The sequence below is a fragment of the Sphingomonas montanisoli genome (genome assembly GCF_008274695.1).
In the GTDB taxonomy this organism is placed as follows: Bacteria; Pseudomonadota; Alphaproteobacteria; order Sphingomonadales; family Sphingomonadaceae; genus Rhizorhabdus; species Rhizorhabdus montanisoli.
Window position 1 is genome coordinate 1 of the sequence record NZ_VTOU01000003.1, and the last position, 50,034, is coordinate 50,034.

Here is a 50,034-nt window from a genome sequence, read left to right on the forward strand (position 1 = left end):
CTGGCGGGGTGGGAAGAAATGCGATCGAGCCCCACGGCGCGCCGCTGCCCGTCTGCCACGTCCCGCCGTTCCCCCAAGCAGACCAGTCCACGAAACCATTTTCGAACGAGCCGTTCTTGAGCAGCTGGGCGCCAGCGACGACCTTGGTCGTCAACGTGGCGACATCGCCCGCGACATTGCTGATCGTGAGCGCATTTGTGGCGATCAGCGCGCCCTGCGCCGCCGTCGTCGTTTCCAGGGCATTTATCTCGCCACCCTGTGCAATGATGTCAGCGGCGATCCCGTCGATGCTGTCGACCAGCGCAGCCGCCTGATCTTCAAGATCGGCGATGACGGCTTCGGCCGCCGCGATCGCCGCCAGCGCTGCCGCCGTATCCGCATCCAGCGCCGCGAGCGCCGCCGCCTCGGCGTCGGTCATGCCCGCAGTCGCACCTGCTTCGGCGGGCTTCAAATCCTCTATCTTTGTCCCGTCCGAATATTCGACAGAGCCGTCGTAGAGCGCTCGGATATAGGGTGCATTGGTAGGGTCGTATCGGGTGGGCGGGGCAGCTTCGACGCCGGCACGGTCGTCCTGCTCCCAACGGTAGATTTCGCTCGATTCCTCGCGCAGCACCATCGGACAGGAGCCGGTGATCGAGATAAGCTGCGCCTCGACGCGGAACGGCTTGTTCACCCAGCCTGCGGCCGAGAGGGTGACGCGAACAATGTCACCGACCTTGGCATTCCAGGCGCGAGCGCCAAATTCAGCGGAGAACTTGCCCCGATATTGGCGGCGTTGCAGAACCTGTTTTGCGATGCGCTGGGCACGCGCCACGCCATCGATCAGCGGCAGATCGAGCGGGAGGACGCGATCAACGCCATCGTTTGCGGCGATCCGGACTTCTGGATAATCGACCAGCTGATAGAGGCTGTTCGCCGAAGGATCGACGTAGCGACCGCGCACGACGTTGTAGGTCTGCTCCAGATCCTCGACGGGTTCCCAGGTGCCGGGGCCGAGGATGTCGTCGTCGGTCAGATCGACGGCGACGTCCGCAAGGTCATTGTGGCGAACGATAAGCTCGAGCTTGCCGCCCGCGTCGCGGATCGCCCCGTTGCATGCGGTGCACTGCGCATCGAGGACGGCGGCGGGCTCCATGTCCTCGCCAAAGACACCGGCACCGGTGTATCGCTTTTCCGTCGAGCCGTCGGCGCGCAGGATGTCCTCGTCGCACAGGTTGGCGGCGGTGATGTAGCTGGCGAGGTTGATCCGTTGGGGCGGGGTGCCCGGCCCGACCGACAGCTTGCCGTTGATCCGCCAGCCCAGCTGATAGGTCAGCGTCTGCAGCGCGAGGTTCCGGCCTTGGCCAAGCCCGCTCGCCGTGAACGCCCAGGTCGACTGATCATTGGCACGCTGCGAGCCCGATCCACCGGGGACGGTGCTATCGAACCGCGGATCATAGACGGGAGCGCCATTGCCCACGATCGTGAGGCGAGAGGACAGACCCGAGACGAACGGGCTTTCCGCCTTCTTCGAGTTGCCCGTCCGCTTGATCCGAACGTGGATGTAGGCGCAGCCGGTGAGGCGCCGGGTCGATCCCCACTTTAGGCCGCCATTGATGGGAACGGTGTTGAGCGCGTTGCCTTCAAGGACGGGGGTTACGGTCAGATAGCCCGCATATTTGCCCTGCGGCCCGGTGCCCGGCGTCCACGCGAGAAGATCGTCGATCCATAGCTCGTCGATCGATTCCACGCGGTGGGCGGCACAGGCGATGATGTAGTCGACATATTCCTGATCGGTGCCGCTTGGCTCAACGTAGCGGATGTCCGAGCCGAAAGGGCCACGGCCGAAGACGAACTTGCGCGACGCACTCGGATTGATCGAGGCGCTTAGGCGATCGAGTTGGGATAACGTGGCTTTGGGGGACTTCGGACCGAGGCCAGCAACGCCAGCAACGGTCGAGAGCGCGGCAGAGACGCCGAGCGCGGTCACGGTGCCGATTACGGTCGTGGCTGTGGTCGACAGGAGGCCTATGCTGGCGAGTTGCCCGACACCCGGAACCACGTTCACCGCGATTGCCGCAGCGATCAGGAGCGGGTTGACGATCTTTTTCGACACTATCGGGTTCCGCAGCGCATGGCGGGCCGAAGGATGGGATTATGGGCGCTGGCCAGTTACCGCCGTCACACCCGCCATGCGCTCTCCCATTGCGCGCGAGGAACGCGGACCAACCCGTCGGGCTCGCCTGCGACGTTGCCGACGAAATAGGCGAAATCGGTCATCGCAACGCCAGTCGATCCTTCGAAAAGCACGATGTCACCACGGCGGGCGAGGGCGGGCGGGATCGGATCGCCCAGTTTGGCGGTTACGAGCGCGGGGATGCTGTCATATCCAATCTCGCGCAGGAGGCGGATGCCCGATGCCATCGAGCGGTATTTCCGCCGCAGCCCGCGCGCGTAGTCGGCGCCCGTCATGGCCTTCACCGCATTGGCGGCGTGGGTGAGGCAATCATGCGAGCCAAAGGCATATCGCTTGGCGCGGACGCTATCGAGATAGTCCGCCAGGCGATGCTCCCAATCTACCCGCCGCGTCATTGGAAGGCGTTCCATAGACCGCCGGTGGGCAGGTTGAGGCCCATGACCGAGGCGGCAAGGTTGTTCGTCTCGGTGCCGTTTGCGATGGCCACCGATGCCTCTGCCGACAAATCGCCGCTATCGAATTCGGCCTGCGAAAGATACGATCGCCCCGACGCCTGGGTGAGCGATGCGAGATAGGTTTCCGCGCTCAGGCTGATCGTCGAGCTCTCGCGCCCAAACGTGAAGCTGGGGACCGACATATAGCCGGTGAAATAGGGATCGGGCCGGCCGTACATCGCCAGCGTTGGGCTGAACATGGCTCGCCATAGGCGCACCACCCTGCCCCGCCATTTTGTCACGTCCCCGATGACGTTCATGATCTCGCTGTCGAGGCTGATCAGGCCTGAAAGCGTGAAGGTCACGGTTTCCGCCCCGCGCTCGTTCATCTGCACGTCGCTGACGTTGATCGGCTGATTATCGACCGGGCTGTAGGCGTGGCCGTCCAGATCCTCGTCCCCGGTCCCCGAGAAGGTCACGCCATAGGGGAAGTCGGTAAGGCGCATCGGGCCATCAGCGAAGTCGAGCAGCGCAAAGCGGAACGGGCGAATGACAGGCTGATCGAGCGCGGCGCTATGGGCGGGATCGAGGCTCACTAGAATGCCTCCTCGACCGCGAATCCGGGCACGGTCCAATCGCCGTCGGCATTCCAGGGCGTTGAGTTGTCGATGATGCTGCTATCGTCCTGCGCCAGCGACACGAGGGCGTAGGGCAGGCTCACCTCGACGACGGTGTTGTCCGCCACCGGGGCGCGCAGCCAGCGATCGAAGGTCAGAGTTGCGGCCCCGCCCGACGGATTCACATCGGCCATCAACCGCATAAGCTGATCATTTACGGTGATGAACTGACCAGCCTTTAGCCCGGCCGCGCCCCATCCATCGGTGACGAGTGAATAGCCAACTTGACCACCGCCGTTCGCACGGACGGTGATGCCAGTGATCTGCAGCTTGCGCACGGCGACCAACTGGAAGCTGTTCCCCCTCCCCTTCATCGCACCGAAGAAGCGGTTCCATGCCCAGAATTGCTCATCGGTAGTTAGGTCGAAGCTAGCCACCTCGGCCATCCATCGCGGCGCGGCCGGAAGCTCCGTCACCTTGCGATGGCTCGTCCATTCCGATCGGTTCACTTGCGTGGGCGCGTTGTAGCGCCAGCCCTTGCCGATGATCGTGGGACAGGTTGGAAGCGAGACGAGCGCCATCAGCCAAGGCTCCCCGGCAGACGCGGGCGCTGGATATTGCGCATGGTCTGCCCGTTCGCGGCGGAGACGAGAAGCGGTGCAGCCTCGGCGATGCCCTGCGCTGTCGCGGCCCGGGCGATACGCTCGATCTGCGCGGGATCTGTGGCGCCGCGCGCGTCGATCGTGATGTTCGGCGCGATTGTCATGCCACCGCTTGGGCGCGCCGCGTTCATCTGGCCGAGCGGGATGATATGACCGGCGCCGAGCGGGCGGAAGCCCTCGACACGCCCCGGGGCGGCGCTTTCGTTCACACGCACCGTCTGCCCGCCGGCTGTGTATCCACCCGACGCGCGGCCGAAGAAAGATCCCGCCACCGACGAGAAGGCCGACGACAGGTTGCCGCCGATGCTTCCGCCCTTGGTCGACTGCAGGATCGTGAACTTAGCGAGGAGCAGCGCAAGCACGCGCAATCCCTCGCGCTCGAAGGTCTGCCAGATCGAGCCGGTCCCGCCGAGGAAGGCGTCTTCGTAGATCGAGGCGAGAGAGCGAATCTGGTCTTCCTCGTTGCGGTATAGTTCGTCCGTAGCGCGGCGCTGCGCGTCGATGGCGGCTTTTCGGCCCTCCGCCAGCCTTGCATCGGAATCAGAGACTTGTTCTGCAATGCCGCCCGGCCGGTTGCGGATAGCATCGATAGCCGAGGTGCGGTCGCGGTCGGACGCATCGTCCTCTTTGCGAAGGCGCGCGAGCATGGCCGCTTCGGTTTCAATAGCCTTTGCGTTCTCAACGCGGGCTCGAGTTTCGGTGGCTTTGGTCGCGACGGCGCGCTTGGATCCGGCGTCTTCTGCCTCAATGCGAGCGTTCGCTTTCTGCATCAGCGTAAGCCGAAGCTGCCCCTGGGCCAGCAAATCCTTGTTGGCCTGCAGCTCACGTTGCATGGATTCGGCGCGACGATCATTTGCGTAGTTGCCGCCGAAGTTCGCCGCCCGCCCGCCCGTCGATAGCGATAGCTTGTCGATCTCACCCTGAATGCGATCGACGTTGGCTTGCGCGAGAAGGTTGTCGACGTTCTGCTGCGCCATCGCAGCAAATCGCCGGGAGCCGCTTGTCTCGTTCAGCGAGCGCAGCGCGTTGTCGGCGTCCTTGGCACGGGCCTCGAGGTCGACTAGCGAGTTGCTGAAAAGGTCTGTGCCGTCCTTCGCAGCCTTGCCCGCTTCGCCAGCATTCAGAAGATTGGTGACAAGCGGAAGCATCGCCGATGCGACGGCCAGAATGCCGGGGAGCGCAATCCCTTTCAGGGCGGTGCCGAAGCCGACGCCTGCCGCCTTCATCTCGTCGAGCGCGTCGATGACCTGTGGGCCTTGCTGTACGATGATCAGGAAGGGGGAAGCGCCGCCACCGAGTTGCACGCCCACATCGGACACTTGCCGACCGAAGTTCCTCGTCGCCGCCGCCCCGCGATCCGACATCTTAACGACCGCATTTTCTGCGCGCTGCGATGATGTCTCGATCGTCTTCGTCGTGCTGTCGAAGGTTTGGGCATAGCGCCGCATATTCGCGTCCGCCTTGTCGACGTTCGCGATGAGATCGACGACGACACTATCAGCGGTAACGGCCATGCGGGGACGCTATGGACGGCGCAGGCGGTCAGTTACCGCCGTCAGGTCAGAGGTCTAAAGTCTCGTCGCCTGCATCGTCGAGCACATCATGCACCTGCATGATACGATAGGCGATCGGCCTACCGCTCACGCCAGCCTCAATATTCACATCCACATCAAACAGGGCGCGGAAGATATTGCCGGCCAGTTGCAGCTTTTCGTGGTGCATGCGCTGCTCCGCCAGGTCGGATGCATAGAGCACCGGCAAAGCGCGCTTGTGGATACTCTCGATCACACCCCGCTCGCCACCCTTCTTGCCGGGCTTCGACGCTTCCACGCTCGGCCTTACAAAGCGAAGGAGGACTCGCGTCTGATTCTCGTCAAGCCTTGCCTCGATTTCCTTGCGGTGCTCGGCAATCTCGCGCTGGGCGACCTGCGCGTCGATGGACCGAAAGCGAAAGGCGGAACGGACCTCCCTTCCATCGGACTCAAAAACCGCAGCTTCAATAACCCCACTAGCGTTAGGATCGCGGGCAATGGCCGCCACTGCTTTATGATAGTCGGCAAGGTCGGACTTCGTCGCTCGCGGATCGCGGCCACCAGGCTTGAAATAGTTGCCAATCCTTTCCTGCAAATCACTGACGAACGAAGTCAGGATTTGCACGCGATCGATCATGTCAACTGCTGACATTCCAGGCAGGCCGCCAATTATAGGGGCGACCCACGCGACCAAATCTGCCTCAATGCAGCCCGCGCGAACTTCCTTTACGAAGAACTCACTATCGGCCTTAATCGTGGGGTGGTCGCGCGCTACAAACTTATCAAACTGCGATCCTATGCCGACAAAGCTGCCGACAAAATCGTTTAGCGCGACAGGCTCCTCGGTCGCCAACTTAATCCGAATATGCGCGCCGTCCCCCGCCATAATCTGCGTGTATGATCGTGGCGCGCCCGCGGCGTCAAGAATATCTCGGGTCGCTGTCAATGCATGTGCGCCTTCATCGCGGCCCGGAGCATGTCGATCTTCTCGGGATCTGGGGCGGGCTTCTCGCCACTGTGCCGCGCGTTCCATTCCGCCAGCATCCCGCCATATTGCCAGAAGTAGAGGTCGCGCCAGTCCACGCCCATCATGGCGCAGTTGACCATAACCTCGTCTACGCGGAGCGCGGTTTCCTTTGGCGCTTTGCCGCCGGCGCCTTGGCCGGCGCGGCTTTTTTTGGCGGATCGTAGCCCTCCACAGCGGCGCGGAGGATGGCGAGAGCAAGCGTCCACCGCTCGACGATCGGGGCGGTGTCGACGTAGGTTTCGACGAGGGACTTGGCGCGGATCGCAGAGACGTTGACCTCTGCGCCGTTCACCTCGCCCTTGCCGCCGCCGGTCAGGCCCAGGCGGATCACTTCACGGCAGTCGAAAGCCGATGCGCGGCCGAGATGCGGGTTGCAGACTACCTCGCCCTCGATGACGGCGACGCCCGCGATCAGGTCGGCATATAGCTCGATGGCGCCCTTACGGCGCTGGTTGCCGGCGGCGTCGATATAACCGCAGGACTTCTCAAGCTCGATCTGCTGGGGGAGGAGGAGCGCGAACTTGTAGGAACCGTCGGCGAACGGCAGGATGATGTCGGTGGGAAGGCTCAAGAGGCCGGCACCCACTCCCAAGTGCCATGCGAAGCGATCGCGACCTCACCAGAGCTATCACCTTGGTCGCTCAGGCTCATGTTCTGCGATGTCATCACACCGTTAAATGCGTAATGCCCCATCAGCACGCCTTCGTCGGACCCGTCACTCTTGTAGAGTTCGGCCTTGTAATCCTTGCGAATACCGAGCGCGTCCTCGAAATCCGGGATCTGCGGGACATTCACGATCCCGGAACCAGTGATATCAAGCTGACGACCGTTTGTGCGAACCGTGCGAACGGGCACAGCGCCCGGCTTCGCGCAGTCGCGGGTGAATTTGTCGGTGGTGTTGGCGGTCTTGTTGATGTTGACCGACGTGATGCCGCACAGGATGGGGAACGCCTGAGTGGGGGTCGCGCCGTCGCCCATCTTGAGCAGCACGAAATCGGGATCGTTCGGGATCGACATGCGCAGCGCTCCAAGGTTCGGAGCGAAGGCTATGGAGGGTTGGACCTGATCGTTACCGCCGTCAGGGGGCGAGGGGTTCTTGGATGTTGGCACGGTCGACGATTAGCCCGACGCGCATCGCCAACTCCGCGAAGTGCGCGCGATCGGCTACGCTGGACGCGGATTGCGATAGTTCGTCGAACTCGAATTCCATCGACCGCAGGATATAAGCGGGGATCACCTCGGCCTTGACCAGCTGGACGATGATGCGTCCGTACAGCTCAAGCTCGATGTTGGGACCGCTCACGCGCGGACCATGCCACGTCAGGAGAGGTGACGCACCCGGAAATTAACGACGGCGTGAAAGGCGCTCACCTCTTCCGGATCCTGCAGCAGTTGTGACCCTGTCCATCGGAACTTGCCCGCCGCGCCGCCGCCTAGGTCGAGCGATCGGCCATCCAGCGCGCTGGCGAGAGTCGCGCCGATGGCGTGCGCCTGATCCTCCGCGGTGATTGATGGCCCGCCATTTGCAAACGCGTGAACCGCGATCGTGACTTCGCCACCATCTACGCACGCCGCGCGCACCGGGATCGCAGACGGCGCCCCAAGCCGAATGAAGGGAAACGGCGCATTTGCCGGCTGCTGCTGCGGGAAGATGCGAGCGGACGGCACGATCGCTGTCACTGGCCCGGCCGCCTTCACCGCGATCAGGATGGCGCGGCGAATTCCGAGGGTGCGATCACTTGCCACCGTTACGCCTCACGACCGCGGATACGGCATCGCCGACCATCTGACGCACCTCGTCGCGGTTCTTTGCAACAGACGGACGCATGAAGGGCCGCTCAGCCACCTTGGACGTGCCGAACTCGAGCGCCGCCGCGTACGGCGCGTTGGCGCTGACCTGGACGTGGAGAGGCCCGACAAGGACCGTCTCAATGGAGCGGTCAAGCCGGTGCGTGTCGGCGTTTGGCGCCTCACCCGGGCGGGAAGCAACGTGGCCCTTCCCGCTGACCGCACCTGCCGTGATCGAGATAGCCGCATCGGTCGCGATCAGGTCTCCGGCAACGTAGAGAGCTTGGCCCATGAGGCGCACGGCCTCGGGGCCGGTGATCGAGTTGAGCCGCCGCTTTACGGCATCGACGCCAGTGACCTTTGCCATTCCCTACGATGCGCGCACGGTTACCACCCAGATACCGCCGTCAATCTGATCACAAAGGGGTTGTGTGCCGCGCGGCTCGCCTTAATGAGCCCGCTGCGAATCTGCCGTCCCGATTGAAGGCGGACGTTCGCCTCCCCCGACGGTCCCGGTTGCCCAATCAAAAGCCGGGGCCGTCATATTCGCCGTCAGATTTAAGCAAATCGAATGATTTACCTGCAGAGCGGACGAATCGTTGGGGTGCGGCATGATTGATCAGAACGACTGGAGCGCACGCGCGCGTGCTAAGGCAATGCGCGCGGAAGCCATTGCCGCCGTGGGTGTTGGTGGGGCAGTCGTGGTCACTGTGCTGCTTTTACTAGTGGCCTACATCTAGGCCCTTCGCCCGCGTCCCGCATAATAGACGCCCATGGGGTCACGCTCGATCTGGCTCACGTGCCACGTCCCGACATGGGGGCCGGCGAGAACCTCGACCTTGGCGTCGGTGTCGATCGTGCCGCTGAGTGTTGCAGCGAGGATCAGGAAGCGGACATCGCCCGAGGCATAGCCCTCCGCGCGCATAGCCTCGGTCGCGACGTCGATCTGCGCCTGGCAGTCGCGTCGAACCTCGACACCGGGCGAGACGATTGAACCGCCAGCGTCATACTCGGTTTCGGTGAAGGTGATGACTTGGGCCGCGTGATAAGGGCCTCCGAACATGGCTGAGATGCCCTGCGCGATCCCCGCGAACATGGCGGGCACGTCCATCACAGCGACCATGGCGGAAGCGGGCCAGCGAAGCCGTTGTACGCGCCGCAGTAAGGAGCGCCCCCTGCCCCACCCGAGATGCGCGGGCCGGCCTTGTTGCGCGCCAGCGCTTCGGAATACTCGAGCCCGTAGCGCGTCGATGCCCAGCCCCCGGCGATCTGCGCCTTCACCGCATCGCTGTTGAAGGAGACATCCATCGCGCCCGATTTGAACCGCTCGACGCCCGCCGGGATCTGCCCGCCGCCGCTCGCCGCGCCCAACCCCTCGCGCGCCATGTGGTGGGCTGCAGCCGCCATTATGCTCGGCGCGTAGTCCGCCTCGATCCAGCTTTCGTCGACGTAGCGCTTGGCGTCATCAATCCAGTAGTCGACGATCGTGTTGTCGACGCTGGAGAACGCGGGGTAGCGGGCCTTTAGATTGGCTGCGGTGGGGACGGTATAGGCCATACCGCAACGTCGATCAGAGCAGTTGAGGTTGCTACCGCCGTCAACGGGGTGGCGGCGTCTACCGATTTCTAGCCTAAACTAACCGGCAAAATAGGCCGTCGCCACGGCGCCGCCGGACGCAGCCGCCAACAATGCGAGCAGCAGGCCCGCCATAGGCCGCCGCCCCTCCTGCGAGCTTGGCTCGTCGATCGATCGGCGCGTCATCAATTCATAGGCCTCATACGCGCCATCCCAGTCGTCGCGTCTGGCTTCATCAATGATCTCGCGAATTCGCGCTTCTTGTTCGACGGTAAAGACAGCGTCGTTCACAAGAATTCTTTATCGTGCATGTAGAGCCTCCGGTTCATCCCCTGGCGCATTGAGCGCTCGTGAAACGTTCACTCGTCCAAGCGCCTTCATTTGGCAAGGGAAGATGACCACGCAAACGATTACAAATTAGTTATTCATTTATTGCCAATGTTTGTGTTACCAGCCCAATGTCGCCCGCTTCGCTGCAATCTGCTGTGCGATGAAGATACGACCAGCGTCGCTGTAGTGGGTCGTTTCGCGCTGCTCGTAGCGTTCATCCTTCGTGTGTGCCGCCGCAGTCGTCCCAAGATATCCGCGCTCACTTGTGTTGATGACGTTAGTCGTGCGCGTAAGGACGTTCACATACTCGCCGCTAGCGAACTTCATCGGCCCGCCGCCGATTTCGCTGCATGCAAAGGTCGTGGCACTGTTGTTGATGTCGCTAACCAGCGTGCCAGCGCGCGAAATCTGCCGAAAGCGCCACGGCACCACCTTATTGGCGAAGTCCTGAACCTCCATCGGTTCGGCCGGGTCATAGGCGTCGATCATCGCTTGCCACACATTGAGGAAGCGGGCGCCATAGGTCGCGGCCAGTGCCGCGTTCAGCGCCACGATCGCGTCATAATTCGCGGTGCCGACAAACTCGGTAGCCGTGTTGATGTTCGCGACCGACAGGACCAGATACCGATCATGGGGAATCGCCGCCACCATTGCGGCAATGTCAGCCTGTACCGTCGCGCCCTGACTGTAGTTGTTCCGCCCAGCCATGATGGCGATTTCTCGGTCGAATAGCGCGTCGTTGAGGAAGCGTGTCCGGATGGCCGTGCTCTGGTCGTTCTCCGCTCCGCAATTCAAGACACGCTTGCCCGTTAGCGCCGCGAGATGCTGCGGGATCGATCGGCCACCGGGGAACGATGCTCGCGACACGAGACTATCGCCATAGACGGCGATATCCGGAGCCGGGCGCTTCGTGGTGAAGGGGCGCATCTGCGTATCGGCGATCTGGGCGGGGATAACATCGATCCGCTCGATCCATCCCTGCCATGCATTGCTGAACCCAAGTCGCGCGGCCGTCGTGGTGATCTGCTGCAGCTTCGTCGATACCTTCACCGATCCGCCGTTCGCCACGACGCGCCGATCAGTGGCGCTCCACGAGACTGCCTCAAGCGTGCTGGACAGGCGGTTGCCCTCACCGAGCGAATATGTCGCCTCGTTCCCGCCCTGGTTGTTGTGCGAGAGCCCTTGCGTGAACGTCTGACCACGCTGCAGCGGGGCGCCGCTCTGGATCCGCACAAGAGCGCCGTTATTCGGCGTTCCGTAGCTATATCGCGACCGCACCACCATCGTCCCGGACGCGCCAGCGAGCGCCGCAAGAAACCCGGCGGCCGTGCTGAAATTGTCGGCGTTGCGCACGCCCGCTGAACCGGTCGAAGGGACGTAGCTTGTTGGTCCCGGAATCCCGAAGGCGGCCGCCTCAAACTGGACAGCGCGTGGGCTTCCGGCAACGGTGATGTTGACCGTGCCCGCGGTGTTGGTCCAGATCGCAACCCATTTGCCATGCAAGGCAGTCCTGCCTCCAACGGCACCCCAAGTGTTGTCGGCGGGTACGACTGCAAAGGTTGCGGTGCCTTCGCTGATGGTGGCGCTTCCGTCGAGTTCCGCGCGATCGGCGATCCATAGCGTGTACCAAGTCGCCGCAGCCACCGTTACCGCCTGCGTGACCGGCGCGCCGCTGTTTAGAAACAGGTTGGTGGCACTATGCTCCATCAGGGCGCCACGACCGGGCGAGATGGCGGGCACACCATCTTCGAATGTGCGAAATGCGTAGCCCGGCGCGTTATCGACCGTGAGGTCGGTCTTCGGGCCGGTACGCGAGAACGTGATCAGGCTCGCAAACGAGCCGCCGGCATAGCGATCGTTCGCGAAGTCCGTGACGACGCTGGCCCCGAGAAGGGGGAAGGGCGTGACGTCAGCCGAGCGGGTCGCGCCCAGATCATCCTCCACAAGAAGAGACCAGATGAGCGCACCGCCTGAGATATCGCCCGCAAGGCGCGCGCGGCGAACCGATCGGTCGCTACCAACCGCGTTCGCGGCGATGATGTCGAGTTCGGCCTGCGTTGTCGCCTGGATGTCGATCCGAGTGTCGCGATAACCGTCACCCACACCCGGCTCATATTCCCGCAGCACGACGGTGGAAACGGGATAGGGAAGCCCGCTCGACATCACGTTGCCGTTCACAGTCGAGAAGCCGGGGGCGCCGTCGTTCAGCACCTCCACCTTACCGGTGGTCAGGCCGTTGATCTTCGCCTGAAAGGGGCGGCCCTGAACGCCCGAGGTAACGGAGAGGGAGAGCGCGCCGAGTGCCATAGCGCGGAGGGTGCCGGGAACGGGCTGGGACAGTTACCGCCGTCAGCCGAGACGGCAACGAAAAGGGCCGCTACCCGAAGATAGCGGCCCGAGTGTCCCAGGGAGGGGGGATAGGTTAGAACTTGGCGGCTTCTTCGCGCGCCAGTTCGATTGCCGACTTGATGTCGTCGTTCGTGGCGCCGTCCTCGATCGTCACGCCTTCGGCTTTGGCGATGTCGAGCAGGTCAGCCTTATTCTTGCCGGTGAGCGAAACGGGCTCGGCCGCCTTCGATCCACCCGGCTTGCCATCGCCATCGCGATCGAGCGCGGCGAGCTTGGCCTTGAGGTCCGCGACTTCGGCCTCCAGTTCGGCGATGCGCGCCTTGTCGTCGCCATTGTCGGTAGCCTCGTCCTGCTTGCGGCCCAGATCGGGCAGCGGCTCGACGATCTTGTCCTTATCGAAGGTCTCCGACTGGCCGGGCTCGAGCCAGACAGTGGTGCCGTCCTTTAGGCTGACACCGCGAGCGGCGGGGGCGAAATTCGTGAGCTTCATCACCGTCTCCTTAGATGCCGTCGCGGTAGACGACCGCCTTCGGTAGGCGGATCTCGGTGCCGCCGACGTTCATCACACCGCCGACCGAGAACAGCATGTCGTGCGCGCGGCGCGGTTCGAGGAAGGTGTGGTCGCCAGGCAGATGGAAGCGAGCCACTTCCTTGCTGTTGTCCCACGCCATCATGCGGTCGGTGCTGCTGGCACCCGCGCCGGCCAGTTCGCGAATATTCGTGAACTCGATCGAGCGGCCACCTGCGGAGCGATCACCGCGGATGAAGTCGATGATGCGGCCCGAGCCGTCCGTCATGCGGGTCTGCTCGATATAGCGCAGCTTGGCCGTCGGCAGCGCGACGGTGGTCGCGGTGTGCGTCTCCGCCGTCTGGGTCTCGACCGCGTTCACAGCGCCCCAGATGTCGGCGCTGATTTGATCCGGCGTCTTGTTCGCCCAGGGCGTGGTCGAGCCGGTGCCAGTCGCAGCCACGTTGGCCGTGGGCACGTTCGGATCGTTGATCAGGCCGGTCCAGCCCTTCTCCGACACGGCTGCGCCGGGCGTGCGGCCGGTCATCGCGACCGAGCGCTTGAACACCTTGGCCACCATCGTGGCGTCGGACGCCTTCTCGCTGTCGAGCGAACGGCCCATCTTCGCGGCGCGCTGCATCTCCTGCACGCTATACTCGTAACCGATACCGGCGAGGTGGAAGCCGCGAACGTTCTGCTCGTTCAGGCTACCCACATACGGCATGTCCATGCCCTTGCCGGACAGGAACTCGGCGCGACCGACCATATCGCGGCTGTAGAACACCGTGCCGATGTCCCACATGTCGCCGTCTTCGTTGACCTCAATCAGGCCGGTCAGTTCGAAGTTCGGATACTTGCGCGAATAGACTTCGCTCTCGATGCGCCACAGCTGCGGCGTGAGGAAGGCGATACCGATCTGGTCGTTCGTGTAGAACTGGTCGACCTTGTCGCGGAAGCCATCGACGAACTGGTCATCGTGAGCCTTCCACGCTCGGAAGTCGATCTTGCCGGTTGCGGCGTCAAGAAACTGCATGGTCGAGGCCCCCTTAGCGCTTGGCCAGCTTGACGAGCGCGCCGCTCGCAGCCGTGGTGTCGAAGAACCAGCCCGGCAGGATGGTGTTGCCGGACGAGGAGTTGGTGAAAGCGCCAGCGCTGGTGACGTAGGCCTGGTCGCCCGGCGCCACCGTTGCCGCCGCCAGAACCCAGATCACGCCAAGCGTAACGATCGGGGCGGTGGCGTTCTGCGGGAACGTGTCCGCAGCGCCGCCAGCGATCGGGCTCAGCGCCTCGTGGTCGCGAACTATGCCGAGGAGCTTGCCTGCCGTCGGGGTGGCCGTGCAGCCGTGGTCATTGGCACCGCGGAAGGCCGCCTTGCCAAATGCCACGCCCGCCGAATCCTCGACGGTGCGCGAGATGATGTTCTTCGTCTCAGCGTTGACGACGAGACCGGGATAGCCGGGAGCCACCTGGTCGGTGTAGTTGCTCTGAAGGATAGCCACTTTCCAGTCTCCTTAGGCGGCGTTGCGCTGGGCGCGGAGGCGGTCGCGGAGCGCGGCGCCGTCGGCAATGTTGATGGGCTGCTGGCTGATTGCGTCGCGCAGCGTGTCGGTGGCCTCGACCTTCACGTCCTTCGTCAGGACAGCGAAGGAGGCGGCGACCTGGGCATCATTCCAGCCCTTGGCCGCGTCGCCCATCTTGGCGCTGACGGCGGCGGCCATGATCTGGCCCTCGTCCATCTCGTCAGTGACGTTGATGCCGAGCGCCTTCGCCTTGCTGGCGATCTGCGCATAGGCCTTGGCGGCGTCGCGAAGCTGGGCCGGGGTCGGGCGCGCATCCTTGAGCGCCTTGTTCTCGGTTTCGAGCGTCGCCTTATCGGTGGTCAGCGAGGCGATCTGCGTTTCGAGGCCTTCAACCTTGGCGGTTGCGGCGTCGCGGGCGGCAAGGATCGTGGTGATCGTCGCAATCGCGGTGTCGGCATTGCCGACGTCGACGGTCAGCCCGTCGATCATCATGGTCTTCACGGGCTTCTCCTGGGTGGTGAGACTGTCGAAAAGGGGCTGCGGGGCGCTGGCGCAGGGGGCCGCGTCTTTGATGGCGCACTCGGATCCGGCGCGGCCGCGATCGACGAGAGCGACGTGATTGCCGAAGATCGTCTTCTGGCGCGCCTGGCACTTGGTGCCGTCGGCGGCGGTGAAGTCGCCAAACTCGAGATCGGCCGAGTAGCCGTTGCTCAGCTCGCGCTTGCCACCGTTGACCTTGGCGATCGCCTCGGCGTCGGTGAGCAGCAGATCGAAGGCGAGATAGTCGCCGTCGCGCATCGCGCCCATGACCGTGCCGCGCGCGTGCTGGCGCCAGTTGTCGGCGGTGACAGCCTCGCGAGGGTGATCATCGGTGACGGGCTTGCCGATGAACGAGCGCGCCGAGGCCGCATCGAACACGGTCTGATCGTCGCGCAGCACATGGACGAGCGCGGTGTCGCGCAGGCCGTGCTTGTTGTCGGGATCTACCTCGCGGCCGGCATACTCATAGGTGCCGGTGCGCGCCGCCTTCGCCCGAACGGCGAGAAAACCGTCTTGCGTTCGGCGCGGCGCGTCCAGCACAAGGGTGTCGGCGAAATACATGCGCGGCATCGTGCCGACGCGGGAGAGGCGGAGTTACCGCCGTCAGGGGGGCATATGTCGGACGATCGAATGCAAGAACTTGTAGAGCGGAAGAGGGCCGCGATGCGCGCCCAGGCGGAGAGGGATCGGGAGCAAGCCGAAAGGGAATCGGCAGAAGCCGAGAATCAGAAGCGGGTAGCGGCCCTTTGGAGAGAACAAGAGCCGGCAATGATGGCGGCGCTCGATGCTGTGAATGCAGCGTTTCAGGGGTTATCCACGGCAATCCACCAATATAGCAGCAAGCCGGCGAGCTACCCTCACATTGCGTATAAGGAATTTGGCCTTACGAAGGCGCGTATTGCGGGAACTCTTCAAACGTTGAACATCAATGTGGGTCATCATGGGCTTGTCGATGTTGCAATGGGCACATCGCATCAACGCCCCATCAAGAGCCAAAAATTTCAGCTTGAGGACGCTGACTTCGAGAAGTGGAAGAACGTTTTCCTCGACTTTATAGAGGTCAACACACCCGCTAGCCCAAGCTGAGGACGGCTTGGCTGCGACATCCGCAGAACGGCAGTGTTCCCGGCAGATCATCCGGCGGCGGCAGCACCCCGTCGCCGGCCAGCGCCGCGGTGTCAGCATAGACCTTCCCGTCCCGCGCGATGTGTTCGGGGCGGCCGTGCTTCTTGTGGGACCAGCGCCACTTCCACGTTCGGATCCCTGCTTCGGCGCGGCGCTCGCGATCGAGGGATGACGTCAGCTTGACCAATTGATCAGAGGCGATCCGGAGCGACCGCTGGCGAGACAGTCCGACGGCCTCGCGCAGTTCGCGGGCGATGTCGCGGGCTGGGCGGTTATCGCGCATGCCGGCGAAGACGATGTTCGCGATGCGCTGGCGGGCCTGATCGCTGACATCGGAGATGAGCGACGTGTTCCAGGCGATGCTATCCCGCACCGACTGCGGCGTGCCCGACGCGAGCAATACTGCCTCGATGTCCACATTTGTCGCAGACAGGACGGCGCCGCGCCACTGGCCTCTATGCCAAGATTCGACGCGAGCAGCCCACTCTCGAAGCTCCGGGAGAAGCTGCAGCACGAGGTCGGACAGTTCGCGGCCGATGGCGTCGAGGAGGTCAGACAAGCTGCTGATGCTGTCCGTGATGAGGTCCGGCGCTCCGATGGTTAGGTGCGAAGGTTGACCGTCGCGCATAGCGATCGAGCGCTCATACTCTGCCATGATCCGGGGCAGGACGGCGGCCCATGCGTTCACGACGGGCCTGTAGCAGCGCGCGAACAACGCCTGCGCCAGCATCCCCGGCGGCGCGATCGGGCGGATGTCGATCGTCTTGCGGCGGGGGTTCTGCGATCGGCGGACTATGGTGGAGAGGTCGTAGCGCATCAGCGCGCCCGAACGATGAACCCATGCCGGGCGAGCAATCCGGTGCCTATGTCCGACACGCGATCGGCAACCTCAAATGAAATAAATGAGGCGACGACGCAGGCGAAGGTCAGCGCGAACAGCGCGGGTCGCAACCACCACCGTGGGCGGAGGGATAGCTGCACGGTGATGATCACAGACCGCCCTCCCGGATTTCTTCGAACACCTCAGGCCCGAGGACGATCTTGCCGCGGTATGGCTCGATCGTCGACACATCGACCGGCTCGCCGGTGAGCGAGATGTGCGGCTGATAGTCGGGGTGGTCCCATGACGCGCCGGCTTCGCGGATCGACATGTTGCGCCACGATAGATCGGTCGACGCGAACAGCAGGACGGCTGTGCGATCACCCAACGGTTCGACGACGCGCGGGCCGCCGGGGCTAATGACGATCTTGCCGTCTTCGCCCATCCATCCGCCGCCCATTTTGATCCAGTCCACAGGGGTGCGGCTGAACGCGATGGTGACGTGCAGATCGTCCTGCAGTTCGGGAAGCCCTTGATCCTTGGCCCATGCCTTGATTTCGGCGACGTTGACGACCTTGCGGCTCACATAAAGCGTGCGAGGCAAGGCATCGTTCGCGGCCAGGCGCTGGCCAGCCTGAAGCGCGCTCGGGTCTTCCTCGTTGGCATCGTCGTCGTTGCTGGCGTTGAGGCCGAAGCGTTCGTCTTCGGGGATCTCCGCCAGCGCGCCATCGAGGCCGGGGATCCAACCCTTCTCGGAAAGCAGGTTCTGATACCCCTTGGCGAATGCCTCGTCAGGGATCGCGCCCGATGTCCGCACCTTGTCCATCGCATCGGCGGTGGCCTTGAACGTCTCGGCCTCTTCCTTCTCGCTGGGCGTCGAGAGCGGGGCGAACTCCCACCAAACCTCGTCATCGGGCGCGCCAAGAGCCGTGGGCACGAGCACGACGTCAAGCTGATCGATGCAGGGCCGCAGGTCCAGATCCTGCCGCGCCTTGATCGTTTTGTGCCAGAGCTCGATGTCCGATGCGCCGGTCGAGTTCTGGCCGTCAGGCGACTTCCCGAGCATCACGGTCGCAGGCATGTCGAACGCGCCGCACACCATGGCGAGATAGTTGTTGTTGATGTCGGGGATGCCCGCCCAAGTCATCTGGCGATCCTCGATCGTCTCGCCACCCTTCGTGCCGTCGCCGCTGTCGTAGAATGTGACGCCGAACATGGATTCGCCCAGCGCCATCGCCTTCATGCGGCCAGCCATCATGGCTTCGCCATCTTTCGATGATGCAATTTGGGTGAAGTTGGGGATGCCCACGCGCCGGTTGCGGGCGTCCTTGATCAGTGCCGCGAAACCGTTCTGCGCCGTGTCGCTGTTCTGCACGGCGTCGAGCACGGTCTGAACCTTGCTGTCGCCCCAGAACTGCTCCTCCCATGATCCGCCGCGGATGTCCGGGATCGGGTCGCCACGGAAGGCGATGACGCGCGAGGGGTGGATGTTGACGGGCAGACGGCCGCCGGTGTTCAGCGTGTAGAAGGTCGGATAACCATACCATTCGTCCGCCGGGTCGGTGCGCATCGGCCCCAACGTCAGCCGCGACTTGTGCCACACATGAAGGCTGCGCAGCTTGCCGGGGATATCGGGGTTGATAGGAGCGTCGGGGCGATCGTTCCCGATCCACATCACCATCGCGGCGCCGCCGAGGCCGCGCAGGGTTTCCGCGCGCTTGAGCTTGTTCCACAGGTCCAGCTTGCGCTCTAGCGCCTCAAGCTTCTTGATCTGATCCGCGTCCGCCTGCCAGTTCCGGCGCTCGCGCACCATCTCGGTCGCGGGCTTGTCGATGCCTTTGCGGCACAGCCAGGACGCGCGATAGGTCGCTTCGATCTCCACGTCGGAGAGGCGGCGGAAGAGGTAGGCGTTGTAGGAACGCGGGTCGCGGCCGGTGCCAGCCCCGGTCAGCGCATTTACGATGCCGTCGGCGAACGGGGTGTTCATGCGCGAGAGGGTGGGCGAGGGGGATGGCGGGAGTTACCGCCGTCAGGGGGATGTGTCAGCTAGTCAGTACCGCGAAGTTCTGGCGCATAAACTCGGCGCACTTGACGTTGTAAGTTTTGGGCCGGTCCGGATCGCCGTATTTGAGAAAGCTCGACATTGATTGTCGGATTAGGTGAGTTTCAGGGGCAGGCACATCATAGATTGTGCCCAGGACTTCACGCGCGTTCGCAATTTCACCTTGCCGGAGCATCTCAATATTAGGACGGTGAAAGCCGAAGCCGAGAAATGCGATCCTATTCGCCCAAGCCACATACTCTTCGACAGACCTAGTAATTTTGGGATCCCTCGTCGACTCGCTAAAGGTTTGGATATTTTCCCAACTCGATGTCATGAAGTTAGGCGTAGGTATGCCGAAGTCGACGCCGTTGCTCGCAGGGGTTTGCCACGGCAGCATGCCGAGGGTTCCGTAGGGATGCACGATAACCTGCCGCGCCACGATCTTTCGGGCTTCATCGCCGGGGATTCCATATGCAAGGGACAGAGCGGTTGGAAGGAAGTGCTCTAAACAGCGGTCATAGTTGAACGATATAAAACGGACATTCTCGAAAATGTCCTCGACGCGGCTTCTCGAAACGTTCTCAGTCAACTGCTGAGCGAGGCCATGTAGCCACGTCCCTGCACAGGCGTCGGTAGTCGACATGAGGGGGGAATCTGCCTCAGCGGCTATGATGGCCTGAACAATCCCAATTTTGCCTACGATTTCGGCATCCGCCGATTCCTGCTGCTCTATAACGTTGTCTATCGAGCGGCCGATGCTCGCGGCTTGAGCTATTCTCCTCCCACCGCTGACAAGCGCTTCAAGCCGCTCTTTATCGCCATCCGCCAACGTCCTCAAAGTGCGCTCGACTACGATATTTCCTTGATCTAAACCCTGGCGCTTCCAATGCAGGTTCACGTTCTTGGCAATGCGCTGAAGAAGGGTGGGGCCGCTCGGAAAGTTGAACTCGCAGCTCGCCCCCGCGCCGATGACGAATAGAGTGCGCGTTCTGAACATTTGAGTACCCTCTCCCCAGCCACTCGCGTGCACTATTTTGCAATCTGCCGCCAGTGGCGCTTGGCTCTAAGATAGCCACGCCGACGCATTGTAGGCGGTCTGCTTGATCAGCGGCGACACCGCATACCGAACCGCATCGATATAGTGGTTGTTCGCATCGACAAGCACTGGCAGCACATCTCCGGTCAACCGATCTACCTTGTAGCTGTAGAGGCGCGCCTCGCTGATCGTTGCCTTGCATCGCGGGTGGATGACGATCTCGCGGAACGAGCGGAGAAAGCGGATGCCGTCGTCGACGCTCCCCTGCCACTTCGGCGCGGGCTCGGCGCGGCGTAGTCCTGATCTGGTGAGGATGCTGATCGAGCCAGGCGACGCGCTATCCCAGCGGCTCACATAGTCGGCATAGCCGGGGATGGCGTCTGACACCTTGGCGCCGATCGCGTCGAGCTCGATCCCGCGCCCACCGGCCTCGTGGCTGATGTAGAGCGTGTCGCCGTGGATATAACAACGCACGGCCGCGGTCGGATCCTGGGCATAGCCGAAGTCGCCGCCCTGATACGGGCCGTCCCAGCTATCCTTGGGCTCGAACTCCTGCACCCGCCATTTGCCGGCCAACACCTGCGCATCCGAGTTGACGAGATAGCCGCCTTCCCAAACGTGATGATAGGTCGCTGGGTCAAGGCGCTCCTGCTCGCGTCGCCGAAGCTTATCGAGGCCGGCGGGGAAGAACGGGTTATCGAAATGGTTCACCTCTGCCGTGATCGCGTTGTCGGGCGGATGCTTCCGGAACCGCATATCGACTGGGCTTCCCTCAAGCCGGGGGTTCCAGAGCGCCCATAGCTCGGATTTGGGCTGGCGGAAGACGGTGGCCTCGAGTGCCAGCCACGACGTTTCCGGCACGTCTTCGGCCTCCTCCACGATCGTCAGGTCGATCTTGGCGAGCGACTTCACCGACTGCACGTTGCGGCGCAGGCCGCGGAAGAGGAAGTGGGTGCCGTTCGCGCCGCGCAGATAGTCGACGCCGACATCATAGTGAGCTTCCAGCCAAGGCTCAGACGCGATGGCCGCCTTCAATTCGGCGTGGAACGATTCCGAGATGCTAACCTGAAACTCGCGAGTGCAGAGGATACGCAGCGGCTCGGCATATCCCCAGATCGCCGCCATCTTCGCCGCATTGAACGACTTGCCCGATCCACGCCCGCCGTGGAGGTTTCTATATTGGAACGTGCCGCGTTCGGGCGCGAAAACGGGAACTAGCTTAGGCGGTAGTTCGATCGTGGCTTCCGTCATCCGGCCGCCTTGATGATGATGGTCTTGGGCGCGAGCGAGCCGTCAGGGTTGGAGTGCTCCACCTTGTCGACGAACATGCCCAGATGGCGCGCGACGTTTTCCAACGCCTTGCCTTGGTCCTGCATCTTGATCTCGAAGCCGTCGCGGGTCTGCTTCACGCCAGCATAGAGGAGGCGAGCGCCGCCCTTGAGTTTGCGGGTGTCGAGGCCGTGGATATGCGCCTGCCCCTCGCCGAAGCACTTGGGGCAATCGGCGTGCGGATCGGCGCGGCGATCGTAGCCATAGCCGCCATCATCGGTCGGAAGTTCGGACGCCTCGCCAGCGGCAACCGCAGACAACGCCGTCGCGAACTCCTCGGGGTCGATCCATTGATAGGCGTGGTCGACACCATGGCAATGACGGCAGCAGGTGCGCCGAAACTGGATCAGGTCGTTCGGATCTGCGGTGGCGATGTCCCACCATCGGCGGAGAACCATCTCCTGCGTGATCTCGGCCTTCTCGGACAGGCGGGCGCGACCTTCAGTGATGGCGTCGGCGACACAAGTTTTCCCAAGTAGCTCGGGCCCAATGCGATCAGCCGTGCGCGCGCTATACCCTGCCCGGATCGCGGCCTGCGTCGCGTTCAGGTCGATCAGATATTCTTCGACAAAGCGCTGCTGCTTCGGGGTCATGTCCGCCCCCTGTGCTTGGGCTTCGAGAGGATGGTCGTCACCACCCCGTCGCGGATCATGGCGCGATGGCCAGAGCGAAGGCGGATGGAGGGCGCGTTCATGCGGACGGCCATCTCCGCGACCGGGGAGGATAGCTCAGAGCGGATGTGCTCCATGTCGATGCCGTAGACCCTTTCGAGGAATCGGAGGATGGCGTGATCGCTGACGGTGACGGCGGGTGCGGCTACCGGCTCAGGTTGCGACATGGCCCGCCCTTTCCGGTCTCGCGCATGTGGGCGGCGCGGCGGGCGTAGAGGTCTTTGCCCCCGCTGATCTCGATCCACTTGTTGAGGAGGTCGGAGCGGGCGCCGTAGAGACGCTCGACGCGGCGATGGCCACCCTTGACGAACTCGTCGGCGAACTCGGCCGGCGGGGGCGGCATGATCCGGGTGGACGGGGGACGATAGGCGATGCTCATGCGTCGATCACTCCAAGGTCGCTTTCGCGTGCGAGTTCGATGAACTCCTCGCGAACGGTGGGATTGGCGCGGTTCCAGGCGCGGGTGATCGCCATGAGCAGGTCATGCTCAGGGTCGTCGCGGTCGAAGAACTGGCGCTGGCCGAGGCGGGCCTGCACCTTGAGGGCTTCGCTCCGCGTCTCCTCGGGCGTCCAGTGCTCCGCCCCGGCGCGCTTGAGGATTGAAAGGCGCTCGTCGGCGGGCAGCGCGAGCGCGCTGGCATGGTGGTCGATCGAGAGCGTCTCGTCCCGCATGTGGGGAGGGAATGCCTCAACGACCGCGATCACAGCCTTGAGGCGCTTCGGCGCAATCCCAAGATTGTCGGACAGGAAGTCAAACCCCGCCTGGGTGAGATGCCCTTCCGCGTTCCCGCGCTCGAGCCATGCGGACAGGCGCCAGTCGACCGCGACACGCTCGGCGGCGAGCCCCCTGCCCTCGTCCAGCCATGCGTCGAAGCCGACGGCGGGCGCGGCGGGTTTGATCGTAGCGAGCGCGTTCATGCTTCTTCCCCCTCGATGATCGGCGCGGGATGAGCTGCGGCGAGTTGTGATTCGGTGATCCAGCCCTTTACGAGAGCGGCTTCGGCGGTGGCGCGCGGCCAGGCGCGGATTTCGTCGAGCGGGATTTCCTCTGTCTCAGCGAGGCGCGCTGCTTCGCGGGCGGCGTGGTCAGCGGCTTCCGCCATCTTGCGCAGCCGCCATTCCCGGCGTGAGCGGGTCGCGGCCAGCGGCAGGATGAAGGCGCGCAGTTCACCGGCCGATCGTGGAAAGAACCGCTTGCCCGGCACGTTGACGTAGGCGCGGCAGGCTTCCTGCAAGATGTCGGCGGGGACGTCGGCGAGGTGGTTTCGCAGGATCGCGAACGACGCTTCGGCCTCTGCCCCATGCTCTTGCTTCACGATCGTTGCCGAGCGTAGGCCGAGTAGGGTGGACTTCACGAAGTCGGCGCTGGCCGGCACGAGCAAGGCGCGGTGTTCGTCGGCGGCGGCGAGCAGCGCGGGCCCATCCTCGGGACGCACGAGCGTGGCGTCGAAGTGATCCGCGTCGAGGTCAGCGCGATACCGCTCAACCGTCTTCGAACATTCGCTGGAGAAGCGGATCGCGATAGGTTTCGCGGGCTTGGTGGTCGTTTGCAGGGCGGTGGTGGCCATTGCGGCGGTCCTTCGGTACGAAAATTGTTTCCCAGGTTCGTTCGATTGCGCGGTCGACCAGCTCACCCGGTGGCCATCCGGCCTCAGCGCCTTCAGCCAGGGTCTTGACGATCCGGTCGTAGGCAATCCGGGTCAGAGCCTTCTTCCGCTGCTGGCAGAAGGTGTTCCAAGAACCGATCCCGACCCCGTCTGGCGGACCAAACCCGGCGGCCTTACGCGTGAGCGCGACACCGCACGTGGGGGTGAGCGGGGGTTGGGGTTCTTTGGGGGTCTGGGGGTCTTTAGGGGAAGGGGGAGAGAGGGGGAGTGAATCGGGGACAGTCCCGCCCATGTCCCCAGCTTGTCCCGGGACGGTCCCGGGAATGTCCTCACCATGTCCCTGCTGGTCGTTTGCGGCCGCGCGCTGGCGGCGCTTCTTGTCGCGAGCTGCAGCGCGCTTCGCGTCGATCAAAGCCTGCACGGACTCGATCGCCTCCACCGCCAGCGCAATTGCTTCCGGAGTAGCGCCGGCGGCGGCCATGCTGCGGATCAGCGTAGAGATGTTGACGCCCTCAGTAGGCATCACGGAGCCTCTTCTGTTCTGCAGCGAGGAGATTGGCGGAAATGCGAGCGACCTCGCGGGCACCTTCGTTGGCGATCTTGTCCTCAATCATCGCGCGGGCTTCGGCGGCCGGCACGCGCTTGGTGTCGACGAGGAAGCTATATTCGGGGAGGTGCTCGGGCGGGCACCATGCACGCCGCGCGGCCCCGCCTTTCCCACTCGACCCAAGTTTGCAGCCAGCTTCGCGCTGGCGCTCGACGAGCGACGGATCGGCTGCACGGCGGCGGGCCATGCTGGCGCGACAGGCTTCGGACAGCGCCTCTCGCTTGGCAGGATCGGAATAGCGCGCGCGTGCGGCGGCTGATTTCAACTGGCAGGCGACCGGGTTGCTGGCCACCTTCGCCATCGCGGCAGTGTGTGATGCTCGACCTTCGGGCGTCGCGAGGTATGCGCGGCGGACAGCACGTTTGCGAGCGCGGACCTCGGGGGATCGTGCAGCGCATGGGCCGCAATGCTTCGCGCTCCGTGCCGCGCAGGCGTCTCGGTTCTGGCAATGAGGGCGCATCGACGATTCTATGCGCTCATCGGCATGACGTGTGCCAGCGCCTTCGCGTTGCATCTCAATCGATTGGTTGCAGGTCATGCCGGCTCCACCTCGACGAGCACCGCCCCACCGGGCACGACATCACCGACAGTGAAGGACGTGCGGAAGCGGCCGTCGTTGATGCCCAGCGCCAGAGCGAGCCCATCGCGCCCATGCTTGAACGAGGCGAGCATGTTGTCGTCATCCCGCGCGCGCCGGTCGGGCGGGCAGAAGGTGAGGATCAGCCGCAGCGGTCCATCCGGCACCGAACCCTTGCGGCTCAGCGACAGACCCCAGCAAAGCTCGCGGTAGGACTTCTTCGCCGACATCTTGGCGCGGAGGGGCGCCGTGCTGTTCGGGTTGAGCTCCTTGGGGGGCCAGGGGAGAGAGAGGGGCGTCATGCGGCCTCGACCTCGAAGTCGGCGGCGATCACATCGGGGAACTGCGCGCGTGTCAGCGCCTCCGACAGCGGCGGGCATACGCTGTTTCCGCATTTCGCGACCTGCGCCGTCTTGGTGATCGGGTGGCCTTGGGCGTCATGATCGATGACGTAATCCGTCGGGAAGCCCTGCGCGTTGAACAACTCACGCGGCGTCAGCATCCGCATGCCGATATCGACGATCACATAGTCTTCGCCCCCGATCGTCACGATGACGAGGCCGAAGCGATCCTGAACCGTCACCGTGCCCAACGGACTGTCGAGGCCGTGCCCGTCCTGCTCGTTGCCATAATATTTGATCAGGAAGGCCCGAACCTCGGCCATGTGCGTGCCGCCTGCGCTGACTGTGTGCAGCGGTTCGTCGGTGGGCTGTCCATGCGCGCAAGTGCCGCGCAATTTGATGAGGTTCGATGTTACGATCCGCTGCTGCGATCCTGTCGTTGCGATCGTCGAAAGCGGCTCATCGGCCGCCCGGCCAGCGAGATTGGCATTGTTCGGCCCGCCATTCGCCTGCTCGATATGGGCAGCGACTAACGCACGGATCTTTGCATGATCCTCTGCCGAGGCCCGCTCATGGACGTCATGGCCTAATTCACCTGAGGCATACTTCTGCATGAAGGCCATGACAGCATGATGCTTGATGCCGCCTGCGACGACGGTGCCGAGCGGCGCTTCCACGTCCATCGCGCGCGGCGCCTGCCCTTCGCGCTCGCCATTGCCGATATGCACCAGGTGCGCGCCGACGATCGTGTTGTGATCGCCGTCCGACGCAGTGACGGTGTGCAACGGATCGTCAATCGACCGATTGCCACCGCCCTGCTGGGCATAGCTCGCAAAGGGCGCGATGGCCGCTTCGACGACGCCGAGCGGAGCCGCACCGCCGGGCCGCTTAATGAAGCTGTTGGCGGTGACAGTGGCGAGCGGATCCTCGACACTGTCGCCGATCGCACCATTCCGGAACTTAGTGATGTGCGGGACCACGACGGCATGTTCGCCGCGATTGGCACCTGTCACGGTCGCCATTGGCTGGTCGATCGACGCGCCGCGAGCGCCCTCCTGATGGTGGGTCAGCGGCACGATGAATGGCTTCGGATTGTTGACGACGAACTTCATGATGCCGTGCGCGATCCGCCGAAGCGTCTTGTCCGCGAGGGGCTTCTTCCGCTCGAAGATTGATTGGCAGGGGATCGACCAGTCGATGATCTCCGCCGCGGTCCGCCACGGCAGGCGCTGGCCGCTCATAACTTCGGGCGAGCCCGGCCTTCCATGCGTAGGCGCTGGCCAAGCGATCGGCTTCCCGTCCCGGCGCGCGACCATGAAGAAGCGCTTGCGGATCGTCGGCGCGCCGTAATCGCAAGCCCGAAGCTCGCGGAATTCGATCTTATATCCCTGTTTCCGGAGCGCGGCGCACCACTTCGCGAACGTCTCGCCCGCGCGCTCCTTGATCGGCCGGCCCTCATCGTCGAGCGGCCCCCACGTTCGGAACTCCTCCACATTTTCGAGCAGGATCACGTCGGGGCGGACCTTCTCGGCCCACAGCACGACCACCCACGCCAGATCGCGGATCGACTTCTCGCGGGGCTTGCCGCCCTTCGCTTTCGAGAAATGCTTGCAATCCGGGCTGAACCACGCGAGCTGAACCGGCCGGCCCCGCACGACATCGCGCGGATCGATCTGCCAGATGTTGTTGCGAATGTGCATGGTGCCGGGGTGGTTCACCTCGTGCATGCGGATCGCTTCTTCATCGTGGTTGATGGCAATATCGACGGCACGGCCAAGCGCGGCCTCAATGCCGGTCGAAGCGCCGCCGCCGCCTGCGAAGTTATCGACGATAAGACCCATCACAGCGTGGCTTTCTTCTTGGTGCCGAGCACCCCAGGACGGGTCGCGTTGACGTGGGCGCGAATGTGGTCGACCTTCTCCATGACTGCGGAGCGGGTGATGACCTCGCGGTGGCGGGAGAGCGTAAGCGCGGCCTCGCGGACGAGATCAGCGGGCGCGGCTTGCGGCTCAGCGCGGCGGAACGGCCACAAGTTCATGCGGTCGCCCTCCCCTTCCGACCGGACGGGCGGGCCATCATCTCGCGGTAGGCGACCAGATCGGTGCGCTTGATATGCTCGCGGGCGAAGGGGTTGGCGAAGTAGCCGCCCCGGTGCAGATCGCGAGCGGCGGCGACCATCTCGTCCTTGAACGACTGTCCCTCGGCGTGGCCGCGACGCGACGTCGACAGAAGGCCCGCGCCGATCGTGAAAAGCTCAGACGGGAGCCAGCCCGTGAAGCCTTCGAACGGAAGCCCCTCGTCGATAGCGGCGAAGAACCGCTCTTCGTTGAATGGAGCGGCCATTAGATGCCGAGCCCCAGCTGCATGCCGAGCGCGTTGGCATACGTTTCGAGCACCATCTGCTCTTCGTCGTATTCGCCCTTCTTGAGCTTGCGGATGCGGATGAGCTTACGGACGACCTTCGTGTCGTAGCCCCTGCCCTTCATCTCCGACATCACGTCCTTGATGTCGTCGGCGATGCTCTTTTGCTCGGCTTGAAGTCGCTCAATTCTTTCGACGAAAAGAAGCAATTCCTGCGCGGCAATGCTCGTTGAATCTTCGACGCTCATGCGACGTGCCTCCAAATGCGGTTGTGGCGGATGAGGTGGATCGTCGAAATCGACACCCCGTAATCTTCGGCGATCGGCCGATTGCGCTCGCGCTGGGCAATCCGCGCTCGGATCTGGCGGACCTTCTCTTCGGTCAGGACGGCGCCATAGACGGCCTCACCACGGCAATCCGTCCCATGACGAACGCGATCAGCCTGATTGTCGATCGGGCTTGCCCAACGAAGGTTGGTCAGCGCACAGTTCTTAGGCTGGCCGTCGTTGTGACAGGCCTGCGCTCCATCGAAAGGCTCCGGGCCGCAGAACGCGATCAGGACAAGCCGATGGACTCGCCAGTTTGTTGTGACGCCATCCCGGCAGAGCGATACGATGTCATAGCCTTGCCCCGCGTCGACGCGCTGCAGAACATGACCGGGCACGGAAATACCCCGAGCCGGTGTGTTCAGATCGCGTCGAACGCGCCCAAGGTTGCTGACTTCGTAGAGGCCTTCGTATCCACGAACGGGGAGCCACACCTCGACGGTCGCGCAGGCACCATCGGCGGAGATGGGTGTCTGTGCGTTCATGCTGCTGCTCCGGTGGGATAATCGCCGTCGCGCTCGAGCCGCTTCCGGCATGGCGCGATCCAGCGCAGGCGGGTGTCATCTTCGCCATCGATCCAGACGAGCCACGCATAGGCCGTCGCGGTCGAACCCTCGGGCGCGAGCCGGCCTTTGTGCATCACGACGCGCTCGCAGAATTGGAGAACGTAGCTGGGCGGATTGTCGGAGAAGATCGCTTCGTAGCGGCCGACCGATTCCAGGAAGGCGGCGCGGACGAGGACAGCGAAACCGATGCGGCTCGTGGCGGCCATGCGCTCAATGAACTGAGCAGCTAGCCGGAATGGCGGGTTCGTGATTGTCCAGTCGACCATCGACGGGAGGAAGCCAAAGAGATAATCTTCGACCGGGAAACCTGCGCCGTAATCGTGGATGTCCGACGCTTCGACGCAACCGAAATACTCGGACAGCGGCATGACCATGTGGCCGCGATTCGCCGCCGGCTCGCGACACGCCTGGCGACCCAACTGGCGGTAGCCGTTCGACATTAGCCAGTCGCACAGCGCGCGGGTCGCCCAGGGCGGCGTCGGGAAGTCGTCGAGACTGTCGTGTGCTTCGACGCGACGCTGCATCACGGCGGTGGAGGTGTTCTGCGCCATCAGTCGTTCGCCCGCAGAGCCGAGAGACGCTGGCGCAGCGCTTCGATCCCACGCGCTGCGTCGTCGAGCGCCTTCGATCCGATCAAGCGCAGTTCGTCGTCGTCGACCTGCCCATCGTCGAGGAGGGCCAACGACAGGAGGTGCGCGAGGTGGAGCAGCTTGGCGAGGCGCTCGTTGTCGGTCATGTCCTCGCTGTCGAGCGGGACGGACTTCACGCCGATCATGGCGAGGACGTCGGCACCGAAGCGACCATTCCACTCGCGCAGGCCAAGCAGGAAGGAGGTGAAGCCCATCTCCGCCGTGCCCTTGGCGTATTGGGCGGCCTGATCTTCGGAGCGGCCGAGGACGCGGCCAACATCCTTCCACGTCAGGCCGTCAGCTTCGCGGATCGCCGCGAGTGATGCGCCCAGCGTGTCGACCGCGTCAGAAACGGCAAAAGTGCGCCGCTTGCCGTGGATTGCCGGTTGTGCGGTCATTTAGATGACGCTCCATGATGAGATACGGAAGCCGCCTGATCGTCGTGACCCAAAGGTGCGTCCTGCTGATCGAGGCGGGGTGCGAGGATCGAGCAGTCAGCCGTGAGGAGGTCGCGGTGACGATGGGAGGCGAGAGCCTGAGACTTGTGGATGCCGTCGTGGGACATGAGCTTGCCGAGCAAGAGCGCGACCAGCGGCGCGGTGAACGCGTAGGTGATGGCGAGCGCGATCATGCGGCGGCCCGAGCGGCTTGGCCGCGGCGACCGAGTTCAGCCCACAGCGCGGCGGTATCCACACTCGACAGGTCAGGCGCTTGAGCCACGATCTTGATCGCGCGGTGGCGGTTGCTCTCCCGCACGATCCATCCGCCGCGCTCAAGACCCTTGATGACGCGATCGACGCCAGAGAGCGAGGCGAGCCCCATGTGCTTGCGCATCTCGTCGAAGCTGGGAGACACCCCTCCCCGCTCCGTCTGATAGGTGCGGATGAAGTCGAGGCAGTCTTTCTGGCGCGGAGTCATGCTGCGACCTGGGCGGCGTATCCGGCCATGAACGCTTGCACGCGGCCTGCGAGCTTGAGCGTCGGCGATCGTCCCGCGCGCAGATTGATGACGAGCCCGCTATCTCCGACCGCCAGGCGCCCGAAGGTGGATGGCTTGATGCTGTGCTTGGCGCAGAATGCCTCGATCGAGGCCAGCAGCTGCGCGTCGGTCGGAATGCTTGTGCTCATGACTGAGCTATAGTTGGATGTTTCCAACTCTGCAAGTTGGAAACTTCATGCTTCCTACTCAGCCCGCGCTGTGGGATCGCTCCAACATGTCAGGCGATGAAGCATTGCGCGGGAAGCGGCTGTACGAAGCCCTCCTCAAATTGAAGCCGGCCGATGTGAACGAGGCGGAGTGGGCGGTGCGCGCCGGCGTGAACCGGGGATTCTTCACGAACCTCAAGAACAGCCACATAAGCCCGCGATCCGACACCCTTCGCAAAGTGCTTCGCGCGATCGGCAAGACTGAAGCCGAACTGTATGAAGCGGCAGCAGGACGCCCCCTCAAGCAATGGGCTTCCGGCGACGTCCTCGATATCGACAAGGCTTCTGACCGGCCGCTCATAGTCACGACATCATCCACCGATGGCGCGGTGGAAATCCGACAAGTCGACCTTTCCTATTCAATGGGCCCAGGAGCGACCCCTGAGGACTTCCCCGAAGAGACGCCGGTCCTCTTCGATCCCAACTTTCTGCGCTCGATCACGCGCGCGCCGACGCACCGCCTTTATGTGGCCCGCGGCGATGGCGACAGCATGTTTCCGACGCTGATCAATGATGACCAGGTGCTGATCGACACGACACAAAACCAGTTGAGCCAGCAGGATCGGATCTGGGCATTGAGCTACGACGGGGCGCTAATGATCAAGCGGCTGCGTCGGGCAGGAAAGGGTAGGATCAAGATCATCTCCGACAACACCACCGTGCCGATCGATGAGGTGGACGAGGCTGATTTGCGCATCTTCGGCCGCGTGATCTGGGTCGGCCGCAGGGTTTAGGAGCAGGGCATGGCAGAGGCAGAAGACGAACGCGACCTTACGCGGCCGACCGGGACTGGCTTTATTGCTTGCGGTGCAGTGCTCCTGTTCATCGCGTTGGTTTCGACGTTCATCGCCTTCACGCTAAAAGTCGATCAAAGCTATATCGGTGAAGGTGTCTATGCGCCCGATCCGGAGCAGGCTGCGGTGCGCTTCGTAGCAATCGTCATTGCTGGCAGCGGGATTTCGCTCGGCTCATTCCTATTCGGTATCGGTTTCGTTGTGCGGGCGATTTGGTTTCTCCCCGGCGACCCTGCGAAGTGCAATTGAGTTCCTAGCACAATGAGTTTGGAAGGAAGTTGACGTGAGCGACAAAGATCCCTTCCCATTATGGAGCGAGCCCGCGACAAAGGGTGACGTGATCCGAGCCGTTGTCTATACTCGCGCGTGCATGATCGACACGTTGATAGCGCTGCGCGCGCTTCGCCGAAATGACATATCTCGCGTGGACGAGGTCTTGAAAGACCTGTCGAACAGTGCAGACGAGCTCGAAGTACTTGTCCGCGACATTGCTGGAACAGAAAATGACTGAGGGGACTGACCAGTTGGCGCTTGTGCGCTCCCTGCGTGAGCAAAAAAGCGCGTTGGAGCAAGAGAATGCCGACTTGAAACGCGGGGGCGGAGGGGGCACTTCTGGCGGTATGGATGTCATTGACGCCAAAATCGCCGCTGCCGAAGCTCGCACCGATGCGAAGTTCACTCAAGTCATCGCAAAGCTAGATGCGATGGATGGAAAATTGACGCGCATCGAGGCGGATAATATCCGAACCCGCAGCACGGTGCGCTCGAGCACTTTCGCGATCATCAGCGCGTTCATTGCAGTCGTAGCGTTGGGCTTCGCGATCTTTTCGCAGTCGTTCAATATGGGTGAGAAGGTCCGAGAATCGGCCCGCGCAGCTTCGGCAGAGCGGGTGGATGAATTGCGCTTGCACGACTCGATCGACGGCAACGCCAACTAAGGGCGATGCCCCTCCGCACACTCTCCCTCGACGTCGTAGGCGCGGATCACCCAAACCGCCGCCCTGGGAAGCAGGGCAAGATACCCCGTCGATACGAGATCCAGCTTTGTGAGCCGGGGGAGCCGATCAGCTTAGAGCTTGAGCCCGACAACCCAGTCGACCCGAACGCCGTCCGCGTGATGTCGGCGCGCGGCATTCAGATCGGGTATATCCGCCATGAGCGATCGATGCTGATCAGCGGCTACATTCGCGACTGCCTCGACATCCGCGGCATCTTCCAGCGCGTGATGCCCTGGGGCGCCATCATCCGCATCACGACCGATGGTAGCGAGCCCGAACTACCCCCCGCCCCTGCTCCGTCCGCACAGCCGCTCGAATCGCGTGCGTTCGTCGACGAGGATCCCGGCTTCTATCCCGACCCGGAATGGCCCGAATAGGATAGTTGGGTTTATCCAACTTTATGATTGACGAGTTGGATTTCTCCAACTAATTGTTCTCCCACACCACCTGATCAGCCCATCGGCTCGAAGACAGTGGTGCGGGAGATAATCAGTGCTTCACACCGCAATCCAGCGCGAGAGTTCGCAGCAAGAGGCAGACCGCCTGCTTGTTGAGGAACGTGCCCGCCGCAGCCGGTCCTACACCGTAGAGCCGTTGGCCGACTGGCACCGCAATTGGCGCCTCGGCTACCGCTTCGATCTTCGCGTGTTCGGGCAGGGCCACTGGTCGCTGGGCGAAGGCCTTGCCCAATCCTTCCGCACCGAGGACGAGGCTCATGCTGCCGGCGCGGAGTGGGTTGAGAACGGCGGTCGCCAGTGAACGCGCTCGTCGCCATCGACACCGCCATACCGGTTCGCACCCTTCGTGATGTCGCGCTTGACCTGTCGAGCGTCAAGGCCCGCCTCGCTGTCCACTACGGGCGGGTTGGCGATCCGACCGACGCGCAGGACGCGGACTGGTCCGACCTCGAAGATCAGAAGCTCGCGCTCGAAGCCGAGTTCATCACGATCTTCTATCTGACGACCGGCATGCGCTGGTCTCATGCAACTCAGGTGATGGCATGAGCGCGACCGATCACCACGACTGCTTCGCCAAAGTCGATGCGATGCTTGCCGAGCGCAACACGCGGCTGACGTTCCCGATTGTGTTCAGCGAAGACATGCAGCGCAAGCCCATGATCGTCACCGAGCAGATCGAGACGGGGCGCGGCAAGAAGAAGGCTGTCGGCATGTTCGCGAGCTTCTGCCCGTTCTGCGGCGCATCTCTCGCCAAGGCGATGGGAGATGCCGCATGAGCGCGCCCAGCCCGGAAGCCATTGAGCGGATGATGGCCTTTGTCCGCAACATGGCCAACGCGACCAGTTGCTCGCCCTTGTTCCGCGAGGCGGCGGAGATTGCCGCGCTCCTGCCAGAACCGATCGACCCCGACCTGATCGAAGCACGCAAGGTGATCCATCGCGTCCTGATGGACAAGGGCGCGTCAGGCGAGGCGATCTTCGCGGGCGAGGTGCTTGCAGGCGAGCGCGACGACGCTCTGTTCATGCACGTTGCGATTGCCGCGATTAAACTCGGCCGAGTGCTGGCGGAGGAAGATCGATGATCGCCCTCGAAGCCTTCCTCGCCACGATCGGCATTGCGATGATCCTCGTGATTTCGCTCTCCGTGATCATCGCTGGCGTCCGCTCTGAATGGCCGATGTTCCTCGGAGCCTTTGGCTACCATCCCCCTCGCATCGGGCAAATGCCCCCCCGCCCCGATGCGACTGCCCGCTCGATCACGGTTTCCCGTGATGCGGTAGCCCCTCCCCATACGCAGGCTGTCGAGCCGGCCTGCGAAACCGGGAGTGCCGCAGCATGAACGCTACCCAGACGCTTACCTCGGGCGACCTCCAACTGGTCGTCAGCCGGATCCCCCGCGACGTTCGCAAGATGATGATGGAGCAGCCGATCTTTTGTGGCGGCGGATTCATTCGCGAGACGATCGCAGGCAATGCCGTCAACGATATTGACCTGTTCGGTGGCGACAAGGATCTGCTCAAGCTGAGCGCCGATTATCTCGCCTCGAAGCGGGAAGGAGCCAAGGTCCACACGACTGATAACGCCTTCACGGTGCTGTCGGTGCCGCGAATGCCGGTCCAGTTCATCACCCGCTGGCTGTTCAGCGAGGCGGAGCCTTTGGTCCGTTCGTTCGACTTCACTGTCTGCCAAGCGGCCGTCTGGTTCGATCGCAGAATACACCGCTGGCAGTCGATGATCGCCGGTGAGTTCTATCCTGATCTTGCCGCGCGTCGGCTCACTTACACCTCGCCAGTGCGTGACGAAGAGGCTGGCGGCTCCATGCTCCGCGTCCGCAAGTTCTTGGCGCGCGGCTACAATATTCAGGCGTTTGCGCTCGCCGGTGTGATCGCCCGCGTGGCGCTGGCCGCAGAGGTTCGCGGCGAGCGAAACGAAACGAACCTGACGTTCGCTATCTCGCGCAAGCTGGTCGAAGTCGACCCCCTGCTGCTGATCGATGGCTTTGAGCCGGTCAACGAACACGAAGTCATCGACGAAGAGGCTGCAGCATGAAGCTCACCAAAATCGAACTCGGGATGCACCATCACGGCTACGGCGTGGGCGCGGAACCCGGCATCAAGTGCGAAGTCGAATTGCGCCTGCCGGGCAGCTATTCGAACGTCAGCATCAAGCTCACGCCTGATCAGATCAAGGACGTCGTGGCGCGCGCGGTCGAACACGCGATGACGCAGATCGTCTTCGATCCCGACACGATCGATGTCGTCGGCAAGCCCGGCGCGCCGCGCGAAGAGCGCGTCCCCGCCACCGCGACCGCGACCTCGGAGGATATGCCGCTATGAACGACATGACCAAGCTCAAGAAGGCTGGGCTCGCTCCCACGGTCGGGGAAATCCTGAACGAGAGCGACGAGGACCGCGGCGCGCGCGAGCGGGCCGCTGCCGCCACCAATGCGCCGACCGCGTTCGACGAAATCCGCCAGGAAATCGAAGACCTCTACGAAAACGCCAAGCAGTATCTGGACGGGGAAGGCATCCAGACGGAGGAGCAGGCGGCCGACGTCGGCAAGCTGCGCGACATGATCCGCGACGCTGCGAAGCGTGCCGACGGACACCGCAAGGACGAAGCCGCGCCGTTCGACGCTGGCAAAGCCGAGGTGCAGGCTCGCTACAATCCGCTGATCCAGAAGGACCGCGGCAAGACCGACCTCGCGATCGCTGCGTGCAACGATGCGCTCAAGCCCTACCTGCATCGCGTCGAGCGCGAGCAGCAGGCGGCGGCGGCAAAGGCGCGCGCCGAAGCGGATGCGCTCGCGCGAGAGGCGCGCCAGCACGCCGCCATCGCGGCCGATAGCGGCGACCTTTCGAAGCGCGAGGCGGCCGATGCCGTGCTGGGCGAGGCGAAGAACGCCGCCAAGCATGCGAACCGGATGGAGCAGGCCAAGCCGCAGGCCGCCGGCCTCAAGAAGGCGATCGGCATGAAGTCGGTTTACCGGCCCGAGTTCATCGACCCCGCCGCGGCGCTGGCGCACTACCGCCAGACCCGGCCCGCCGCCCTCAAGGAATGGCTGATCGAGCAGGCCCGCGCCGATATCCGCGCCGGCCACAAGACGCCCGATGCCATCCCTGGGTTCAAAGTCATCGAAGATCGGGTGCCCGCATGAACATCCAAACCCAAAGCGAAAACATCGGCGCGCTCATGGAGGCGCTGGCGACGGCGCACGCCGCGATCGACAACGTGGGGCAGGATCGCGAAGTCGAGGTGCCGATCAAGGATCGGAACAACCCCGGCCAGTTCAAGGGGAAATACAAGTTCCGCTACGCCACGCTGGCGGGGATCCTCCACCACGTCCGCCCCGAGCTTACCAAGAACGGCGTATGGTACACGCAGTTCGTCCGCAGCGGCGAGATGGTGACGCGCCTGTTCCATAAGTCGGGCGAGTGGATGGACAGCGGCCAGCTTCCCATGCCCGACATTAAGGGATCGCCGCAGGACATCGGCTCCATCATCTCCTACTTCAAGCGCTACAGCCTCACGGCGGCGCTGGGCCTCGCCGCCGAAGAGGACAACGATGCCGAGACTGGCGAGCGCGAGGTTTCCTTCCGCGCCGTCCGCAGCAATGGGCGCGAGCAGGCCACCGAATCCGCCCCGCAAGTCGAAGAACCGCCGATGGGGTGGGGCGACTGGGCGCGCGGGTTGATCAATGCCGTCGCCGATCAGGGTAGCAACGAAGAGCTCGACGCCCTACGCGACACGAACAAGCGCTACATCAATGCCGTTCAGCGCGTGGACCGGGCGATGCACGCCGACATCGGCGCGGCCTTCACCGGCCGCCGGGCGGCGCTCGACAAGAACGCGGCGTTCTGATGCTTCCCCGCCGCATCCCCAAGCCGGCCAAGCGCGCCTCCCGGTGGCGCAGCCAGGCGCACTGCTCCTTCGTCCGCAGCCATGAGTGCTGCCGGAACGGGTGCGACGGTCGCCCGATCGAGGTGGCGCACGTTCGCCTGGGGAGCGGTGCGGGCATGGGCCAGAAGCCGGATGACTGGCGCACGGTATCGCTCTGTCAGTTCCACCACGCCCAGCAACACAAGCTTGGCGAGGCGACATTCTGGAAGGGCTTCGATGTCGAGGCGCTGATCGCCGAGTTCATCAAGGCATCGCCGCGCCGCGCCCAGATCGAGGCGGAGATGCGGGAGCGGCGGCATGGCTAGCCTCGCCCCCTACCACTTTCGCAAGACGCTATCGGGCTTCGAGCCGGTGAGCGCGGCCGCGCGCGATTTCCACGCCAAAACCAAGCTGGGCCAGACGGTGCAGCTTACAGGCCGGCGCCCGCGGAATCCGGGTCATCATCGCAAGTTCTTCGCGCTGCTCGGCATCCTCGTCGACAACACCGACCAGTTCGCCAGCACCGAAGACGCGCTGATCGCCGTGAAGGCCGCGACCGGGCATGGCGTGTGGAAGAAGCTGCACCCGAAAGCCGATCGCGAAATCTTCATCCCGCACAGCATCGACTTCGCCAGCATGCCGCAGGACGAGTTCGAGGCTTTCTACAACCTCGCCTTTGCCGCGATCATTCGGTGGTGGCTTCCTGTCGCCGCGAACGATCTGCGCGAGGCCGTCGAAAGTTTCGCAGCATGACGCACTTCTCTATCCCATATTCGCGCATTGCCGAAATCCCAGCACCGGCGACCTATGAAATCCGGTCGGGTGAATGGTGGCTGCACGGCTCGCTTGAAAACGGCGAGGCCCGAAGCTGGGGCGGGCGCCACATCATCACGATCAACGAGGCCACCGGGCACTTCACCTGCGAAGGCGGATACGGGACGTTCAGCTATTGCTGGCCGGCGCTTAGCCGTGGTTCGGAAGGCCTGCACGCTTTCCTATACGATGTCGACTTTGGCTATTTTATGGGCAAGGCGTCGAAGCAGCCCCACCGCATCGCCGACCATGACGCGACAGTTCAGAGCCTCAAGCGCGAGCTAGTCCGCGACCGCCGGGAAGGCTGGCTCACGAAGGAAAATGCGCGGACTCTGTGGACCGAATTGGTCGATGCCGATGATGGCAACACGGACGAGATGGTTCGGACGCTCTACCAGGATGGCGGATGGAGCGAACGCTTCGATTGCTCTGATCCGTCGGTGATGGTCGATCATCCGGCCATGCGCCGCTTCTGGGGCGAAGTTTGGAAGCCGTTCGCGGCCGAGGTCCTGCGCCCGCATTGGGAGGCCCATCGCGCTGTGGTCGAAGCCGCAAAGGTGGCCGCATGACCGCGCAAGCGATCGAAGCCGGAACGGCCGAGACGGTTTACCGGCTCGGTTCACGAGAGCGCGGTCCCGAAGGGATGCGCCCGAAACCCCTCCCGCCCACCTGGACGGTCGCCCCCTATCTCTGGCCGGCAGTCTCTCAGGCGCGGACGCCCCTCGCCCCCTCGGTGGGCGTGCGAGAGATACTTAACAGGATGAAGGAGAAGGCCACCCATGTCTGACGCTCCAAACCGCTACCGGGTGCATAGCCTGCTCGATCTGGCGCGCGTGCCCGAAGATGCGCTCCCTCGCCTCATGGCGGAATTACCGGCGCTTCTTACGGCCATGCGACCGATGGCGCTGTTGATCGACGCGATGAAGGCATCCGGCGAAGATGTCACCGAGGCAGAGGCGGCGTTGGTTCAATCCTGCGAATGGATCGACGACACCAAAGGCGAGTTGACCATCAACGCACGGGTCCAGACTGGCGATGATCGCAAGGAGGTCGCGCGGGCATCTGTAACGTTGGATATCCCGACCATGCTTGGGCCCGAATCATGACCGCCCCGACCCCCGCTGGGGTGGCTCAGGACGCCTGCCCGGGCTGCAACGGCCAGCTTTGCGTCTGTCACGACTATGACGAGGACAGCGGCTGCGCGAATTGCGGCGGTGAGGGCTTCACCTACGGATGCTCCTGGGATTGGCAGTGCGACACCTACGACGAGGGCGAAGGGACGTGCTTGTGCACGCGTCGCTGCGAATGGTGCCAGCCCGTCAAGCGCGACCCGCAGCTTGATCAAGTCCTTAGCGACGCCCTCAAATCCACGGAGACCAGCAATGCCGGATGATCTGATGGCGCTGGCGGAGCTTGCCGCGCGCGTGGAATGGCTGAGTGGGCCGGACCGGGAGGTGGATGCGGACATAGCTGTAGCGATCCGTTGGTCGCCTGCCGGGATCGATGAGAGCCTGTTCTTCAGCGAGGAAATTAGGCCGCTTTACGCATACAAGGTTCCGAAGTTCACTGCCTCCCTCGACGCCGCCATGACGCTGGTGCCGGACGATTACGACTGGGCAGTCTTTCGGACCAATGGCGGGCTTACCGTCCATGCATGGTGCGGTTCACGTGAGGATGTGTTTGGTGACACACCCGCCCTCGCTCTAACCGCTGCCGCCCTCCGCGCCCGCGCCAGCCAGAGCGGGGTGGCGTGATGGGCTGGACACCGGATGCGGAAACCAACCGCGATTTCTGGTCAAAGGTAAAAGTGTCGGAGGTGGATGCTTGCTGGGAGTGGCAGGCTGGAAGAAACGCATCTGGCTACGGTCGCTTTAAACGCAAAGGTGCGCATAGAACCGCCTTGAGTCTGGCTACCGGCATCCCGCTCGACACAGATATGCTCGCCCTGCACGGATGCGATAATCCGCCCTGTTGCAACCCTAACCATCTCCGCTGGGGGACTACTCAAGACAATTCTCGCGACACCGTTGCGAGGGGCCGGACCCATAAATGGAACGGAAAACGAGCGGGTGAGAGAAACCCTAGGGCTAAGATAACTGCGGCCATAGCTGAAGAAATACGGCGACGATATGCTCCAGGAGCATACGGGAAGAAGAAGCTTTGCAAGGATTTTGGCCTAGCAAAAACAACCATTTATCTCATCCTTAAAGGACGGATATGGGCATGACCACCGACCCCACGATCGCGGCGCTTGCCGGGAAGCGTCCCAATCCGACCGAGATGGCATGGTTGCTGGCAGGGATCAGGGCTGGTCCGGTGAAACGCTGCTACCAGATGCCCGAGCGCATGCCGCTTCCGGAGTTTTGGCTTTCGTCATTGGGCTGCTGGGTCACGGAGGACGGGCGCAAGGTCAGCTTCGATGTACGCGGCCAGTTCCGGTCGTTCTATCCCGGCAGTATCGACCGGTGGCGCATTCGTCGCGCTGTCGCCCACCACCTCCGCACACAGGGAGGGTCGTCGGATGCCTGAACTCGTCATCTTCTTTCGCGAAGGCTGTTTCTACCCGGTCGCTTTGTCCGGCACGAAACCAGCTTCCGAAGAAATCCCCGAACATGTCGCCCTCAACCCCGGCACCCTGCGCGTCGAGGATCTGAGCGGCAATATCCTTTGGCCGGAAGGAACGCGCCAGTGACCCCAGATAACACCCCCGCGTCGCCTTCCCGCTGGGCATGGTGGGCCGGCCGCGACGAAGAGGAGTATCGCCTCGCAGGCCCATGTCCAACACGCGGCCACGCGATCAATGAAGCCTATGGCGACACAGAACCGGGCGACATCATTTATCTCGTCGAGGCAATCACCGCCCCTGAAGAAGAGCGCGATCATGACAGCGGCATCATTCCCTTCGTGAAGATGCGTAAACGCTCTCACGTAATTCGCAAAAAGGAGGCTCGCAATGACTAACACCCCCGCGTCGGTGGCCGTCGTGCAGGCGTCCGCTTGGCTGCGCGAATGCAGCAAGTGGCTGCTGTCGAATGACCTCGACATGCAGTGCCCCATGGAAGCCGATCCGCTTGATCTTGCCGACCTGCTCGACCGCCTCGCCTTCCAGCAGCCGGGCGGGGAGGCAGTCATTCGCACCTGTGACGGTAAAGAGCAGGACGCTTTTGAAGAATGGGCAGCCAGTCAGAACATGGATACGAAGACGCATCCTATTCACTGGCTGTTCCTTGATCCGAAAACGAGTGCCGCTCGTCAGGGTTGGCGAGGAGCGACGGAATATTGGGCGGCTCGGATGAAGGATGCAGCACCCACCCCGGACGCCGCGCTGCGGGAGGCGTTGGCACCGGAGGATGCTTGGCAGGAACTTGTCGAATACGATGATAGAACCAGTCCGGAAGAATATCCGGATATGGCGCTCATCACCCACGATGAGTTGCGCTCTTTCATGGAGCGAGCATCGTGACGCGGCGGTGCCTAATTTGCAGCAACCTCAACCCCTGTCGGGAGCATTCCGAGCGCAATCAGGACGACGAACTTGCCCGCAACCTGCGCGAGATAAGGGCTATCTGTGAAAGGGAAGCCCTCGCCGCCACCCCTTCGCAGAAGCAGGGGGAGGAAAAGAGGTGTCACGCGGGCGGCCCGCTATGCCGGCATCACCACGGCCAAGTCGATGTTGACGGACTCCTCACCGCCCTTCGCGAAATCGCGGGCAACAATTGGCGCGACCAGTCACGCGCTCGCCACGTCGCTCGCACAGCCTTGGGAGACGCATAATGGCCGAGATGTGTTCCTTCTGCTGGGAGCCTGCGGTTACGACCGTCGATGACCAATTCGACGTCATGCCCGCCTGCCAAGAATGCTCGGACGCATGGGACGTAAATCCCGGATTTCTTACCGATGCAGAGCGCCAAGCCCTCGCCACCACCAACGGGGAGACCTCGCATGGGCGTTCCTGATATCCGATCGCCGCTCGAAATGGTAATGTTCGCCGCTTGGGTGAACGTGCCTGTCGATCAGGTGCCAGCAAGCTACCGCGCTCCGGCCTGTGCTGACACGATGGCAGCCTGGAAACGCGTGGGCGAGGCTGCGCTTGCCTATCATCGAGAGCATGAAGCCACCCCCGACCTCCCCGAGCGCGGGGGATGGCGGTCGATAGCGAGCGCGCCGAAGGGCCGGGAAGTTTTGGTGTGGCCCGGTTTCTGCGACGACGTTACCGAAGCGATTCTAGGCGACGCAGGCTGGCAGATCGCAACAATGAACGGCCAGACCATGACCGGCAATCCCGAGATGTGGATGCCGAAACCGCTTCCGCCCGGTTGCACCACCCCCGCTCCTGCTGGCGAGTTGGAGGAGATGGCCCGCGCGCTTCTGGCCAAGGTGCTTACCGAAGAGGGAATGGAACTTGCCGGCGCCGATATGGCGAACGGCTATCCAGAGGCTGACACGCCGACCTATCTCGCGCTGCGTGCAGTGACCGAAGCCCTCCGCACCTACCCCGGCGCAACCACGAAGGGAGGGTCTAGCAATGTTTCTTTATAATCCGAATGGCGATCTAACCGTGATGCACATGGCGGACTACAACCGGCTTGGCGCTATCGTCGGTTCACTGTGTGGCGAGCGCGATTTCCAGCGTTCGTGCAATCTTCCGCTCGGTTGCACGATCTGTAGCGATTGCCGCCAGACCGCATTCGATATCGAGCGGTTGGAGGCGCAGCGCCCATGACCCCCATCGCTGAACTGCGGGAGCTTCACGCCAAGGCGCTGACGGCTGATCCAGATTGGCTGCATGATCCGACGCCCGATGATGTTGTCTGGCTTTGCGCTCAGCTTGCATGCTGGCCGTCGCGGGTTGATGATGAACGCACCACCAATGCGCGCTTTCTCATGTTGTCGGCTGCGGCTTTGATCGACCGGCTGACGGGGGAGCGGGAAGATGCGCGCGCCTTGTCCGATCGGCTATTGCTAGAGGCTCAGTGCCATGCCGGCGAGGCCCGCGCACACAAAGCCACCGTCCACGAGGCATACCAGATAGCGAGCGGCGCAACGGGTGAGCGCGCCAACTGGAATGGCGCTGGTCCGATCCGGGAACTTGCAGAGTGCACCCCCGCCGCCGAGCAGCGGTGCGCGGACATCATCGAGCAGTGCGCGAAGGTGGCGGAGGATGTGGCGCTCAATCCAACAATGGTTGGTTACGCCATCCGCGCCCTCGCGCAGACGGGGAGAGGGTGATGGGCAAAGCCTTTACCGTCTCATCGCTTGCCGATCGCTGGTGCGTCTCGACCGACACGGTCTATGCGATGATCCACGCAGGCCGCCTGAATGCTTTCCGATTCGGCGGCAAGCTGTATCGTATCCGCCCCGAAGAGGTTGAGCGCTTCGAATGTCAGAGCCAGGATATACCCTCCAACGATACCGAGGAAAGTGGGCCATCGTCTGGCGCGAGGCGGACGGACGCCACCGACATTCGCTTGGAACGTCTGATCGACCATCGGCCGATGCCGCGGCTCGTGCATTCTGGTCCCGGCGATCAACCCGGGGCGGCATAAATACCGTGGGCGAAGCAGTGGCCTACTATATCGAGCAGAAAGCGGAGATCCGGTCCATCGAGCGAGCGCGACAGGCGTGGCGACAGGCTGGGCCGTTCTGGTCAGCTATCCCCATAGGCCGCGTCGATAAGATGATGGCGCGCGACTACCGCGACCACCGATCGCACTGCAAGGCCGTTACCGTCCGCAACGAGCTAGCTATCGTCCGCGCCGCGCTAAACTTGTGCGAAGAGGATAAGCTGATTGCGAAGGCCCCCTTCGTGCAAATGCCGAGTCTGCCGCAGAACGGCGTCAAACATCTTACCAAAGACCAGTTCCGCAAACTGATCGCCGGCACAGAAAAGGGCGCGCCGCATATTGCCCTGTTCATGCAACTCGCGATTGCGACAGGGGCCCGTATGGCGGCAATCCTTGAGCTTAAGTGGGATCAGGTGAAGCTGGATAGTGGCCGCATCTTCCTCAACCCCGAGGACCGTATAGCAACCAGCAAGGGGCGCGCGACCGTTCCGATCAACGACCAACTCCGTCCGGCCCTCGAAGCGGCCAAGGTGGCTGCAACATCGGATTATGTAATAGAACACAACGGCAAGCGCGTAGGTTCGATCAAGACCGCCTGGAACGCCGCTGCCCGTCGATCCGGTGTGAAGGCGACGCCGCACATGCTCAGGCATAGCGCTGCTGTTTGGATGGCGGAGGCAGGGCAGTCGATGGACGTGATCGCCCAATTCCTCGGGCATACCGATTCACGCATAACGCAGCGTGTCTATGCGAGGTTCAGCCCTGACTTTTTGCGAGGCGCCGCAGAGGCGCTGACCTACTAACGAGGTTCAATCGCACCCATGAGCAAAGGTTGCAAACGATGGAAAACCCGCTAAATTACTGGTGCCGGCTGAGGGGATCGAACCCCCGACCTTCGGTTTACAAAACCGCTGCACTACCGCTGTGCTAAGCCGGCAAAAGCCCTATCGGACGGCCGCTTCCCTAGATTTGCCGGGCGGGTCGGTCAACGCGAAACACGCGCGAACGGCCAGGACGATCAGGCCAGGGGCGGCAGCTGATCGATGAGCGCGTCGAGTTCCGCGCTGCTCAATTCGCCTTCATGATCGGGCTCGACCACTGTCACCACCGCCCGCGCCCGGGCCGTCAAGGGAAGCTCGAAATAGGTCTGCACGGCGTCGCGCAGGGTCGTTATCGGCGATTCAGCCTGCAGCGGCGAGGCGATCGTGGTGCGGAAATGCCAGGGGGGAATGTCCATAGGGCGCCAACCGATCGATGAGCGCGACGGTTCCGCGCAATATCAGGGAACGCCGAAGGTCCAGCCCTCGATCGCCGCGACCTCAGGCGTGAGTGCCGGCGGGTGCCAGAGCGCCGCGTCATCCGCCGCCCGCGCCAGCCAGGCGGCGCCGACGATCGCGTCGGTCGCGTGGTCGTCATACCGGGCGAGCATCGGCGTTTCGAGGCCCCAGCCCAACAGCGCCGCCGCCAGCGCGCCTGCATCGCGCATCTTCGATCGCCCCTTGCCCAGACCTGCGGCGCGGGCCGCGATGCTGGTGTAGAGTTCGACGATCATCGGTCCCTTTTCCGGCACCGGATCGAACGGCCAGACCGGGATACGGCCCGTCAGTTGGTGCAGCATCCGCATGCCCGTCAGGCTCGACTTGCCCACCTGCGCCGCGCCGACCAGGTTGAAGCAGGAGATGGCGTTGCCATGCCCGCCCGCGCGGCACGCTTGCTCGGTCAGCCGCATCCGCCCCATCCCGCCCCCGAACAGATCGCCCTCGCGCCCGCCATGGCGGCGGAAGTGTCGGCTGACCTCCGGATGATCGACGAAACCGGTGGCGGCGAGGTGCCGGTCGTCGGCGGAGAGATGGTCGATCAACGCCCAGAGCGCACGGGCATCGACCGGGCCGTCCGGCCAGCCGGGGAGATAGGCGCCCATGTCGAGGAAGGGCAAAGCCATCGAAAAGTCGAAGCCGACGAGCAGATCGGCCTTTGCCGCCGACTGTTCGATCAGCCAGTCGGCGACGTCCTGCCGCGACCAGGCGTGATCGAGCAGCACCGGTGCGTTGCGTCCCTCCGCGACCGCGACCGCGATCCCCTTCGGCCGCTCGACCGCCTGCCCCGACCAGTCGATGCACGCGAAACGGGTGAAGGCGCGCATCACCAACCGCTCCTCCCCCGCCAGGGGTGGGTGGAGGCGACGGATGCGGAGGATGCGAGGCATCCAGTTGGCCGCCGCCCTCCCCCTCCGTCGGCTAAGCCGACACCTCCCCCTGGCGGGGGAGGATTGGGCAGGCGTGTCACTTCTTCCTCGGCCGTGGCGGCTTCTTCGCCAGCGCGCGTTCGTGCGCGCGCTCGATCATCGCCAGCACGCGCTCCGGATCGGCGCTGACGTAGCGGACGAGCAGGCCCGGCCAGCCGACATAATGCGGGGTCTGCCAGAACGTGTCGGGATCGGTTTCCATCAGCATGTCGACCGTGTCGAGATCGAGCATCAGATGGAAACTGTCCGCCTCCCGCCCCGGCGTCAGGAAGGCGTTGCCGTTCGCCTTGACCGCGGGGCCGCCATAATAGGTCGAGAGTTCCGCGCCCGGCAGCGACAATGCGTGGGCGACGACGGTGTCCCAATCCAGCCCTATCACGCCCCCTCCCCGTTCGTGTCGAGCGAAGTCGAGACATGTTCACGCGCGCCCAGCCAACGTGTCTCGACTTCGCTCGACACGAACGGTTGGGGGAGAAGGGCCGTCACTCCCCCCGCCGCTCGGCGCGCAACCGGTCCCAATAGGCCAGCCGCTCCGCAAGCTTCGCCTCGAAGCCGCGCGGGGAGGGTTCGTAGAAGGTCTGCGCGCCCATCTCCTCGGGCCAGTAATCCTCGCCGGAGAAAGCATCCTCGGCATCGTGATCATAGGCGTAACCCTTACCATAGCCGATGTCCTTCATCAGCCGGGTGGGCGCGTTGAGGATCGTCTTGGGGGGCGAGAGCGAGCCGGTGTCCTTGGCCGATCGAAACGCGGCCTTTTGCGCCTTGTAGGCCGCATTCGATTTGGGCGCGGTCGCGAGATAGAGGCACGCCTGCACGATCGCGAGTTCGCCTTCGGGCGAGCCGAGGAAGTCATAGGCGTCCTTGGCGGCGAGGCATTGGACGAGCGCCTGCGGATCGGCGAGCCCGATATCTTCCGATGCGAAGCGGACGAGGCGGCGCAGGACGTAGAGCGGCTGTTCCCCCGCCGTCAGCATCCGCGCCATATAGTATAGCGCGGCCTGGGGATCGGAGCCGCGCAGCGATTTGTGGAGCGCGGAGATGAGGTTGTAATGCCCCTCCCGATCCTTGTCATACACCGCCATGCGCCGATGCAGCAGGGCCGCGAGCTGGCCGGGTTCGAGCGGTTCGGGAATCGCGATCGAGAAGAGCGTCTCGACTTGGTTGAGCAGGAACCGCCCGTCGCCGTCGGCCGAGGCGATCAAGGCTTCGCGCGCATTTGCCGTCAGCGGCAGTTCGCGCCCCTCGGTCTCCTCGGCCCGCGCGACCATCTTGCCGAGCGCGGTCGCGTCGAGCCGGTTGAGGATCAGCACCTGAGCGCGGCTGAGCAAGGCGGCGTTGAGTTCAAACGAGGGATTTTCGGTGGTCGCGCCGACGAGGACGACGGTGCCGTCCTCGACATAAGGCAGGAAGCTGTCCTGCTGTGCGCGGTTGAAGCGGTGGATCTCGTCCACGAACAGCAGGGTGCGCTGTCCCATGCGCGCATGTTCGCGGGCTTCGGCGAAGATCTTCTTGAGGTCCGCGACGCCCGAGAACACCGCCGAGACCGGCGCGAAGCGCAGGCCAACCGCGTCGGCGAGAAGCCGCGCGATCGTGGTCTTGCCGGTACCCGGCGGCCCCCACAGGACGAGCGACGACAGCCGCCCCGCCGCGACCATCCGCCCGATCGCCCCTTCCGGCCCCGTCAGATGTTCCTGCCCGATCACCTGATCGAGCGACTGCGGGCGCAACCGTTCGGCGAGCGGAGCGGACTCGGAGATCGTCGGGGCGGGAGAATCGGAGGCGAAGAGGTCGGCCATCAGCATCGAATATAGGCAGGTGACGCAGGTGCTACCAGCCCGAGAACGGGCGTGGCGATGACCCGTCCAGCGGATCGCGGGAATCGTCGGAAGTTGTGGAAGTTGTCACTACGTCCGCGTCGGAATCGCTTCCACGACTGCCCCGACGAGCGAGGCAGGAGGAGAGTGCGCGTGTTTGGCATGGGCCCAAATTAGGCGAGCCGACCGATGTAGGACAGCCGACAGTGCATCCAGTTGCCAAATCCCTCCCGACTGGTAATTGATGATATATCGTATCTTTGATTCGGGGGAATAAGTGAAGCTATCAATCTGGCTGGGCGCTGGCGCGGCGCTCGGATCGGCTCTTGTCGCCATGCCGGCTTTTGCGGAGGAGGCCGATGACGAGCGCAGCCATTCGGACATCGTCGTTACCGCCGTGCGCGAGGATGACAGCTATGCGCCCGAGGCAGCGGCCGTGGCGGGCAAGAGCCCCGCGCCCCTGATCGAGACGCCACAGTCGATCAGCGTGGTGACGCGCCAGCAGATCGAGGATCGCAACCTCTTCACGATCGGCGAGGCGGTGCAGACCGTGGCGGGCGTGACGGTGATGCCGTTCGACGGCACCAATCCCGATTATCGCGCGCGCGGCTTCGTGCTCGATTATGCCTATGACGGCATCCCCTCCACCTTCTCATCGGGCGTGCCCGAGTTCGACCTGGTCATCTACGAACGGCTCGAGGTGCAGCGCGGGCCGACCGGGCTGTTCCGCGGTTCGGGTTCGCCCGGCGGCACGATCAACCTGATCCGCAAGCGCGGGCTGGACACATTCGCCGCATCGACCGCGCTGTCGGGCGGATCGTGGAACAATGTTCGCGGCGAATTCGACATTGGCGGGCCGATCGATACGGCCGGGCGGCTGCGCGTGCGCGCGGTAGCAGCGATTCACGATCGCGATTTCTTCCAGGAGAAGTCGCATACCCGCAAGATCACGTCCTATGCGGCGGCCGATTATGATCTGACGCCCACGACGACGATCGGCGCGTCGATCAGCTATCAGGATACTGCGGCCGATACGCCGATGAACGGGCAGCCGGCCTACGGCTTGCTGACGAACGGACGGCGCCATCCGCTGACCGACAGATTCCTGAACTTCCCGCGCAGCTTCCAACATCTGCCGAACACGAACCTGTTCACCGAAACCACGACCGAATATGCCGGCGAGGTGAAGCAGCAGCTGGGCGACTGGTCGCTGGTGGTGCGCGGGCTGCATCGCGACATTCCGCGCGCGTGGCACGATGCTTTCATCCGTCCCGGCACCGGTGTCGATCCGGTGACTTTGACCGCCGAATATGTGAACCGGCGCAGCGATGGGGAGAATGGCAAGACGGCGGTCGATGCCTATGCGACCGGCCCGTTCACCCTGTTCGGGCGCGAGCATGACCTGACCGTCGGCTATAGCTGGGACAAACGCACGACGTCGTTCCTCGCGCGCACCCAGACCTCGGTCGGGCGATATTCGATCTTCAACGCCGATGCGATCCCGATCGCGCCGCTGATCTACACATCGGGCAGCGAGACCGACCTGCGGCAGAGCGGCTTTCACGCGCAGCTACGGCTGCATCCGTTCGAAGGCTTCACGATCGTCGCGGGCGGGCGGTTCAGCGATTACACCAACAAGACGCGGGCGATCCCGCCATCGGCCCCGACCCGCTTCACGGTCAGCGGGCGCGAGCGCGGCCAGTTCACCCCCAGCGTCGGCGCGGTGCTGCACCTGACCGACAACGTCACGCTCTACGGAAGCTATTCGGACATCTTCAATCCGCAGACCGCGCTGCGCGCCGACGGATCGGTGCTCGATCCGCGCGTCGGGCAGCAATATGAGGCGGGGTTGAAGGGCCGCTTCCTCGACGGGCAGCTCAATGCCAGCGCCGCCGTGTTCAGCAGCAAGGACACGAACCGCGCGCTGGCCGACACGGCCAATCCCGGCTTCTTCGTCCAGGCGGGCGAAGTGAGCATCAAGGGATTTGAGTTCGAGGTGACGGGCCGGCCGATTGCGGGCCTCGATCTGGTCGCCAGCTATACCAACGTCAAAACCGAATATGCGGTGGGCACTGCGGCGCAGACGGGCGCGATCTTCGACATCTTCACGCCGCGCCATCAGTATAAGTTCTACGCGCGCTATGAACCGGCGGCGCTGGGTGGCGCCTTCGCGTCGGCCAGCCTGAACGGGCAGAGCGGCGTGGTCGGCGGCGGCGTGGCGGGGGTTCGCGAACAGGCCGCGTTCGCGATCGTCGGCGCCCAGATCGGCTGGCGCTTTAACGACAATCTGCGGGCCTTCGTCAGCGTCAACAACCTGCTGGACAAGACATACTACCAGCGGGTCGGATCGCCCAACACGTACAATTTTTACGGCGAGCCACGCAATTTCCTGCTCACCCTGCGCGCCAGTTACTGACGCCGCATGATCGCGCCGGCGGCGTTCGTCGCCGGCGCAACCGCGCTTAGAAGGGCAGCTTGAAGCCCGGCGGCAGCGGGATCGAATCCTTCATCTTCGCCATTTCCGCGTTCGACGCGGCATCAGCCTTCGCGCGGGCATCGTTGAGCGCGGCGGCGATCAAATCCTCGAGCATCTGCTTTTCGGATGCGACCATCAGCGAATCGTCGATCGTGACGCCCAGGATGCGGCCCTTGGCGGTCGCCTTGATCTTCACCAGGCCACCGCCGGCGGCGCCTTCGACTTCGACGCTGTCGAGCGAGGCCTGCGCCTGTTCCATCTGCGCCTGCACCGACGCCGCCATATTCTGCGCGGCGGCGAACATATCTTCGAGGCTCTTCATCGGGCGAACTCCTTTGTTGGCCGCCCTCCTACGCGCTTCGGGAAAAAGCGAAAAGACGCTCTTGTAAAAACCTTCTCAAGATATATCTTACGCATATCGAAACCGATTCGGAGTATACATGTTCGGAATGAGACACGGCCACCACGGTGGTGGCCACAAGATGCACCGCATGATGCGGGAAGCGATGCGCGGTGGGCGCGGATTTGGCGGCGGCGGCGACTTCGGCGAGATGTTCGGTGGGCGTGGCGGCGGCTTTGGCGGCCATCGCGGCGGACGCCGGCGGGTGTTCGACGGAGCTGAGCTGCGCCTCGTCCTCCTCAAGCTGATCGGCGATGAGCCGCGCCACGGTTATGACCTGATCCGCGCGATC

Annotated in this window: 81 protein-coding genes and 1 tRNA gene (1 of these 82 only partly in view); 33 read left to right on the forward strand and 49 right to left on the reverse strand. The window is 63.6% G+C overall.

The genetic code is table 11. From position 1 onward, the window contains the following. From FYJ91_RS11095 to FYJ91_RS11145, 12 genes are all read right to left on the reverse strand, one after another. Positions 1 to 2,095 (reverse strand): phage tail protein (locus FYJ91_RS11095; protein ID WP_149522379.1); only part of this gene is annotated, 2,095 nt, incomplete at its 3' end. A gap of 65 nt (positions 2,096 to 2,160) precedes the next feature. Next, entirely contained in the window at positions 2,161 to 2,571 is a 411-nt protein-coding gene (locus tag FYJ91_RS11100) for a DUF6950 family protein (RefSeq protein ID WP_149522380.1), read from the reverse strand. Next, positions 2,568 to 3,206, reverse strand: coding sequence for a hypothetical protein (locus FYJ91_RS11105; RefSeq protein ID WP_149522381.1), 639 nt, complete (start codon positions 3,204 to 3,206; stop codon positions 2,568 to 2,570). The genes FYJ91_RS11100 and FYJ91_RS11105 overlap by 4 nt, the downstream gene beginning before the upstream one ends. Next, a complete protein-coding gene (locus FYJ91_RS11110) occupies positions 3,206 to 3,808 on the reverse strand; it encodes a hypothetical protein (protein ID WP_149522382.1) in 603 nt (200 codons plus the stop codon). Before FYJ91_RS11110 ends, FYJ91_RS11105 begins: the two co-directional genes overlap by 1 nt. Continuing rightward, a complete protein-coding gene (locus FYJ91_RS11115; protein ID WP_149522383.1) occupies positions 3,808 to 5,403 on the reverse strand; it encodes a phage tail length tape measure family protein in 1,596 nt (531 codons plus the stop codon). The genes FYJ91_RS11110 and FYJ91_RS11115 overlap by 1 nt, the downstream gene beginning before the upstream one ends. A 46-nt stretch (positions 5,404 to 5,449) precedes the next feature. Then, the gene (locus tag FYJ91_RS11120) at positions 5,450 to 6,367 is read right to left on the reverse strand and encodes a hypothetical protein (protein WP_149522384.1); all 918 of its coding nucleotides are present in this window, start codon (positions 6,365 to 6,367) and stop codon (positions 5,450 to 5,452) included. After that, a complete protein-coding gene (locus FYJ91_RS20610; protein ID WP_164857146.1) occupies positions 6,364 to 6,528 on the reverse strand; it encodes a hypothetical protein in 165 nt (54 codons plus the stop codon). The genes FYJ91_RS11120 and FYJ91_RS20610 overlap by 4 nt, the downstream gene beginning before the upstream one ends. An 8-nt stretch (positions 6,529 to 6,536) precedes the next feature. Next, entirely contained in the window at positions 6,537 to 7,019 is a 483-nt protein-coding gene (locus tag FYJ91_RS11125) for a GTA-gp10 family protein (protein WP_181008465.1), read from the reverse strand. Beyond that, positions 7,016 to 7,465 (reverse strand): hypothetical protein, encoded by a 450-nt coding sequence (locus FYJ91_RS11130; protein ID WP_149522386.1) that lies wholly within the window; start codon positions 7,463 to 7,465, stop codon positions 7,016 to 7,018. Before FYJ91_RS11130 ends, FYJ91_RS11125 begins: the two co-directional genes overlap by 4 nt. A gap of 61 nt (positions 7,466 to 7,526) precedes the next feature. Then, a complete protein-coding gene (locus FYJ91_RS11135; protein WP_149522387.1) occupies positions 7,527 to 7,751 on the reverse strand; it encodes a hypothetical protein in 225 nt (74 codons plus the stop codon). 17 nt (positions 7,752 to 7,768) lie between these two features. Next, positions 7,769 to 8,194 (reverse strand): DUF3168 domain-containing protein, encoded by a 426-nt coding sequence (locus tag FYJ91_RS11140; protein ID WP_149522388.1) that lies wholly within the window; start codon positions 8,192 to 8,194, stop codon positions 7,769 to 7,771. Then, a complete protein-coding gene (locus FYJ91_RS11145; protein ID WP_149522389.1) occupies positions 8,184 to 8,603 on the reverse strand; it encodes an HK97-gp10 family putative phage morphogenesis protein in 420 nt (139 codons plus the stop codon). Before FYJ91_RS11145 ends, FYJ91_RS11140 begins: the two co-directional genes overlap by 11 nt. Positions 8,604 to 8,847: 244 nt before the next feature. On the opposite strand from FYJ91_RS11145, the gene FYJ91_RS21010 reads away from it, so the two are divergent. After that, positions 8,848 to 8,976 carry a hypothetical protein gene (locus FYJ91_RS21010; protein WP_281290600.1) on the forward strand — a complete coding sequence of 43 codons (129 nt, stop codon included), beginning with the start codon at positions 8,848 to 8,850 and terminating at the stop codon, positions 8,974 to 8,976. On the opposite strand, the gene FYJ91_RS11150 is transcribed toward FYJ91_RS21010, so the two are convergent. The 8 genes from FYJ91_RS11150 to FYJ91_RS11185 all read right to left on the reverse strand — a co-directional run bounded on the left by FYJ91_RS11150 (position 8,973) and on the right by FYJ91_RS11185 (position 15,619). Beyond that, positions 8,973 to 9,347: a hypothetical protein gene (locus FYJ91_RS11150; RefSeq protein ID WP_149522390.1), complete on the reverse strand. Its 375-nt coding sequence runs from the start codon at positions 9,345 to 9,347 to the stop codon at positions 8,973 to 8,975. The two genes, FYJ91_RS21010 and FYJ91_RS11150, sit on opposite strands and share 4 nt — an antisense overlap. Continuing rightward, the gene (locus FYJ91_RS11155; RefSeq protein ID WP_149522391.1) at positions 9,347 to 9,793 is read right to left on the reverse strand and encodes a DUF4054 domain-containing protein; all 447 of its coding nucleotides are present in this window, start codon (positions 9,791 to 9,793) and stop codon (positions 9,347 to 9,349) included. The genes FYJ91_RS11150 and FYJ91_RS11155 overlap by 1 nt, the downstream gene beginning before the upstream one ends. Before the next feature lie 78 nt (positions 9,794 to 9,871). Further along, complete coding sequence (locus FYJ91_RS11160; protein WP_149522392.1) at positions 9,872 to 10,102, reverse strand: hypothetical protein; 231 nt, start codon at positions 10,100 to 10,102, stop codon at positions 9,872 to 9,874. A gap of 156 nt (positions 10,103 to 10,258) precedes the next feature. Continuing rightward, positions 10,259 to 12,448, reverse strand: a complete 2,190-nt coding sequence (locus FYJ91_RS11165; RefSeq protein WP_149522393.1) for an SGNH/GDSL hydrolase family protein — start codon at positions 12,446 to 12,448, stop codon at positions 10,259 to 10,261. A gap of 115 nt (positions 12,449 to 12,563) precedes the next feature. Further along, positions 12,564 to 12,980 (reverse strand): hypothetical protein, encoded by a 417-nt coding sequence (locus FYJ91_RS11170; RefSeq protein WP_149522394.1) that lies wholly within the window; start codon positions 12,978 to 12,980, stop codon positions 12,564 to 12,566. Between the two features lie 10 nt (positions 12,981 to 12,990). Beyond that, positions 12,991 to 14,031 (reverse strand): DUF2184 domain-containing protein, encoded by a 1,041-nt coding sequence (locus FYJ91_RS11175; RefSeq protein WP_149522395.1) that lies wholly within the window; start codon positions 14,029 to 14,031, stop codon positions 12,991 to 12,993. A 13-nt stretch (positions 14,032 to 14,044) separates the two neighbouring features. After that, positions 14,045 to 14,497, reverse strand: coding sequence for a structural cement protein Gp24 (locus tag FYJ91_RS11180; RefSeq protein ID WP_149522396.1), 453 nt, complete (start codon positions 14,495 to 14,497; stop codon positions 14,045 to 14,047). Positions 14,498 to 14,509: 12 nt separating this feature from the next. Further along, on the reverse strand, positions 14,510 to 15,619 hold the full coding sequence (locus tag FYJ91_RS11185) for a DUF2213 domain-containing protein (RefSeq protein ID WP_149522397.1): 1,110 nt from the start codon (positions 15,617 to 15,619) through the stop codon (positions 14,510 to 14,512). Between the two features lie 102 nt (positions 15,620 to 15,721). Between FYJ91_RS11185 and FYJ91_RS11190 the strand changes: the two genes are divergently transcribed. Next, positions 15,722 to 16,144, forward strand: a complete 423-nt coding sequence (locus tag FYJ91_RS11190) for a hypothetical protein (protein ID WP_149522398.1) — start codon at positions 15,722 to 15,724, stop codon at positions 16,142 to 16,144. On the opposite strand, the gene FYJ91_RS11195 is transcribed toward FYJ91_RS11190, so the two are convergent. The 23 genes from FYJ91_RS11195 to FYJ91_RS11295 all read right to left on the reverse strand — a co-directional run bounded on the left by FYJ91_RS11195 (position 16,131) and on the right by FYJ91_RS11295 (position 30,224). Further along, positions 16,131 to 17,000, reverse strand: a complete 870-nt coding sequence (locus FYJ91_RS11195) for a phage minor head protein (RefSeq protein ID WP_219822588.1) — start codon at positions 16,998 to 17,000, stop codon at positions 16,131 to 16,133. The two genes, FYJ91_RS11190 and FYJ91_RS11195, sit on opposite strands and share 14 nt — an antisense overlap. After that, positions 17,000 to 17,176: a hypothetical protein gene (locus tag FYJ91_RS20615; protein ID WP_181008466.1), complete on the reverse strand. Its 177-nt coding sequence runs from the start codon at positions 17,174 to 17,176 to the stop codon at positions 17,000 to 17,002. The genes FYJ91_RS11195 and FYJ91_RS20615 overlap by 1 nt, the downstream gene beginning before the upstream one ends. Next, a complete protein-coding gene (locus FYJ91_RS11200; RefSeq protein WP_149522399.1) occupies positions 17,173 to 18,990 on the reverse strand; it encodes a phage portal protein in 1,818 nt (605 codons plus the stop codon). The genes FYJ91_RS20615 and FYJ91_RS11200 overlap by 4 nt, the downstream gene beginning before the upstream one ends. Positions 18,991 to 19,045: 55 nt before the next feature. Continuing rightward, complete coding sequence (locus FYJ91_RS11205) at positions 19,046 to 20,044, reverse strand: hypothetical protein (RefSeq protein ID WP_149522400.1); 999 nt, start codon at positions 20,042 to 20,044, stop codon at positions 19,046 to 19,048. A 66-nt stretch (positions 20,045 to 20,110) separates the two neighbouring features. Further along, positions 20,111 to 21,334 (reverse strand): PBSX family phage terminase large subunit, encoded by a 1,224-nt coding sequence (locus FYJ91_RS11210; protein ID WP_149522401.1) that lies wholly within the window; start codon positions 21,332 to 21,334, stop codon positions 20,111 to 20,113. Then, on the reverse strand, positions 21,331 to 22,005 hold the full coding sequence (locus FYJ91_RS11215) for a terminase small subunit (protein ID WP_149522402.1): 675 nt from the start codon (positions 22,003 to 22,005) through the stop codon (positions 21,331 to 21,333). The genes FYJ91_RS11210 and FYJ91_RS11215 overlap by 4 nt, the downstream gene beginning before the upstream one ends. Continuing rightward, entirely contained in the window at positions 22,002 to 22,250 is a 249-nt protein-coding gene (locus FYJ91_RS20620; protein WP_181008467.1) for a hypothetical protein, read from the reverse strand. Before FYJ91_RS20620 ends, FYJ91_RS11215 begins: the two co-directional genes overlap by 4 nt. Further along, positions 22,229 to 22,462, reverse strand: a complete 234-nt coding sequence (locus tag FYJ91_RS11220) for a hypothetical protein (RefSeq protein WP_149522403.1) — start codon at positions 22,460 to 22,462, stop codon at positions 22,229 to 22,231. The genes FYJ91_RS20620 and FYJ91_RS11220 overlap by 22 nt, the downstream gene beginning before the upstream one ends. Beyond that, positions 22,459 to 23,001 (reverse strand): hypothetical protein, encoded by a 543-nt coding sequence (locus tag FYJ91_RS11225; RefSeq protein WP_149522404.1) that lies wholly within the window; start codon positions 22,999 to 23,001, stop codon positions 22,459 to 22,461. Before FYJ91_RS11225 ends, FYJ91_RS11220 begins: the two co-directional genes overlap by 4 nt. Then, positions 22,998 to 23,651: a hypothetical protein gene (locus FYJ91_RS11230; protein ID WP_149522405.1), complete on the reverse strand. Its 654-nt coding sequence runs from the start codon at positions 23,649 to 23,651 to the stop codon at positions 22,998 to 23,000. The genes FYJ91_RS11225 and FYJ91_RS11230 overlap by 4 nt, the downstream gene beginning before the upstream one ends. Next, complete coding sequence (locus FYJ91_RS11235) at positions 23,566 to 24,213, reverse strand: hypothetical protein (protein ID WP_149522406.1); 648 nt, start codon at positions 24,211 to 24,213, stop codon at positions 23,566 to 23,568. Before FYJ91_RS11235 ends, FYJ91_RS11230 begins: the two co-directional genes overlap by 86 nt. Next, entirely contained in the window at positions 24,203 to 24,598 is a 396-nt protein-coding gene (locus FYJ91_RS11240; RefSeq protein WP_149522407.1) for a hypothetical protein, read from the reverse strand. The genes FYJ91_RS11235 and FYJ91_RS11240 overlap by 11 nt, the downstream gene beginning before the upstream one ends. A 233-nt stretch (positions 24,599 to 24,831) precedes the next feature. Continuing rightward, positions 24,832 to 25,176 carry an endodeoxyribonuclease RusA gene (locus FYJ91_RS11245; RefSeq protein WP_149522408.1) on the reverse strand — a complete coding sequence of 115 codons (345 nt, stop codon included), beginning with the start codon at positions 25,174 to 25,176 and terminating at the stop codon, positions 24,832 to 24,834. Next, positions 25,173 to 27,056: a DNA cytosine methyltransferase gene (locus FYJ91_RS11250; RefSeq protein WP_149523316.1), complete on the reverse strand. Its 1,884-nt coding sequence runs from the start codon at positions 27,054 to 27,056 to the stop codon at positions 25,173 to 25,175. Before FYJ91_RS11250 ends, FYJ91_RS11245 begins: the two co-directional genes overlap by 4 nt. Continuing rightward, entirely contained in the window at positions 27,056 to 27,253 is a 198-nt protein-coding gene (locus FYJ91_RS11255; protein ID WP_149522409.1) for a hypothetical protein, read from the reverse strand. The genes FYJ91_RS11250 and FYJ91_RS11255 overlap by 1 nt, the downstream gene beginning before the upstream one ends. After that, a complete protein-coding gene (locus FYJ91_RS11260; RefSeq protein WP_149522410.1) occupies positions 27,250 to 27,558 on the reverse strand; it encodes a hypothetical protein in 309 nt (102 codons plus the stop codon). Before FYJ91_RS11260 ends, FYJ91_RS11255 begins: the two co-directional genes overlap by 4 nt. Further along, complete coding sequence (locus tag FYJ91_RS11265) at positions 27,558 to 27,824, reverse strand: DUF2312 domain-containing protein (RefSeq protein ID WP_149522411.1); 267 nt, start codon at positions 27,822 to 27,824, stop codon at positions 27,558 to 27,560. The genes FYJ91_RS11260 and FYJ91_RS11265 overlap by 1 nt, the downstream gene beginning before the upstream one ends. Next, a complete protein-coding gene (locus tag FYJ91_RS11270) occupies positions 27,821 to 28,387 on the reverse strand; it encodes an NUMOD4 domain-containing protein (RefSeq protein ID WP_181008468.1) in 567 nt (188 codons plus the stop codon). The genes FYJ91_RS11265 and FYJ91_RS11270 overlap by 4 nt, the downstream gene beginning before the upstream one ends. Beyond that, positions 28,384 to 29,019 (reverse strand): methyltransferase, encoded by a 636-nt coding sequence (locus FYJ91_RS11275; RefSeq protein ID WP_149522413.1) that lies wholly within the window; start codon positions 29,017 to 29,019, stop codon positions 28,384 to 28,386. The genes FYJ91_RS11270 and FYJ91_RS11275 overlap by 4 nt, the downstream gene beginning before the upstream one ends. Beyond that, a complete protein-coding gene (locus FYJ91_RS11280) occupies positions 29,019 to 29,495 on the reverse strand; it encodes a hypothetical protein (RefSeq protein ID WP_149522414.1) in 477 nt (158 codons plus the stop codon). Before FYJ91_RS11280 ends, FYJ91_RS11275 begins: the two co-directional genes overlap by 1 nt. Continuing rightward, on the reverse strand, positions 29,492 to 29,728 hold the full coding sequence (locus tag FYJ91_RS11285; protein WP_149522415.1) for a hypothetical protein: 237 nt from the start codon (positions 29,726 to 29,728) through the stop codon (positions 29,492 to 29,494). Before FYJ91_RS11285 ends, FYJ91_RS11280 begins: the two co-directional genes overlap by 4 nt. Beyond that, entirely contained in the window at positions 29,725 to 30,015 is a 291-nt protein-coding gene (locus tag FYJ91_RS11290; RefSeq protein WP_149522416.1) for a LexA family protein, read from the reverse strand. Before FYJ91_RS11290 ends, FYJ91_RS11285 begins: the two co-directional genes overlap by 4 nt. Beyond that, complete coding sequence (locus FYJ91_RS11295; protein ID WP_149522417.1) at positions 30,012 to 30,224, reverse strand: hypothetical protein; 213 nt, start codon at positions 30,222 to 30,224, stop codon at positions 30,012 to 30,014. Before FYJ91_RS11295 ends, FYJ91_RS11290 begins: the two co-directional genes overlap by 4 nt. 86 nt (positions 30,225 to 30,310) lie before the next feature. On the opposite strand from FYJ91_RS11295, the gene FYJ91_RS11300 reads away from it, so the two are divergent. The 29 genes from FYJ91_RS11300 to FYJ91_RS11435 all read left to right on the forward strand — a co-directional run bounded on the left by FYJ91_RS11300 (position 30,311) and on the right by FYJ91_RS11435 (position 43,610). After that, positions 30,311 to 31,036, forward strand: a complete 726-nt coding sequence (locus FYJ91_RS11300) for a S24 family peptidase (protein ID WP_181008469.1) — start codon at positions 30,311 to 30,313, stop codon at positions 31,034 to 31,036. Positions 31,037 to 31,045: 9 nt separating this feature from the next. Then, the gene (locus FYJ91_RS11305) at positions 31,046 to 31,345 is read left to right on the forward strand and encodes a hypothetical protein (protein WP_149522419.1); all 300 of its coding nucleotides are present in this window, start codon (positions 31,046 to 31,048) and stop codon (positions 31,343 to 31,345) included. Between the two features lie 34 nt (positions 31,346 to 31,379). Beyond that, positions 31,380 to 31,607 (forward strand): hypothetical protein, encoded by a 228-nt coding sequence (locus FYJ91_RS11310; RefSeq protein ID WP_149522420.1) that lies wholly within the window; start codon positions 31,380 to 31,382, stop codon positions 31,605 to 31,607. Further along, positions 31,600 to 32,034 (forward strand): hypothetical protein, encoded by a 435-nt coding sequence (locus tag FYJ91_RS11315; protein WP_149522421.1) that lies wholly within the window; start codon positions 31,600 to 31,602, stop codon positions 32,032 to 32,034. The genes FYJ91_RS11310 and FYJ91_RS11315 overlap by 8 nt, the downstream gene beginning before the upstream one ends. A gap of 5 nt (positions 32,035 to 32,039) precedes the next feature. Continuing rightward, positions 32,040 to 32,471: an HIRAN domain-containing protein gene (locus tag FYJ91_RS11320; RefSeq protein ID WP_149522422.1), complete on the forward strand. Its 432-nt coding sequence runs from the start codon at positions 32,040 to 32,042 to the stop codon at positions 32,469 to 32,471. A 115-nt stretch (positions 32,472 to 32,586) separates the two neighbouring features. Next, entirely contained in the window at positions 32,587 to 32,853 is a 267-nt protein-coding gene (locus tag FYJ91_RS11325) for a hypothetical protein (RefSeq protein WP_149522423.1), read from the forward strand. Continuing rightward, on the forward strand, positions 32,850 to 33,098 hold the full coding sequence (locus FYJ91_RS11330) for a hypothetical protein (protein ID WP_149522424.1): 249 nt from the start codon (positions 32,850 to 32,852) through the stop codon (positions 33,096 to 33,098). Before FYJ91_RS11325 ends, FYJ91_RS11330 begins: the two co-directional genes overlap by 4 nt. Then, on the forward strand, positions 33,095 to 33,328 hold the full coding sequence (locus FYJ91_RS11335) for a hypothetical protein (RefSeq protein ID WP_149522425.1): 234 nt from the start codon (positions 33,095 to 33,097) through the stop codon (positions 33,326 to 33,328). Before FYJ91_RS11330 ends, FYJ91_RS11335 begins: the two co-directional genes overlap by 4 nt. Beyond that, positions 33,325 to 33,633 (forward strand): hypothetical protein, encoded by a 309-nt coding sequence (locus FYJ91_RS11340; protein ID WP_149522426.1) that lies wholly within the window; start codon positions 33,325 to 33,327, stop codon positions 33,631 to 33,633. The genes FYJ91_RS11335 and FYJ91_RS11340 overlap by 4 nt, the downstream gene beginning before the upstream one ends. After that, on the forward strand, positions 33,630 to 33,890 hold the full coding sequence (locus FYJ91_RS11345; RefSeq protein WP_149522427.1) for a hypothetical protein: 261 nt from the start codon (positions 33,630 to 33,632) through the stop codon (positions 33,888 to 33,890). The genes FYJ91_RS11340 and FYJ91_RS11345 overlap by 4 nt, the downstream gene beginning before the upstream one ends. Next, positions 33,887 to 34,600 carry a Gabija anti-defense Gad2 family protein gene (locus FYJ91_RS11350; protein WP_149522428.1) on the forward strand — a complete coding sequence of 238 codons (714 nt, stop codon included), beginning with the start codon at positions 33,887 to 33,889 and terminating at the stop codon, positions 34,598 to 34,600. Before FYJ91_RS11345 ends, FYJ91_RS11350 begins: the two co-directional genes overlap by 4 nt. Continuing rightward, on the forward strand, positions 34,597 to 34,887 hold the full coding sequence (locus FYJ91_RS11355) for a hypothetical protein (protein WP_149522429.1): 291 nt from the start codon (positions 34,597 to 34,599) through the stop codon (positions 34,885 to 34,887). The genes FYJ91_RS11350 and FYJ91_RS11355 overlap by 4 nt, the downstream gene beginning before the upstream one ends. Continuing rightward, on the forward strand, positions 34,884 to 35,708 hold the full coding sequence (locus tag FYJ91_RS11360) for a hypothetical protein (protein ID WP_149522430.1): 825 nt from the start codon (positions 34,884 to 34,886) through the stop codon (positions 35,706 to 35,708). The genes FYJ91_RS11355 and FYJ91_RS11360 overlap by 4 nt, the downstream gene beginning before the upstream one ends. Positions 35,709 to 35,743: 35 nt before the next feature. Then, positions 35,744 to 36,412 carry an ERF family protein gene (locus FYJ91_RS11365; protein ID WP_181008470.1) on the forward strand — a complete coding sequence of 223 codons (669 nt, stop codon included), beginning with the start codon at positions 35,744 to 35,746 and terminating at the stop codon, positions 36,410 to 36,412. Beyond that, a complete protein-coding gene (locus FYJ91_RS20895) occupies positions 36,412 to 36,756 on the forward strand; it encodes a DUF968 domain-containing protein (protein WP_149522432.1) in 345 nt (114 codons plus the stop codon). Before FYJ91_RS11365 ends, FYJ91_RS20895 begins: the two co-directional genes overlap by 1 nt. Then, positions 36,749 to 37,183, forward strand: a complete 435-nt coding sequence (locus FYJ91_RS11375; RefSeq protein ID WP_149522433.1) for a DUF1367 family protein — start codon at positions 36,749 to 36,751, stop codon at positions 37,181 to 37,183. Before FYJ91_RS20895 ends, FYJ91_RS11375 begins: the two co-directional genes overlap by 8 nt. Next, positions 37,180 to 37,812, forward strand: coding sequence for a phiTE_072 family protein (locus FYJ91_RS11380; RefSeq protein WP_149522434.1), 633 nt, complete (start codon positions 37,180 to 37,182; stop codon positions 37,810 to 37,812). The genes FYJ91_RS11375 and FYJ91_RS11380 overlap by 4 nt, the downstream gene beginning before the upstream one ends. Before the next feature lie 210 nt (positions 37,813 to 38,022). Further along, a complete protein-coding gene (locus FYJ91_RS11385; protein ID WP_149522435.1) occupies positions 38,023 to 38,349 on the forward strand; it encodes a hypothetical protein in 327 nt (108 codons plus the stop codon). 276 nt (positions 38,350 to 38,625) lie between these two features. Then, complete coding sequence (locus FYJ91_RS11390; RefSeq protein ID WP_149522436.1) at positions 38,626 to 38,997, forward strand: hypothetical protein; 372 nt, start codon at positions 38,626 to 38,628, stop codon at positions 38,995 to 38,997. After that, positions 38,997 to 39,470 carry an HNH endonuclease gene (locus FYJ91_RS21095; protein ID WP_425474043.1) on the forward strand — a complete coding sequence of 158 codons (474 nt, stop codon included), beginning with the start codon at positions 38,997 to 38,999 and terminating at the stop codon, positions 39,468 to 39,470. Before FYJ91_RS11390 ends, FYJ91_RS21095 begins: the two co-directional genes overlap by 1 nt. Beyond that, entirely contained in the window at positions 39,467 to 39,772 is a 306-nt protein-coding gene (locus FYJ91_RS11400) for a hypothetical protein (protein WP_149522438.1), read from the forward strand. Before FYJ91_RS21095 ends, FYJ91_RS11400 begins: the two co-directional genes overlap by 4 nt. After that, positions 39,765 to 39,935 carry a hypothetical protein gene (locus tag FYJ91_RS20625; RefSeq protein ID WP_181008471.1) on the forward strand — a complete coding sequence of 57 codons (171 nt, stop codon included), beginning with the start codon at positions 39,765 to 39,767 and terminating at the stop codon, positions 39,933 to 39,935. The genes FYJ91_RS11400 and FYJ91_RS20625 overlap by 8 nt, the downstream gene beginning before the upstream one ends. Then, complete coding sequence (locus FYJ91_RS11405) at positions 39,932 to 40,204, forward strand: hypothetical protein (RefSeq protein WP_149522439.1); 273 nt, start codon at positions 39,932 to 39,934, stop codon at positions 40,202 to 40,204. The genes FYJ91_RS20625 and FYJ91_RS11405 overlap by 4 nt, the downstream gene beginning before the upstream one ends. Then, on the forward strand, positions 40,197 to 40,706 hold the full coding sequence (locus FYJ91_RS11410) for a hypothetical protein (RefSeq protein WP_149522440.1): 510 nt from the start codon (positions 40,197 to 40,199) through the stop codon (positions 40,704 to 40,706). The genes FYJ91_RS11405 and FYJ91_RS11410 overlap by 8 nt, the downstream gene beginning before the upstream one ends. A gap of 479 nt (positions 40,707 to 41,185) precedes the next feature. Further along, the gene (locus FYJ91_RS11415) at positions 41,186 to 41,782 is read left to right on the forward strand and encodes a hypothetical protein (protein WP_149522441.1); all 597 of its coding nucleotides are present in this window, start codon (positions 41,186 to 41,188) and stop codon (positions 41,780 to 41,782) included. Further along, a complete protein-coding gene (locus tag FYJ91_RS11420) occupies positions 41,769 to 41,966 on the forward strand; it encodes a hypothetical protein (RefSeq protein ID WP_149522442.1) in 198 nt (65 codons plus the stop codon). The genes FYJ91_RS11415 and FYJ91_RS11420 overlap by 14 nt, the downstream gene beginning before the upstream one ends. After that, on the forward strand, positions 41,963 to 42,472 hold the full coding sequence (locus tag FYJ91_RS11425) for a hypothetical protein (RefSeq protein ID WP_149522443.1): 510 nt from the start codon (positions 41,963 to 41,965) through the stop codon (positions 42,470 to 42,472). Before FYJ91_RS11420 ends, FYJ91_RS11425 begins: the two co-directional genes overlap by 4 nt. Beyond that, positions 42,472 to 42,789 carry a helix-turn-helix domain-containing protein gene (locus FYJ91_RS20900; protein ID WP_246152660.1) on the forward strand — a complete coding sequence of 106 codons (318 nt, stop codon included), beginning with the start codon at positions 42,472 to 42,474 and terminating at the stop codon, positions 42,787 to 42,789. The genes FYJ91_RS11425 and FYJ91_RS20900 overlap by 1 nt, the downstream gene beginning before the upstream one ends. A gap of 17 nt (positions 42,790 to 42,806) precedes the next feature. Beyond that, the gene (locus FYJ91_RS11435) at positions 42,807 to 43,610 is read left to right on the forward strand and encodes a tyrosine-type recombinase/integrase (protein WP_246152584.1); all 804 of its coding nucleotides are present in this window, start codon (positions 42,807 to 42,809) and stop codon (positions 43,608 to 43,610) included. A 59-nt stretch (positions 43,611 to 43,669) separates the two neighbouring features. On the opposite strand, the gene FYJ91_RS11440 is transcribed toward FYJ91_RS11435, so the two are convergent. The 5 genes from FYJ91_RS11440 to FYJ91_RS11465 all read right to left on the reverse strand — a co-directional run bounded on the left by FYJ91_RS11440 (position 43,670) and on the right by FYJ91_RS11465 (position 46,848). Next, a tRNA-Thr gene (locus tag FYJ91_RS11440) sits at positions 43,670 to 43,744 on the reverse strand. 81 nt (positions 43,745 to 43,825) lie between these two features. Continuing rightward, positions 43,826 to 44,044 carry a hypothetical protein gene (locus FYJ91_RS11445; protein WP_149522446.1) on the reverse strand — a complete coding sequence of 73 codons (219 nt, stop codon included), beginning with the start codon at positions 44,042 to 44,044 and terminating at the stop codon, positions 43,826 to 43,828. Between the two features lie 42 nt (positions 44,045 to 44,086). Further along, a complete protein-coding gene (locus FYJ91_RS11450; protein ID WP_149523317.1) occupies positions 44,087 to 44,950 on the reverse strand; it encodes a hypothetical protein in 864 nt (287 codons plus the stop codon). 139 nt (positions 44,951 to 45,089) lie between these two features. Further along, complete coding sequence (locus FYJ91_RS11455; protein ID WP_246152585.1) at positions 45,090 to 45,431, reverse strand: MmcQ/YjbR family DNA-binding protein; 342 nt, start codon at positions 45,429 to 45,431, stop codon at positions 45,090 to 45,092. A 103-nt stretch (positions 45,432 to 45,534) separates the two neighbouring features. Beyond that, positions 45,535 to 46,848 (reverse strand): replication-associated recombination protein A, encoded by a 1,314-nt coding sequence (locus FYJ91_RS11465; RefSeq protein ID WP_149522447.1) that lies wholly within the window; start codon positions 46,846 to 46,848, stop codon positions 45,535 to 45,537. A gap of 295 nt (positions 46,849 to 47,143) precedes the next feature. Between FYJ91_RS11465 and FYJ91_RS11470 the strand changes: the two genes are divergently transcribed. Beyond that, positions 47,144 to 49,282: a TonB-dependent siderophore receptor gene (locus tag FYJ91_RS11470; protein WP_149522448.1), complete on the forward strand. Its 2,139-nt coding sequence runs from the start codon at positions 47,144 to 47,146 to the stop codon at positions 49,280 to 49,282. 46 nt (positions 49,283 to 49,328) lie between these two features. On the opposite strand, the gene FYJ91_RS11475 is transcribed toward FYJ91_RS11470, so the two are convergent. Further along, a complete protein-coding gene (locus FYJ91_RS11475; RefSeq protein WP_149522449.1) occupies positions 49,329 to 49,664 on the reverse strand; it encodes a YbaB/EbfC family nucleoid-associated protein in 336 nt (111 codons plus the stop codon). A gap of 118 nt (positions 49,665 to 49,782) precedes the next feature. On the opposite strand from FYJ91_RS11475, the gene FYJ91_RS11480 reads away from it, so the two are divergent. Continuing rightward, positions 49,783 to 50,034 carry the start of a PadR family transcriptional regulator gene (locus FYJ91_RS11480; protein ID WP_149522450.1) on the forward strand. It continues 372 nt past the right edge of the window, so only the first 252 of its 624 coding nucleotides appear in the window; the start codon lies at positions 49,783 to 49,785; its stop codon lies off the right edge, out of view.

Bases quoted from the DNA above. Each gene is read 5' to 3' on its own strand.
- FYJ91_RS11100 (WP_149522380.1), bottom strand. From the start codon at position 2,571: ATGACGCGGCGGGTAGATTGGGAGCATCGCCTGGCGGACTATCTCGAT.
- FYJ91_RS11110 (WP_149522382.1), bottom strand. From the start codon at position 3,808: ATGGCGCTCGTCTCGCTTCCAACCTGTCCCACGATCATCGGCAAGGGC.
- FYJ91_RS11115 (WP_149522383.1), bottom strand. From the start codon at position 5,403: ATGGCCGTTACCGCTGATAGTGTCGTCGTCGATCTCATCGCGAACGTC.
- FYJ91_RS20610 (WP_164857146.1), bottom strand. From the start codon at position 6,528: ATGGTCAACTGCGCCATGATGGGCGTGGACTGGCGCGACCTCTACTTC.
- FYJ91_RS11130 (WP_149522386.1), bottom strand. From the start codon at position 7,465: ATGTCGATCCCGAACGATCCCGATTTCGTGCTGCTCAAGATGGGCGAC.
- FYJ91_RS11145 (WP_149522389.1), bottom strand. From the start codon at position 8,603: ATGGCAAAGGTCACTGGCGTCGATGCCGTAAAGCGGCGGCTCAACTCG.
- FYJ91_RS21010 (WP_281290600.1), top strand. From the start codon at position 8,848: ATGATTGATCAGAACGACTGGAGCGCACGCGCGCGTGCTAAGGCAATG.
- FYJ91_RS11150 (WP_149522390.1), bottom strand. From the start codon at position 9,347: ATGGACGTGCCCGCCATGTTCGCGGGGATCGCGCAGGGCATCTCAGCC.
- FYJ91_RS11155 (WP_149522391.1), bottom strand. From the start codon at position 9,793: ATGGCCTATACCGTCCCCACCGCAGCCAATCTAAAGGCCCGCTACCCC.
- FYJ91_RS11165 (WP_149522393.1), bottom strand. From the start codon at position 12,448: ATGGCACTCGGCGCGCTCTCCCTCTCCGTTACCTCGGGCGTTCAGGGC.
- FYJ91_RS11170 (WP_149522394.1), bottom strand. From the start codon at position 12,980: ATGAAGCTCACGAATTTCGCCCCCGCCGCTCGCGGTGTCAGCCTAAAG.
- FYJ91_RS11175 (WP_149522395.1), bottom strand. From the start codon at position 14,031: ATGCAGTTTCTTGACGCCGCAACCGGCAAGATCGACTTCCGAGCGTGG.
- FYJ91_RS11185 (WP_149522397.1), bottom strand. From the start codon at position 15,619: ATGTATTTCGCCGACACCCTTGTGCTGGACGCGCCGCGCCGAACGCAA.
- FYJ91_RS11190 (WP_149522398.1), top strand. From the start codon at position 15,722: ATGCGCGCCCAGGCGGAGAGGGATCGGGAGCAAGCCGAAAGGGAATCG.
- FYJ91_RS11195 (WP_219822588.1), bottom strand. From the start codon at position 17,000: ATGCGCTACGACCTCTCCACCATAGTCCGCCGATCGCAGAACCCCCGC.
- FYJ91_RS11200 (WP_149522399.1), bottom strand. From the start codon at position 18,990: ATGAACACCCCGTTCGCCGACGGCATCGTAAATGCGCTGACCGGGGCT.
- FYJ91_RS11205 (WP_149522400.1), bottom strand. From the start codon at position 20,044: ATGTTCAGAACGCGCACTCTATTCGTCATCGGCGCGGGGGCGAGCTGC.
- FYJ91_RS11210 (WP_149522401.1), bottom strand. From the start codon at position 21,334: ATGACGGAAGCCACGATCGAACTACCGCCTAAGCTAGTTCCCGTTTTC.
- FYJ91_RS11215 (WP_149522402.1), bottom strand. From the start codon at position 22,005: ATGACCCCGAAGCAGCAGCGCTTTGTCGAAGAATATCTGATCGACCTG.
- FYJ91_RS20620 (WP_181008467.1), bottom strand. From the start codon at position 22,250: ATGTCGCAACCTGAGCCGGTAGCCGCACCCGCCGTCACCGTCAGCGAT.
- FYJ91_RS11220 (WP_149522403.1), bottom strand. From the start codon at position 22,462: ATGAGCATCGCCTATCGTCCCCCGTCCACCCGGATCATGCCGCCCCCG.
- FYJ91_RS11225 (WP_149522404.1), bottom strand. From the start codon at position 23,001: ATGAACGCGCTCGCTACGATCAAACCCGCCGCGCCCGCCGTCGGCTTC.
- FYJ91_RS11230 (WP_149522405.1), bottom strand. From the start codon at position 23,651: ATGGCCACCACCGCCCTGCAAACGACCACCAAGCCCGCGAAACCTATC.
- FYJ91_RS11235 (WP_149522406.1), bottom strand. From the start codon at position 24,213: ATGCCTACTGAGGGCGTCAACATCTCTACGCTGATCCGCAGCATGGCC.
- FYJ91_RS11240 (WP_149522407.1), bottom strand. From the start codon at position 24,598: ATGGCGAAGGTGGCCAGCAACCCGGTCGCCTGCCAGTTGAAATCAGCC.
- FYJ91_RS11245 (WP_149522408.1), bottom strand. From the start codon at position 25,176: ATGACGCCCCTCTCTCTCCCCTGGCCCCCCAAGGAGCTCAACCCGAAC.
- FYJ91_RS11250 (WP_149523316.1), bottom strand. From the start codon at position 27,056: ATGGGTCTTATCGTCGATAACTTCGCAGGCGGCGGCGGCGCTTCGACC.
- FYJ91_RS11255 (WP_149522409.1), bottom strand. From the start codon at position 27,253: ATGAACTTGTGGCCGTTCCGCCGCGCTGAGCCGCAAGCCGCGCCCGCT.
- FYJ91_RS11260 (WP_149522410.1), bottom strand. From the start codon at position 27,558: ATGGCCGCTCCATTCAACGAAGAGCGGTTCTTCGCCGCTATCGACGAG.
- FYJ91_RS11265 (WP_149522411.1), bottom strand. From the start codon at position 27,824: ATGAGCGTCGAAGATTCAACGAGCATTGCCGCGCAGGAATTGCTTCTT.
- FYJ91_RS11270 (WP_181008468.1), bottom strand. From the start codon at position 28,387: ATGAACGCACAGACACCCATCTCCGCCGATGGTGCCTGCGCGACCGTC.
- FYJ91_RS11275 (WP_149522413.1), bottom strand. From the start codon at position 29,019: ATGGCGCAGAACACCTCCACCGCCGTGATGCAGCGTCGCGTCGAAGCA.
- FYJ91_RS11280 (WP_149522414.1), bottom strand. From the start codon at position 29,495: ATGACCGCACAACCGGCAATCCACGGCAAGCGGCGCACTTTTGCCGTT.
- FYJ91_RS11285 (WP_149522415.1), bottom strand. From the start codon at position 29,728: ATGATCGCGCTCGCCATCACCTACGCGTTCACCGCGCCGCTGGTCGCG.
- FYJ91_RS11290 (WP_149522416.1), bottom strand. From the start codon at position 30,015: ATGACTCCGCGCCAGAAAGACTGCCTCGACTTCATCCGCACCTATCAG.
- FYJ91_RS11295 (WP_149522417.1), bottom strand. From the start codon at position 30,224: ATGAGCACAAGCATTCCGACCGACGCGCAGCTGCTGGCCTCGATCGAG.
- FYJ91_RS11300 (WP_181008469.1), top strand. From the start codon at position 30,311: ATGTCAGGCGATGAAGCATTGCGCGGGAAGCGGCTGTACGAAGCCCTC.
- FYJ91_RS11305 (WP_149522419.1), top strand. From the start codon at position 31,046: ATGGCAGAGGCAGAAGACGAACGCGACCTTACGCGGCCGACCGGGACT.
- FYJ91_RS11315 (WP_149522421.1), top strand. From the start codon at position 31,600: ATGACTGAGGGGACTGACCAGTTGGCGCTTGTGCGCTCCCTGCGTGAG.
- FYJ91_RS11320 (WP_149522422.1), top strand. From the start codon at position 32,040: ATGCCCCTCCGCACACTCTCCCTCGACGTCGTAGGCGCGGATCACCCA.
- FYJ91_RS11335 (WP_149522425.1), top strand. From the start codon at position 33,095: ATGAGCGCGACCGATCACCACGACTGCTTCGCCAAAGTCGATGCGATG.
- FYJ91_RS11340 (WP_149522426.1), top strand. From the start codon at position 33,325: ATGAGCGCGCCCAGCCCGGAAGCCATTGAGCGGATGATGGCCTTTGTC.
- FYJ91_RS11345 (WP_149522427.1), top strand. From the start codon at position 33,630: ATGATCGCCCTCGAAGCCTTCCTCGCCACGATCGGCATTGCGATGATC.
- FYJ91_RS11350 (WP_149522428.1), top strand. From the start codon at position 33,887: ATGAACGCTACCCAGACGCTTACCTCGGGCGACCTCCAACTGGTCGTC.
- FYJ91_RS11355 (WP_149522429.1), top strand. From the start codon at position 34,597: ATGAAGCTCACCAAAATCGAACTCGGGATGCACCATCACGGCTACGGC.
- FYJ91_RS11360 (WP_149522430.1), top strand. From the start codon at position 34,884: ATGAACGACATGACCAAGCTCAAGAAGGCTGGGCTCGCTCCCACGGTC.
- FYJ91_RS11365 (WP_181008470.1), top strand. From the start codon at position 35,744: ATGGAGGCGCTGGCGACGGCGCACGCCGCGATCGACAACGTGGGGCAG.
- FYJ91_RS20895 (WP_149522432.1), top strand. From the start codon at position 36,412: ATGCTTCCCCGCCGCATCCCCAAGCCGGCCAAGCGCGCCTCCCGGTGG.
- FYJ91_RS11375 (WP_149522433.1), top strand. From the start codon at position 36,749: ATGGCTAGCCTCGCCCCCTACCACTTTCGCAAGACGCTATCGGGCTTC.
- FYJ91_RS11380 (WP_149522434.1), top strand. From the start codon at position 37,180: ATGACGCACTTCTCTATCCCATATTCGCGCATTGCCGAAATCCCAGCA.
- FYJ91_RS11385 (WP_149522435.1), top strand. From the start codon at position 38,023: ATGTCTGACGCTCCAAACCGCTACCGGGTGCATAGCCTGCTCGATCTG.
- FYJ91_RS11390 (WP_149522436.1), top strand. From the start codon at position 38,626: ATGCCGGATGATCTGATGGCGCTGGCGGAGCTTGCCGCGCGCGTGGAA.
- FYJ91_RS21095 (WP_425474043.1), top strand. From the start codon at position 38,997: ATGGGCTGGACACCGGATGCGGAAACCAACCGCGATTTCTGGTCAAAG.
- FYJ91_RS11400 (WP_149522438.1), top strand. From the start codon at position 39,467: ATGACCACCGACCCCACGATCGCGGCGCTTGCCGGGAAGCGTCCCAAT.
- FYJ91_RS20625 (WP_181008471.1), top strand. From the start codon at position 39,765: ATGCCTGAACTCGTCATCTTCTTTCGCGAAGGCTGTTTCTACCCGGTC.
- FYJ91_RS11410 (WP_149522440.1), top strand. From the start codon at position 40,197: ATGACTAACACCCCCGCGTCGGTGGCCGTCGTGCAGGCGTCCGCTTGG.
- FYJ91_RS11415 (WP_149522441.1), top strand. From the start codon at position 41,186: ATGGGCGTTCCTGATATCCGATCGCCGCTCGAAATGGTAATGTTCGCC.
- FYJ91_RS11420 (WP_149522442.1), top strand. From the start codon at position 41,769: ATGTTTCTTTATAATCCGAATGGCGATCTAACCGTGATGCACATGGCG.
- FYJ91_RS11425 (WP_149522443.1), top strand. From the start codon at position 41,963: ATGACCCCCATCGCTGAACTGCGGGAGCTTCACGCCAAGGCGCTGACG.
- FYJ91_RS20900 (WP_246152660.1), top strand. From the start codon at position 42,472: ATGGGCAAAGCCTTTACCGTCTCATCGCTTGCCGATCGCTGGTGCGTC.
- FYJ91_RS11445 (WP_149522446.1), bottom strand. From the start codon at position 44,044: ATGGACATTCCCCCCTGGCATTTCCGCACCACGATCGCCTCGCCGCTG.
- FYJ91_RS11450 (WP_149523317.1), bottom strand. From the start codon at position 44,950: ATGCGCGCCTTCACCCGTTTCGCGTGCATCGACTGGTCGGGGCAGGCG.
- FYJ91_RS11465 (WP_149522447.1), bottom strand. From the start codon at position 46,848: ATGGCCGACCTCTTCGCCTCCGATTCTCCCGCCCCGACGATCTCCGAG.
- FYJ91_RS11475 (WP_149522449.1), bottom strand. From the start codon at position 49,664: ATGAAGAGCCTCGAAGATATGTTCGCCGCCGCGCAGAATATGGCGGCG.